A 57,139-nucleotide genomic window follows, 5' to 3' on the forward strand; every position below is an offset into this window, starting at 1 on the left:
GGCTTCGGCTCGATGGGCTTCGGCCAGGGCGCGGACGAGCGCCGGGAGACGATCCTGCAGGCGCTCGAGAGGTGCTCCCTGCGCGGGATCGTCGCGACCGGATGGGGCGGCATCGCCGGGGGAGCCTCGCCCTCGCGGGACGTGCTCGTCATCGACGGCGCCCCGCACGACTGGCTGTTCCCCCGGATGCGCGCGGTCGTCCATCACGGCGGTGCCGGCTCCACCGCCGCGGGCCTGCGCGCCGGCCGTCCCACGCTGGTGGTCCCCTTCCTCGGCGACCAGCCGTTCTGGGGCGGCCGGGTGCAGGACATCGGCGCCGGCCCTGCGCCGATCCCTCCGCGGGCTCTGGAGCGCCGGCTCGCGGACGGGCTCGACGAGCTGACCGGCACCCCGCTGTTCGCGCGCCGGGCGGAGGCCGTCGGCGCCGAGCTCCGCGCCGAGGACGGCCCCGGCGTCGCCGTCGACGTCCTCGAGCGCATCGCCGCCGGCGCGGCGGGGGCCGCATGAGCGAGCGGACCCCCGCCGTGCTCGAGAGCCTCGCGGAGCACCTGCGCACGCTCGAGCTCCCGCTGCCCGTCGAGGGCGCCGAACAGGCCCGCGCCGAGGGTCGGGCCGCCCTGTCCCAGCTCGGCGACCACGTCATCCCGCGGCTGACGTCGCTGGACGCCCCGCTGCTGGTGGTGATCGGCGGCTCCACCGGCGCCGGCAAGTCGACCCTGCTCAACGCCCTGGTCGGGGAGACGGTCAGCCGCTCCGGGGCGATCCGCCCCACCACCCGTCGGCCCGTGCTGCTGCACCATCCCGCGGACGCGGCGTGGTTCACCGGCCCCCGCATCCTGCCAGGTCTGGCCCGGGTCCGAGCGGGCGGCGGGCAGGAGGCCGAGGCGTCGGGCGCCCGGGACACCACCGGCGACGTCGACCCCGCCACCAGCGTCGAGCTGCGCGCCGAGGAGGGGATCGGCCCGGGCATCGCGCTGCTGGACGCCCCGGACCTCGACTCGGTCGCCGCCGGCAACCGCGAGCTGGCCCGCCAGCTGCTGCGCGCCGCGGACCTGTGGCTGTTCGTCACCACCGCCAACCGCTACGCCGACGCGGTCCCCTGGGAGGTGCTGCGCGGCGCCGCCGAGCGGGACGTGACCGTCGACGTCGTCATGAACCGGCTGCCGGCGGGACCGGGTGTCGCCGAGGAGCTCGCGGAGGACCTGCGCGGCATGCTCGTCCGGGCGGGCATCGAGGTGGAGCGGGTGTTCCTCGTCCCCGAGACGGGGCTCGGGCCGCACGGCCTGCTCCCGCCGGCGGCGATCGCCGAGCTCCGCGAGCACTTCGCGCGCCTCGCGGCGGACCGGGAGGACCGCGGCCGCATCGCGCGCCGCACCCTGGCCGGCGCCGTCGAGTCCCTGGCGGTCTCCGCCCGACGGATCGCCGAGCACACCGCGCGGCAGGAGGAGGAGCGGCTCCGCCTGCGGCAGGAGGCGCTCGACGCCTTCGCGGGCTCGCGCGAGCGGATCGACGAGGCGCTCGGCGACGGGTCGCTGCTGCGCGGCGAGGTGCTCTCGCGCTGGCAGGACGTGGTGGGCACCGGTGAGTTCCTGCGGAGCGTGGAGGGCATCGTCTCCCGTCTCCGCGATCGCGTGGGCCAGGCGCTCAGCGGCCGGCCCGCCCCGGCTCTCGAGGCCGAGCAGGCGCTGGGCAGCTCCCTGGTGCACGTGGTGATCGACGAGACCGCCCGCGGGGCCGAGCGGGCTGATGCCGCCTGGCGGACCTCCGCGGCCGGGCGGTGGCTCGCCGAAGGGGAGGACCTCGCCCGCCTTCCCGCGGGATATGCCGAGGAGGTCTCCGCCGCGATCCGCGCCTGGCAGGGCGACGTGCTCGAGCTGGTCCGGGCCGAGGGCGCCGATCGTCGCACCCGCGCCCGGGTGCTCTCCCTGGGCGTCAACGCGGTGGGCGTCGCGCTGATGGTCGTGGTGTTCGCCTCGACCGCCTTCCTCCCCACCGGGCTCGAGGTCGGCGCCGGCGCGGCCACCGCGGTGGTGGGCCAGAAGCTGCTCGAGACGATCTTCGGCGACGAGGCCGTGCGGCGCATGGCCGCCGCGGCCCGCGAGCGGCTCACCGACCGACTGGACGCACTGGTCGCGGACCGTTCGGCGCCCTTCCTCGCCCGGCTCGACGAGCTCGGGGGAGCGGACGGCGGCCAGCTCCTGCGGGCCGATGCCGAGGCGCTCGTCCGGCTCGCCCGGGAGATCCGGGAGGAGTCATGAGCCCGGAGTCGCGCCGCGCCACGACGCGGGCCGCGCCGCTGGTCGAGCGCCTCGACGCGCTGGACCGCGCGGCCGACGCCCTCGAGGGCGTCGCCCCGGCGAGCGAGATCGAGCCGGTCCGTGCGCTCGTCGACCGGATCGACCGCCGCCGGGCGCTGTCCGCCGAGCACACCGTCATCGGGCTCTTCGGAGCCACCGGCTCCGGGAAGTCGTCCCTGCTCAACGCCCTGGTCGGCAGCGAGATCTCCCGTGCCGCCGTGCGCCGCCCGACGACCGCCTCCCCGGTCGCCGCCGTGCTCGGGGACGCCGGGAGCGACGCCCTGCTGGACTGGCTCGAGGTCGAGGAGCGCCACCATCTCGACGGCACGGAGTCGGCGCTGGCGCGGGCCGCTGTCCCGGCCCCCGCGGGGCGCCGTGCCCGGCGGGAGCAGGCGGCGGGCCCGGCGGGCATCGTCCTCCTGGACCTCCCGGACCTCGACTCGGTCGAGCCCGCCCACCGCCTCGTCGCCGAGCGGATGACCGCCCTGGTGGACGTCCTGGTCTGGGTGACCGATCCACAGAAGTACGCCGATGCCGTGCTCCATCAGGAGTTCGTCCGGCCCTTCGCCGGGCACGATGCGGTGACGGTGCTGGTCCTGAACCAGATCGACCGCCTGGCCGAGGACGAGCGCGCGGCGGTGCTCGCCTCGCTCGCCCAGATCGCCCGCGCCGACGGCCTCGAGCAGGCACCCGTGCTCGCGACCTCCGCCTCCACCGGCGAGGGGATCGCGTCGCTGCGCGAGGACCTGATCACGATCGCCCGCACCCGGGAGGCCGCCGCGGCGCGGCAGCGGGCCGACGTGCGCGGCGCCGCGGAGCGCCTCCGGGCGTCCGCGGACCCCGAGGGCCTGGGGGAGGCCGCCCCGGACGCCGCCGTCGAGGAGCTGGTCGCGGATCTGACGGCCGCGGCCCGGGTGGAGCCCGTCGCCCGCGCCGTCGGCGCCTCCTACCGCTATCGGGCCGCCGGCCGGGTGGGCTGGCCCCCGCTGCGCTGGCTGCGGCGCATCCGACCCGATCCGCTGCGCCGCCTGGGCCTCGGCGCCGCGCGCGACGGCGAAGGGCTCCGGCGCAGCTCGCTGCCCGCCCCGGACGCCGCGGCCCGGGCCCGCGCCTCGGGCGGGGTGCGCCGCTTCGCCGACACCTCCTCCGCAGACGGCACCGATCCCTGGCGCGCGGCGGTGCGCTCCGCCGCGCGGTCCCGGGAGGAGGAGCTGCCGGACGCCCTCGACCAGGCGGTCGCCGGGGCCGATCTGCGGGCCGGGAGCGGGAGCTGGTGGTGGCCGGTGCTCGACGTGCTGCAGTGGCTGGCCGTGCTCACCGCGGTGGTGGGACTCGGCTGGCTGGTGCTGAACGCGCTGCTGGCCTTCCTCGGCATCCCTCCGCCGCCGATGCCGATGATCCGCGAGCTGTGGATCCCGATCCCTCTGCCCACCGCGCTGCTCGTCCTCGGGATCGCGGCCGGCGTGCTGCTCGCGGTCGCGGGTGGGGCCGTCGCGGCGCTCACCGGGGCGTGGCACCGGCGGCGGGCCCGCCGCCTGCTGGCCGCCCGCGTGCGCCGGGTGGGGCAGGAGCTGGTGGTGGAGGAGGTCGACGCCGAGCTCGCCCGCGCGGCCGGAGCTGCGAGAGATCTCGCACTCGCGCGCGGCCCTCTGGGCGGGAAGGACAGGTCGGCCGTGTAGAATGGCTGGTCGACCGTGGCGTCGGATCCGCGCCCGGACGCACACGGGTGCGAGAGCATCCGATCGTCCGGTGGATCCCCACCGGATGACCGCTGTGCAGTCTCCGCGGGCCGCGCACCATCTGATCAGCTGGACCATCCCGCAGGCGTTGGCCTGCAGAACAGAGGCAACCTATGGGTTCTGTCGTCAAGAAGCGACGCAAGCGCATGTCCAAGAAGAAGCACCGCAAGCTGCTTCGCAAGACCCGCCACCAGCGTCGCAACAAGAAGTGATCGCTGTGTGATCTGCAACGGCCCCCGCCCTCGGCGGGGGCCGTTGCACGTTCGCCGGCCTCCCGCCGGCCCCGGGCCGCGAGCAGGCGTCCCGCGGCCCTGGGCGGCGAGAAAGGTGCGGTTCCGTACCATCCGACGCCCGGATCTGGTTCGGAACGACACCATTCTCGGCGTCCGGCGAGGTCCGGCGAGGTCCGGCGAGGTCCGGTGAGGTCCGGGTGAGGTCGGGCAGGGCCGGCGAGCTCAGGCGCGGCCGGTGAGGCGCTTCCACAGCGGGCGCCGGCGCAGGGCGGTGCGCAGCTGCCCGGCGTCCACGCGGTACCTCGCATGGACCGCGCCGTCCACGATGATCACCGGCACGTCGTGGTCCCAGTCGGCGCGCAGGTGCTCGTCCTCGTCGATGTCGCGCACCTCCACGGCGGTGCCGGCCCGGTCCGCCTCGGCGCGCACCACGGGCAGCGCCTCCTCGCACAGGTGGCAGCCCTCCCGGGTGAGGTACAGGATGCGCGCCTCGGGGTCGGAGGGGCGCGGGATCTGCGGCGTGCTCATGGAGCGCACCCTATCGGCGTCGGCGGCGGATCGTCGGCCGGTGCCGGACGTGACGACGGGCCGCCCGCGCAGTGCGGACGGCCCGTCGGTGCCGCGGCGCCCGAGGGCCCGCGCGGCGCTGGGGATCAGGCGGAGGCGGGAGCGGTGAACTCGGCCTCGATCAGGATCCTGACCTCGTCGGAGACCAGCACGCCGCCGGCCTCGAGGGCGGCGTTCCAGGTCAGCCCGAACTCCTTGCGGCTGATCTTGGTCTCGGCGGTGAAGCCCGCGCGGTAGGTCCCGAAGGGATCGGTCGCGGCGCCCTCGTAGCTGAAGTCGAGGGTGACCGGCTTGGTGATGTCGCGGATCGTGAGATCACCGGTGATCGAGTCGTCGGAGACCTCGGTGGAGACGAAGGTGATCTCCGGGTAGGTCTCGGCGTCGAAGAAGTCGCCGCTGCGCAGGTGGTTGTCGCGGTCCTCGTTCGAGGTGTTCACCGAGGCGGTCTTCAGCGTCGCCCGGAAGGCCAGGTTCTCGCCGCCGGCGCCGACGGTGAGGGTGCCCTCGGTGTCCGTGAACTGGCCGCGCGCCTTGGAGATGCCGGCGTGACGGACGGTGAAGGCTGCGGAGGTGTGCGAGGGGTCGAGGGTCCAGGTGCCGGGGGTGAGGTCGCTCATGAGAGGTCTCCTTCGGACGAGAGTGATGTGCGGGGAGGCCGGAGCGCCGACCTCATGCTTGAAATGTAAACTAAACTGGGGGATGATGGCAAGCATCGATCCCCACGACTCAAGGAGTGCGTGATGCACGACACCCCGTCCCACGATAACGACCGGGCCTCGACGCCGGAGGAGCTCTGGCTCACCCCGTCGGAGCAGGAGGCCTGGCGCACCTTCCTGTACGCGACCACGCTGCTGACCGACCGGCTCAGCGAGGCGCTGCAGGAGGATCCGGAGGACGCGCTGACCCTCGGCGAGTACGAGATCCTCGTGCGCCTGTCCGAGGCCGAGGGCCGCTTCCTGCGCATGTCCGAGCTCGCAGACCAGGTGGTCCATTCCCGCTCGCGGCTGACCCACACCATCTCCCGCATGGAGAAGCGCGGGCTCGTCGAGCGCGTCCGCTGCTCCTCCGACGGCCGCGGCCGTCAGGCCCAGCTGACCCCCGCCGGCCGGGAGCTGCTGGTGCGCGCCGCCCCCGTCCACGTGCGCTCCGTGCGGGAGCTGCTGCTGGACGTCGTCGGTCACGAGGACTTCCTCGAGCTGGGCCGCATCCTCGCCCGGACCGTCGACCCCGACGCCCCGGTGGCGGTCGGATGTCCGGCACCTCACGGCGCCGGATCCGCGCTCGGCTGATCCGGAGGTTCGGTTGGTACCGTGAAGCGGTTCGGCGAGAGCGCGCCGCGCGACAGCGAGAGAGGCACCGGCACCCATGACGACCACCACGGTCCACCTCGTCCGGCACGGCGAGGTGCACAACCCGGAGCGCATCCTGTACGGGCGCATGCCCGGGTACCGGCTGAGCGACCGCGGTGAGCAGATGGCGGAGGCGGTCGGCGAGCACCTCGCCGGCGCGGACCTCGCCCTCGTGCGCTCCTCCCCGCTGCTGCGCGCGCAGCAGACGGCCGCGCCGATCGCCGCCCCCCACGGCCTCGAGATCGTCTCCGACGAGCGCCTCATCGAGTCGGGCAACCACTTCGAGGGCCGGCGCATGGGGCACGGCGACGCGAAGCTCGGCGACCCGCGCAACTGGCGCTGGTTCCTCAATCCCTTCCGTCCCTCCTGGGGCGAGCCCTACCGCGAGCAGCTCACCCGCGTGATCGCCGCGGTCCACGACGCCCGTGCGCAGGCGGAGGGCCGCGAGGCCGCGCTGGTGCTCCACCAGCTGCCGATCTGGCTGGTGCGCCGCAGCGCCGAGGGCAGACCCCTGGTCCACGACCCGCGCCGTCGGCAGTGCGGGCTGTGCTCGGTGACGAGCCTGCGCTTCGTCGGCCCGCACCTCACCGGCGTCGAGTACGCCGAACCGGCCGCGGCGCTGTACGACGGGGCGGTCGACGCCACCGGGGGCAAGCTCACGTGAGTCCCCGCTCCCTGCCGCCCCGTCCCTCGCGCCGGGGCCTGCTCGGCGCCGTCGGCGGAGTCACCGCGGCGGTGCTCCTGGCCGCCTGCGGCACCGACACCAGCGACCGCTACGCCTCCGGCGACTCCGGCTACGTCTCCGGCGACGGCGTCTCCACCGAGATCGCCGCGGAGGACCGCACCGAGGCGATCGACTTCTCCGGCACCACCTACGACGGCGAGGAGTTCGCGGTCTCCGACCATCTCGGGGAGGTGCTCGTGCTCAACGTCTGGTACGCCTCCTGCCCGCCCTGCCGCAAGGAGGCACCGGACCTCCAGGCCATCCACGAGGAGTACGCCGAGCAGGGCGTGTCCTTCGTGGGCATCAACGTGCGCGACGCCGCCGGCCCCGCCCAGGCCTTCGAGGAGACCTACGGCATCACCTACCCCTCGCTGCCGGACACCGACGCCGAGATCATGTATGCCCTGCGCGGGCAGGTCGCGCCCAACGCCGTGCCCTCGACCCTGGTGCTGGACCGCGAGGGGCGGGTGGCCGCCCGCATCTCCGGCGCGGCCGATCCCTCGGTGCTGCGCGCCATGATCGACACGGTGATCGCCGAATGATCGTCGCCGATGCGGGCGCCGCCTTCCAGGCGACCGCCCTGTCCGGATCCCTGCTGCTCGCCGTCGCGGTCGCCGCGGCGGCGGGGCTGGTCGCCTTCCTCTCTCCCTGCGTGCTGCCGGTGGTGCCCGGCTACCTCGGCTACGTCTCCGGCCTCGCCGGCCAGAGCGCCGTCGGCCCGGCGGCACCGGGAGCGACGGGGCGCCGCGGCGGCACACGTGCCGCGGGGAGCGGCCGCACCCGCCCCGGCACCGGCCGGATGCTCGCCGGCAGCCTGCTGTTCGTGGCCGGTTTCGCGGTCGTCTTCATGGTCCTCGGCGGCTTCGCGGGGGCGATGGGATACCTGCTGCAGGAGTACAGCGTCTGGATCAACCGCGTGGCCGGAGCGATCGTCCTGTTCATGGGGCTGGTCTTCATGGGCGTGTTCCCGGGGCTGTCCGCGAACCGGCCGATCTCCTCCCGGCGTCCCGACGCCGGGCTGCTCGGCGCGCCGTTGATGGGCATCATCTTCGGCCTCAGCTGGACCCCGTGCATCGGCCCCACCTACGCCGCGATCGTCGCGCTCTCGCTCGACGGCGGCGGGGACGGCGCAGTGCTCCGCGGCGGGATCCTCGCCCTGGCCTACTCGCTGGGCCTGGGCATCCCCTTCGTGCTGTTCGCCCTGCTCTTCGAGCGGGCGCTGGGCCTGAGCAAGAAGCTCGCCGCGCACCGGCGCACCATCGGTCTGCTGTCCGGGGCGCTGCTGATCGCCATCGGCGTGCTGCTGATGACCGGGGTGTGGGCCAGCTGGATGAGTTCTCTGCAGGGCATGATCGCGACCTTCGAGCCGGTGGTGTGATGAGTCAGGACACCCGAGGGCGGGACGAGAGTTCCCGCTGGAGCAGCAAGCGCGAGCTCGACGGCGCGCGCCCGGCACCGCCGTCGCTGGGCCTGCGGGGCACGCTGCTGTTCCTCTGGCGCCAGCTGACCAGCATGCAGACCGCTCTGATCCTGCTCATGCTGCTGGCGATCGCGGCGGTGCCCGGCTCGCTCTACCCGCAGCGCAGCGTCAACCCGGCGCTGACCGAGCAGTTCCTCGCGGAGAACGGGCGCTGGGGCGAGATCCTGGACACCCTGGGCTTCTTCGACGTCTTCTCCTCGCCGTGGTTCTCCGCGATCTACCTGCTGCTGTTCATCTCCCTGATCGGCTGCATCGTGCCGCGCGTCGGAGTGCACCTGCGGCAGCTGCGCGCGCAGCCCCCGCGCGCCCCCTCCCGCCTGACCCGCTTCACCGGCTACACGCGCCGCGAGCTGCCGGGCGCCGATGCGGACACCCTGCTGCAGTCCGCCCACCGCGCCCTGCGCCGCTCCCGCTACCGCACCGCGGTGCGGGAGGAGACGCGCTCGCGCTCCGTGAGCGCCGAGCGCGGACTGCTGCGCGAGAGCGGCAACCTGCTCTTCCACATCTCCCTGGTGGGCGTGCTGATCTGCATCGCCGGCGGTCAGCTCACCAGCTACCGCGGTCAGATCACGGTCATCGAGGGCGACGGCTTCTCGAACTCGCTGACCCAGTACGACTCCTTCGAGTCCGGCGCCTGGTTCGACGAGACCGAGCTGCCCTCGTTCCGCTTCACCCTCGAGGACTTCCGCGCCACCTACGTGCAGCCCGGCGAGTCCGGGACCGTCGGCGAGCCGCGCTCCTTCGAGGCCGACGTCGCGGTGACCACCCCCGGGCAGGAGCAGCGGGAGCAGACCATCGAGGTCAACAAGCCGCTTCACGTGGACGGCGCCTCGATGTACCTGCTGGGCAACGGCTACGCCCCGGAGGTGACCGTCACGGACCCCGAGGGCTCCGTGGTCGCCGAGGGGCCCGTGATCACCGTGCCGATGGGCGACACCGGCTACACCTCGCAGCTGGTCATCAAGGCTCCCGATGCCCGCCCCGAGCAGACCGCCGTGGTCGGGTTCTTCCTGCCCACCGGCACCATCGACGAGAACGGCCCCCATTCCCTGTACCCGGACGCGCTGGACCCCCAGCTCGCGCTCACCGTGCACCAGGGGGACCTGGGCCTGGACTCCGGCGTCCCGCAGAACGCCTACGAGGTCGACGTCACGACCCTCACGCAGGTCACGGACGAGAACGGCGATCCGGTGCTGGTCCGCCTCTACCCGGGGCAGGAGTACGAGCTGCCCGACGGCACCACCATCAGCTTCGACGGCCTGCGCCGCTACGCCGCCTTCGACGTCGCCCACGACCCCTTCGAGCGCTGGACCCTGGTCTGCGCCCTCGCCGCCACGGGCGGCCTGATCCTCTCCCTGTTCATCCCGCGCCGGCGCCTGTGGGTGCGGGTCCGGGAGGCCGACGGGGGAGCCGTGCTCGAGGTCGCCGGCCTCGCGCGCAGCGACGACCCGATGCTCGAGGAGGACGTCTCGAAGCTGGCGGACTCCCTCGCCGGCGAGGAGGATGGAGCGGGGCCGGACGGCCTGCGCGACTCCGGGGCGCCGACGCCCACCGATGACCACCGAGAAGGAAGTGCACCGTGATCAACCAGCAGCTGGCGGAGCTCTCGAACCTCGCCCTCGTGGTGGCGATCGTGCTCTACGTGCTCGCACTGATCGGCTTCGCGGCCGATCTCGCCTCGAGCTCGCAGCGCCGCAGCGACGCCCGCCTCGCCGCCCGCGAGGCCCGGGAGGCGGAGCGCGCCCCGCAGCCCGCGACGATCGGCGCCGGCGGTGCCTCCGCCGGGGGCGCCGCGATCCACGGCGCCGAGGAGGCCGCGCCCGCTCCGGACGCGGGGGCCGACGGGCCCGCGCCGGGCACGATGACCGCGCAGCGCTTCGCGTTCCTGCTCGCCGGGGCCGCGACCGTGCTGCACATCGCGGGGGTGGTGACCCGTGCGATCGCCACCCAGCGCGTGCCGTGGGCGAACATGTACGAGTTCGCCACCACCAGCACCGCCGTGGTGATGGTGGCCTTCCTCGCCTTCTGCATCCGGCGCGCGGAGCTGCGCGCGCTGGGCACCTTCGTGGTGGGCCCCGTGCTGGTGGTCCTCCTGCTGGCCCAGACCTTCTGGATCGTGCCCGCCGCGGCCCTCACCCCGAGCCTGCAGAACTCCCACTGGCTGGTCATCCACATCAGCGTCGCCATCCTCGCCACCGCCCTGTCGATCCTCGGCGCCGTGGTGGCCTCCCTGCAGCTCCTGCAGTCCCGCCACGAGCGCGCCCTGGTGCAGCGGGCCGCCGACGGCGAGGAGCACCCCGAGCACTGGGGCCGCTTCGGGCACGTGCTGGACCGCCTGCCCGCCTCGAGCGTGCTGGAGAGCCTGAGCTTCCGCGTGCATTCGGTGGCGTTCGTGTGCTGGACCTTCACCCTGATCTTCGGCGCGGTCTGGGCCCGGGACGCCTGGGGCCGCTTCTGGGGCTGGGACCCCAAGGAGGTGTGGACCTTCATCATCTGGGTGATCTACGCCGCCTACCTGCACGCCCGTGCGACGGGAGGCTTCCGCGGCAGCCGTGCCGCGTGGGTGGCGCTGGCCGGCTTCCTGGCCGTGGTCTTCAACTACACGATCGTCAACACGGTCATCAACGGCCTGCACTCCTACTCGGGGCTCTGAGGACCGGGCTCAGCGGCTGCCGGGGCCCTCGGGCTCGTCGCCGGGATCGGTGCCGTCCTGCGGCGTGCCGTCCGTGTCCGTCCCGCGGCCGTTGCGCTTCCGGCGCTCGCGGCGGATGTCCTCGTCGAGCTTGCGCAGGAACTCGGGGTCCTCGTCGGGTGCCAGCGGCCCGGAGCGACCGGGGCGCTGCCGCGGGTCGCCGCCGCTCCCGAGCGGACGCTCCTTGCCGGCGAACAGCCAGGTGATGGGGCCCACCCAGGGCAGCAGCACGATGAGGACGATCCACGCCCACTTGGGGATGCCGCGGACCTTCTCGTCCTCGGTCTGCACGCAATCGGCGAGCGCGAAGACCGTCAGGGCGATCGAGAGAACTGCGATGAGGCCGCGGAGCATGGACGAAGTCTAGGCTCCACGCCTGATCACTGCATGGATCCGAGCCTGGATCCGGTTCCCCGGGAGGAGAACTACCCTGGAGGGCATGCGTTCGTTCCTCCTCTACGCCGTCGTCCGCCTGGGGCTCTGGGCCCTCCTGTGGTGGGTGCTCCTGCTGCTCGACGTCGGCGTGATGCTCGCCGCGGTGCTCGCCGCGCTGATCGCGATGCTGATCTCGATCCTCTTCCTGGACCGGCTGCGCGATCAGGTCGTGAACCGCTGGAGGAGCGCCGACCAGCGGCGGGCCGAGCGGCGCGGGGCGAGGGCGGACGAGGACGCCGCCTTCGAGGACACCCTGCTGGACGCGGAGAGGGAGGCGGATCCCGAGGACCGCGACCTCGCCGCGGCGGCGGACGCGGAGGTCGACCCCGCCGCCCTGCCCGAGCTGACCGCCGAGGAGACGGAGGAGGACCCCGGCGGCCCGGAGCAGGAGCCGCTCAGAGGCTCAGACCGATGAGCAGCAGCAGGGAGTAGACCAGCTCGAGCCGCCCGGTCGCGCCGAGCACGGCGATGAGCTCGCGACCCGCGGCGCCGCCCAGCACGGCGCGCACCGGGCCGATCGCGAGCGGCAGGGCCGCCAGCACCAGCACCGTCGGCCACTGCACGATCATCACCGGCACCAGGAGCACGAAGGGGAGCAGCAGCATCGCCGCGTACAGCACGCGCGTGCCGCGATCGCCCAGGCGCACCGCGAGGGTGCGCTTGCCGGAGAGCGCGTCGGTGGGGATGTCGCGCAGGTTGTTGGTGAGCATGAGCGCGACGGCCAGCAGACCGATCGCGATCGACGCCAGCACCGCCGGAGCGCTGAGCTGGAGCGTGATCGCGTAGGCGGTGCCGTTCACGGCCACCAGCCCGAAGAAGAGGAAGACGAACACCTCGCCCAGGCCCCGGTACCCGTAGGGCCGCTTCCCGCCGGTGTAGAACCAGGCCGCGGCGATGGCGGCGGCGCCGATCAGCAGGGTCCACCAGATCTGGGCGAGGGCGACCAGGGCGAGGCCGAACAGGCCGCCGAGGGCGAGGGAGCCGATCGCGGCCCGTTTCACGGTCGCGGGGGCGGCGGCGCCGGAGCCGGTGAGGCGGAAGGGGCCCACCCGGTCGTCGTCGGTGCCGCGGATGCCGTCGGAGTAGTCGTTGGCGAAGTTCACGCCGATCTGCAGGCTGAAGGACACCGCGAGGGCCAGCAGCGCGCGGGGGACCACCTGCGACCAGTCCGTCGTGCCACCGTCCGCCCCCAGCTGCCAGATGGCGGCGCCGGTGCCGGCGGCGACCGGCGCCAGCGCGGCGGGAAGGGTGCGGGGTCGGGCGCCCTGCACCCACTGCGACGCGCTGGCCATCGTGCTCCTCCTGCGGTTCCGGAGGCCGTCGGCGGACGGCCCCGACGAGGATACGCCGCCGTTCAGCCGCCGGCGAGGCGACGGGCGGCGGCGCGATCCACCTTGCCGATGCCCCGCAGCGGCAGCTCCTCCACCACGTGCACGCGCTTGGGGACCAGGTGACCGGGCACCTCGGAGGTGCGCAGCGCCGCGCGCACCAGGGCGGGCGCCTCGGCGGGGTCCGCGCCCGGTTCGAGCGTGACGAGGGCCTCGATCCGCTCGCCCCACTCGGGGTCCGCGACGCCCACCACCACGGCGGCGCGCACCGTGCCGCGCAGCATCAGGGAGCGGTCGATGGCGCGCTCCACGTCCTGCGGGAGGACCTTGCGGCCGCCGGTGACGATGACGTCGTCGGCGCGGCCCAGCACCGTCAGCGCGCCGTCGGCGGAGAGCGCGGCGAGATCCGAGGTGATGACCTCGCGCGGCGGTCCGGCCGTGAAGGAGCCCTCGTCGAAGCCGCCGTCGGCGGTGAGATAGCCCAGCGCCAGGGTGGGGGAGGCGATGACCAGGCGGCCCGCGCCCTCGGCATCGGGCCGGTCGATCCGCAATCGGACGCCCGGCAGGGCCGTGCGGTCGTAGACGCAGCCGCCCGCGGTCTCCGAGGAGCCGTAGGTGGTGCGCACCGCGATGCGCTGGGCACGGGCCCTCGCGAGCACGTCCGCACTCGTCGCGGCGCCGCCCACGAGGACCGCGGCGAAGCGCCGCAGCACGGCGCGGGCGCGGGCGTCCTCCCCGGTGGCGCCGGTGACGATGCGGGCCAGCTGGGTGGGCACCAGCGAGGTCAGCGCCGGCAGCCCGGCCCGTCGGGCCTGCTCGAGGGCGGGCTCGGCGAGCGCGAGGAAGGCCGCGGCGTCGAAGTGCCCGCGCAGATCCCCCAGCGGGTCCGGGAGCGTCGGGGCGGGCAGGCCCAGCACCTCGGCGCTGCGCTGTGCACGGGCGAGGACCTGCACCCCGGCGATGTGCGTGGGCGGCAGTAGCGGCAGCCAGAGGCCATGGCCGCCGGTGTCCGCGACAGCGGGCTCGGCGGCCAGCAGCTGCGCCGTGGCGTCCTGCGAGGCGATCAGCGCCTCCCGGGAGAGGGCCACGGCCTTCGCGGTGCCGGTCGAACCCGAGGTGGGCACCACCAGGGCGGTGTCCTCCAGCTCGGCGGGCAGCTGCGCGGGCGGCGCGAAGGGGCCCAGCCAGAGCCGGGCGCGACCGGCCATCATCGCGCCGATCGCCTCCGCATGCGCGTCCAGCGAGGCGGCGGAGCCGTCGAAGGCGGGCGGGACCAGCCAGTCGGACGCGCTCATCTCAGCCCTGCGGATGGGGGAAGGAGGACCAGTCGGGCGCGCGCCGCTCGAGGAAGGCATCGCGCCCCTCGGCGGCCTCGTCGGTCATGTACGCCAGACGGGTGGCCTCCCCGGCGAAGACCTGCTGGCCCATCAGGCCGTCGTCGGCGAGGTTGAAGGCGAACTTCAGCATGCGGATCGCCTGTGGGGACTTGGTGGCGATGGTCGCGGCCATCGCCAAGGCCTCCTCCTCGATCCGCTCATGGTCCACCACCCGGTTCACCGCGCCCCAGTCGGAGGCGTCCTGGGCGGAGTACTCCTCGGCGAGGAAGAAGATCTCCCGGGCGCGCTTCTGGCCCACCTGCTTGGCGAGATATGCGGAGCCGTAGCCGCCGTCGAAGGAGCCGACGTCCGCGTCGGTCTGCTTGAAGCGCGCGTGCTGGCGCGAGGCGATCGAGAGGTCCGCGACCACGTGCAGGGAGTGCCCGCCGCCGGCGGCCCAGCCGCCCACCACGGCGATGACGACCTTGCCCATGGTGCGGATCAGGCGCTGCACCTCGAGGATGTGGAGGCGGCCGCTGGAGCCGGCGCGCACGCCCGCGGTCTCGCCCAGCTCCTCCGCCTCGGCGTACTCGTAGCCGGAGCGGCCGCGGATCCGCTGGTCCCCGCCGGAGCAGAAGGAGTGGCCGCCGTCCTTGGGGGAGGGGCCGTTGCCGGTGAGCAGGATGACCCCCACGCCGGTGTCCAGCCGGGCATGGTCCAGCGCCCGGTACAGCTCGTCCACCGTGCGGGGCCGGAAGGCGTTGCGCACCTCGGGCCGGTCGAAGGCGATGCGCACCGTCGGAAGGTCGCGCACGGTCCCGTCGGCCGAGCGGTCCACCGCGCGGTGGTAGGTGATGTCCGTGAAGTCCGCTCCGCCGTGCTCGGAGGCCGGGATCTCCCGCCAGCGGTCCGGAGTGAAGGTGTCGGAGACCCGACGGGGCAGCGGGGCGGGCGCAGAGGTCATGGGAGCCAGGGTATCGGCGCGGCGGACTCGATACCCTCGCTCCATGCGCCTTCCCTCCGCTCTGCAGGACCTCGGCATCGACCGCGCGATCGCGTGGTCGATCCCCATGACCACCCGCTTCCGCGGCATCACCGAGCGTGACGGCCTGCTGCTGCACGGACCCGCCGGCTGGTCCGAGTTCTCACCCTTCTGGGACTACGGCCCCGCGGAGTCCGCGGCCTGGCTGCGCGCCGCGCTCGCCGATGCCACCGCCGAGCGCCCCGCCGCGCGGCGCGAGCGGATCGAGGTCAACGCCACCATCCCCGTCGTCCCGCCGGTCCTGGCCCACCGCCTGGCGCGAGTGGGCGGCGCGGGCACCGCGAAGGTCAAGGTCGCCGATCCGGGCGTGCGCCTCGCCGAGGACGCGGAGCGGCTCGAGGCGGTGCGCGACGCGATGGGACCGGAGGCTCGGATCCGCATCGACGCGAACGCCGCCTGGAGCCGCGAGGAGGCGCTCGCGGCGCTGCCGGTGCTGGACCGTGCCGCCGGCGGCCTCGAGTACGCCGAGCAGCCCTGCGCCGCGCTCGAGGACCTCGCTGCCCTCCGCCGCGCCCTCGACGTGCCGATCGCGGCCGACGAGTCCGTGCGCCGCGCCGAGGACCCCCTGCGGGTCGCGCGCGCCGAGGCGGCCGACATCCTGGTCATGAAGGTCCAGCCCCTCGGCGGGGTGCAGCGCTGCCTGGACCTCGCCGAGCAGGCGGGCCTGCCCGTGGTGGTCTCCTCCGCCCTCGAGAGCAGCATCGGGCTCAGCGCCGGGCTCGCGCTCGCCGCCGCCCTGCCCGAGCTGCCCCACGCCTGCGGACTCGCCACCGCGACCCTGCTCACCGGTGACCTGGCGGCCCCGCCGCTGCACGCCGAGGGCGGCACCCTGCCGATCGGCCGCATCGCGCCGCAGGAGGATCTGTTCGCGCGCCACGCCGCGGGACCGGAGCTCGCCGTCCGCTGGGAGGAGCGTCTCGCGGCCTGCGCCGCGCAGCTCTGAGGGCGCCGCACTACGCTGACGGGGTGCATGAGCTGAGCCCCGCGACCCGACCCCCGGCGTGGATCCACGCGCCCCGCCCCACGGGCTCCGGCGCGGTCGACGCCGCCACGGCGCTGTGGCGGGCGCTCGCCGCGCTCGGCGTGCGCGAGGCGGTGCTCGCCCCCGGCTCCCGCTCCGCCCCGCTGGTCTACGGCCTCGCCGATCCGCCGGTGGACGCGGGGATCCGCGCGCACGTGCGGATCGACGAGCGCGCCGCCGCCTTCACCGCCCTGGGCCTGTCCCGCGACGATCCCGCGCACCCGGCCGTGGTCGCCACCACCTCCGGCACCGCCACCGCGCATCTGCACGCCGCGGTGATGGAGGCCCATCACTCCCGCATCCCGCTGCTGGTGCTCACCGCGGACCGCCCCGCGGAGCTGCGCGAGGTGGGCGCCAACCAGACCACCCGCCAGGCCGGCCTGTTCCGCTCCCTGGTGCGCTGGGCGGTGGACCTGCCGGCGCCCACCGCCGGCGCCGCGACCGCCCCCGAGCTGCGCACCATGGTCTCCACCGCCGCCCGCGCGGTCGCGGCCGCGACCGGGGAGCACCCCGGTCCCGTGCACCTGAACCTGGGTTTCCGCGACCCGCTCGTCCCCGCCGGCCCCGCGCCCGCCGCGGCCGGACCGACCGCCGCACCGGAGCGGATCGTGCTCACCCGTCGCGCGCCGGCCGCCGCTCCCGTCCCGCAGCCGGTGCCCGTGGACGACCGCACGGTGATCGTTGCCGGGGACGGCGCCGGTCCCGCCGCGGCCGAGCTCGCCGCCCGGCACCACCTCCCGCTGCTCGCCGAACCCAGCTCCGGCGCCCGAAGCGGCGAGACCCTGGTCCCCGGGTATCCCGCGCTGCTCGGGGCGGTGATGGCCGCCCCCGATCACCCGCTGCGCCCGCGACGCGCGATCGTGCTGGGACGCCCGACCCTCTCCCGCACGGTGCTCGGCGGTCTGCTCGGCGCCGACGACGTCGAGGTGATCGTCGTGGACCCGCAGCCGGACTGGCCGGACGCCGCCCGGCGCGCCCGCCTCGTGGTGCCCGCCGCCCGCGGCGTGGAGACCGGCGCCGCCACGGACGACGAGCCGCCCTCGGAGGCGACCGCGCAGCGCCGCCGCGAGCGCCTGCACGCCTGGCGCCGGGAGGCCGCCGACGCGGCGGAGGCCCTGCCGAGCACCTGGCAGCGCCGGGCCGCGCTCGCCGTGTGGGAGGCCACCGCCGCGGAGGACACCCTGGTGCTGGGCTCCTCGAGCCTGGTGCGGGATCTCGAGCAGCACGCCGGGCCCACCCGCGGCCGCGTCATCGCGGGACGTGGCCTGGCCGGCATCGACGGCACCATCTCCCTGGCCGGCGGGATCGCCCTCGCCCAGCAGGCCCGCATCGCCGGGGAGGGCGCCCCGGGCCGCATCCGCCTGCTGCTCGGCGATCTCACCGCCCTCCACGACCTCACCGGGCTGCTGATCGGCCCCGACGAGCAGCGACCCGCGCTCGACATCGTGGTCGTCGACGACGGCGGGGGCCGGATCTTCTCCGGCCTCGAGCACGCCGCTGCCCCGCCCGCGCTGCTGCGCCGCTTCTTCACCACCCCGCACGGCGCCGACATCGCCGCGGCCGCCGCCGCCCTCGGTGCCGCGGCGCGGCGAGTCACGGCGGAGGAGCTCGGCGGGGATCTCGCCGAGCCGGGCGGCGGCCTGCGCGTGCTGGTCACACAGCCCGCGTCCAGCGACGACTCGCCGAACTCTTGAACTGGGGTGCTCTGATGAGCGCATGACCGACCCGTACGCACCCCACGATCCCCAGTCCGGCCCGGGCGGCGCGCCGCAGCCCGGCCGGGGAGCCACCCCGGAGCAGACCCCGCAGGCCCCGCCGACGGCCGCATCGCCGGCGCACGGCGCCTGGGGCATGCCCGCCGCGGAGCCGACGACGGAGCACCCCACCTGGTGGTACGGGGCACCGAGCCCGGCGGCGACCGCGGAGCTGCCCGCCCAGGACGCGGCCTGGGCCGCGGGAACGCCCGGACCGGGCGCCCCGGCCGCCGCCGCGGGCCGCCGCGGTCCGGGCTGGCTCGGTGTCACGGCGCTGGTCGCGGCCGGCATGCTGCTCTCGAGCGGCCTGACCCTGGGCGGGGTGGTCGCCTACGACCAGCTCCTCGCCCCGGAGCCGGCCGCCGCCGGCCAGAGCGGCTCCGGGTCCGACGGCTCCACGGCGCGCCCCGCCTCCGTCTCCACCGTCGAGAACCCGGACTGGACCGTGGTCGCCGAGGACGTCTCTCCCAGCGCCGTCGCGATCCAGGTCGCCTCCCCGGAGGGCACCGCCGAGGGCACCGGCGTGGTCCTCGACGAGGACGGGACGATCCTCACCAACCACCACGTCGTCCAGGGGGCGGAGACCGTGCAGGTCACCACCAGCGACGGGCGGAGCTACGCGGCCTCCGCCGTCGGCACCGATCCCACCACCGATCTCGCCGTCATCCGCCTGGACTCCCCGCCGGAGGGCCTGCAGCCGGCCACCTTCGCGGACTCCACCACCGTGACCGTCGGTCAGCCGGTGATGGCGCTGGGCACCCCGCTGGGCCTCGAGAACACCGTGACCACCGGGATCGTCTCCGCGCTCGACCGCCCGGTGACCGCCACCGGCGAGGAGCCCGACGGCTCCGACGCCACCTACACCTCGGCGATCCAGACCGACGCCGCGATCAACCCCGGCAACTCCGGCGGACCGCTCGTGGACGCCGCGGGCCAGGTGATCGGCATCAACACCGCGATCGCCGCGATCCCGAACGCCTCCGGACAGGCCGGCAGCATCGGCCTGGGCTTCGCGATCCCCGCGAACACGGCCTCGATGATCGCCGAGCAGCTGATCGAGGACGGCACCGCCGAGCATGCCTTCCTGGGGACCACCACCACCGACGGCTCCGTCTCCGACGGCGGCGCCGCCTGGCAGGGGGCCGAGGTGGTCAGCGTCGAGCCGGACAGCCCGGCGCAGGAGGCGGGACTGCGCGAGGGCGACCTGATCATCGGGATCGACGACGTGCCCGTCGCCGACGCCGGGGCGCTGACCGGTGTGGTGCGGGGCCTGGAGATCGACTCCACCCACACCCTCGAGGTGGTCCGGGACGGCGGCGTGGAGACCGTCGAGGTCACCCTCGGGGTGCGTCCGAGCTGACCCTCAGGCGCCCGCCGCGCCCCGCAGCGCGCGGAGCACGGGGCGGCACTTCGCGAGCGCCTCGGCGTGCTCGGAGACCGGGTCGGAGGCGGCCACCAGGCCGCCGCCGGCCTGCAGCACCGCCGTGTGCTCGTCCACCAGATGCGCCATCCGCAGCGCGATCGCCCACTGCCCGTCCCCCGCGGCATCCATCCAGCCGACCGGGGAGGCGTAGCCGCCGCGGTCGTGGGGCTCCAGGCGCGCGATGATCTCGTCCGCCGCCTCGCGCGGGGTGCCGGAGACGGCGGCCGAGGGGTGCAGCCGCGCCGCGACGTCCAGGCTGGTGGTGCCGTTGCTCAGGCGGGCCGTGACATCGGAGGCCAGGTGCTCCAGGCCCGGCAGGCGCAGCACGAACGGGGCGGGGGAGACCTCGATGTGCTCGGCGAGACCCTCGAGCCGCTCGAGGACGGAGTCGACGGCGAAGGCGTGCTCGGAGCGCTCCTTGGCATCGGCCCGGAAGGCGCGGCGGTCGATCTCGTCGAGCTCGCCGTCGTCGGCCACGGGCCGCGAGCCCGCGAGCACCCGGGAGAAGACGCGACCCTCCTCGGTCTGGGCGAGCATCTCGGGGCTCGCGCCGATCACGTCCTCGAGGTGGTACACCCAGGTGCTCGGATAGGCGCGGGCCAGGCGCGGCAGCAGCACGGCCGGTGCGATCCGATCCGGGGTGCGGACCGTGGTCCGCTCGGAGAGCACGACCTTCGCGGCGCGACCGGCCCGGATCTCCGCGACGGCCGTGTCCACCAGGGACTGGTACTCGTCGGGCGTGTGGTCGGCCTCGATCTCCATCGTCCCGGACGGCTCCGGCGCGACGGGGGTGGAGGGGAACAGGTCGCGCCAGGACGGCGGGAGCGTCGGCTCCTCGTCGACGCCGACCACGGTGAGGAAGGCCTCGCCGTCGTGCACGCCGAGCGCGGCGCGCGGCACCATCAGCGTCGAGGGGCGGGAGGAGGCGGCGGCGTAGGAGAAGCTGCCCAGGGCCAGCAGTCCGCTGGTGCGCACGCGCACCTCGTCCTCGACCCGGGCCCGCGCCGCGAGCGCGCGGAAGGCACGGCTGGCCTCGGCGAAGCGCTCCGGCCCGGTGGGGCGCACCGACCAGGCGGTGCCCCGCGCCACGACGCCCTGGCCATGGCGCAGCCAGGCGCCGGTGACCTCCGCGGGGATGTGGCCGAGGAGATCCACGGCCTCCTCGATGCGCACGGTGCGGACCACCAGCACCGCCTGATCGTCGGCGGCCTCGGGGTGCAGGTTCGGGGCAGACATCCGTGTCATTATGCGGCACGGGCGCCCGGCGGCGCCGTGACCTGCGTCCCGTCCCGGGGTGCGCGGCCGCGGACGTGATCGGTGCGACCATGGGTCCGCGGTCCCCTGCGGAGCCGCTGACAGTCCCCGGGTCCGTCCCCGCCGTCTTCCGCCGAGGAGCATGCGTGAGCAGCAACGTCGACACCATCGCGGCGCCCTTGGTCCGCGGAGCGCTGGGCGCTCTGTCCTCGCTCGGGGTCGCCCTGGCCGTGGTGGTCGTCCCGGCGCTGGCCGCCCAGGTGGCCGGCTCCGCCTCGAGCGCCACCGCCCTGGACGCGATCATCATCGCCCTGAACCTGCTGATCCTCGGCCACGGCGGCGGCATCATGCTGAGCACCGGGGTCATCGACGGCACCGTGACCCTCACCCCCCTCGGTCTGTTGGCCCTGCTGCTCGTGCTCGCGGCGCTCGCGATGCGCCGGGTGGGCCGGGCGCTGCGCCCGGTGCGGGACGACGGCGTGCTGCGGGTGCGCGCCCTGCGCGACGTGGGCGCCGCGCTCGGCGCCTACGGCGCGGTGTACGCGATCGGGATGGGGGTGCTGGCCGGGGTCGGTCGCAGCGCCGACGCGGCACCGGTGGTCATCTCCGCGATCGTCTCCGGGGCGATGGTCGCCGTGCTCGGCGGGCTGGCCGGCGTGCTGTGGTCCCTGCGCCGTGAGCCGACGGCTGCGGTGCCCGGGGTGCGGGTGCTCGAGCTGCTGCCCGCCCCGTACGGCGGGGTGGCGCGCGCCGCCCTGATCGCCGTGATCGGTCTGCTCGCGGCCGGTCTGCTCCTCGTCCTCGTCCTGCTGCTGGTGCACGTGCCCGAGCAGGCGGCCCTCTTCGACTCGCTCGAGCCGGGGGTCGTGGGCGGTCTGGTCCTCACCCTCGTGCAGCTCGCGCTGCTGCCGCTGCTCGTCGTATGGGCGCTCGTGGTGATGCTCGGCGGGACCGTGGGAGTGGGCACCTCGAGCGCGATCTCCCTGGACGGCGTCGAGACGGGGGTGCTGCCCGCACTGCCGATCCTGGGCGCGCTCCCGCAGCCCGGCGACCTGCCCGGCGCGGCCTGGCTCCTGATGCTGCTCCCCGCCGTGCCGGTGGCCCTGGGGGCGGTGCGTCTGGTCCGCGACCTCGAGTCCCTCGAGCGCCGCGAGCAGCTCCTGGCTTGGGCGGCCTACCCGCTCACCGTCATCGTCGCCGTGCTGCTCCTGGCCGGGCTGTCCGCCGGCGCGATCGGCGACGCCCGTCTGGTGCACCTGGGGCCGCAATTGAGCACGCTGGTGCTGCCGCTGGTCGGCGTCGTGGTGGCGGCCACGGCCCTGGTGGCTCTCCTGCTGGCCACCCCATTGATCGCGACGGTCCGCGCCGCGATCGCGGGCCTGCGCGAGCGCGTGGAGGTCGCCGAGCAGAAGGAGCACGCGGAGACCCCGCCGGCGGGGGAGAGCGGCGAGACCCCGGCCGAGGGCTCTCGCGAGGACGAGAGCGGCGGCGCCGACGAGGACGGCGGCGCCGACGAGGACCGGGAGCAGGACGAGAGCGGTGACAGCCCCACGAGCGGACACCAGGACGCCGCGGCGGAGCCGCGGCGCCGGAAGGTCTGGCTCAGCCGCCGATCAGGCGACTGACCCACTGGGCCATCGAGTCCTGCGCGGCCGCCTCGCACTGCGTCCGCGCCTGCTCCGTGATCGCCGTCGCCCGGCACTCCTCGATCTCCGCCATCGGCCCATAGAACAGCCCCGAGAGCACCGCGCCGCCGATGATCATGAGGGTGGCGGGGATCCCCAGCAGCGCCCCGATCGCCGCGGTCGCGTACCGCCGCTCCTTGACCGATTCCACGATCAGCGGGATCAGCACCACCAGGGCGACCACCGCCGTCAGCGCGGCCAGCAGGGAGAAGGGCAGCGGGGCCAGCATGAGCAGCCAGGAGCCGAGCATCGCCAGCGCCAGGATGCCCACCAGGGTGCGCCGACGCTTCAGCCGCTCCTCGCTCGAGCGGCCACCCGGTGTCCGTTGACTGTTCATCCCACCCATTGTGCCCCGAGCGGCTGAGCGGCCGCGCCGCCGTGGACACCGGCGCGCACCGCCCGCCCCGCGGCGCCGATTACAGTGGGGCGGTGACCCGCACTCCGATCGTCGTCCTCATCTCCGGCACCGGCTCGAACCTCGCCGCACTCCTGACCGCCGCAGGCGCCGAGGACTGCCCGTACCGGATCGTCGCCGTGATCGCCGACCGCGAGGCCTCCGGCCTCGACCACGCCCGCGCCGCGAGGATCCCCACCGAGATGGTGCGCCTGGCCGATCACGAGGATCGCGCCGCCTGGGATCGGGCGCTCGCGGAGGCCGTCTCCCGCCACGCCCCTGAGCTCGTGGTCCTCGCCGGCTTCATGAAGCTCATCGGCCCCCCGCTGCTCGAGGACTACGCCGGGCGCCTCATCAACACCCACCCGGCCCTGCTGCCCTCCTTCCCGGGCGCCCACGGCGTACGCGACGCCCTCGCCCACGGCGTGAAGATCACCGGCGCGAGCGTGATCGAGGTCGACCCCGGCATCGACACCGGCCGGATCCTCGCGCAGGTCGCCGTCGAGGTGCGCGAGGACGACACCGAGGACACCCTCCACGAGCGCATCAAGGCCGTCGAGCAGCCGCTGCTGGTCGACGTCGTGCGCCGTCTCACCGCCGCCCCCGAGGCTCCGCGCGCGAGGCCCCGGCTCGGCTAGTCTGGTGCCACACGACTGGCGAAGGTGGGGGACCACCGGGGAGTGACGTCCGTGGGCATCGACCGCCTGGGTGCCCGCCCGCAGGGAACAGATCCGCCACCCGAACAGATCCGAACAGGAGCACGCCACGTGACCACCGCACAGCGCCGCCCGATCCGCCGAGCCCTCCTCTCCGTCTTCGACAAGTCCGGCATCGTCGACCTCGCCCGCACCCTCGCCGAGAACGGCGTGGAGATCGTCTCCACCGGGTCCACCGGGTCCACGATCCGCGAGGCCGGCGTGGCCGTCACCGACGTCGAGTCCGTCACCGGCTTCCCCGAGATGCTCGACGGCCGTGTCAAGACCCTCCACCCCCGCGTCCACGCCGGGATCCTCGCCGACTCCCGCCTCGAGGCGCACCGCGAGCAGCTCGCCGCGCAGGACATCGAGCCCTTCGACCTGGTGGTCGTGAACCTCTACCCCTTCGCCGGTACCGTCGCCGCAGGCGGCACCTTCGAGGAGATCATCGAGAAGATCGACATCGGCGGACCCTCGATGGTGCGCGGCGCCGCGAAGAACTTCGCCACCGTCGCCGTGGTCGTGGATCCCGAGGACTACCGCACCGCCGCCGAGGCCGCGGCCCGCGGCGGCTTCACCCTCGCCGAGCGCCAGGAGCTCGCGACCGTCGCCTTCACCCGCACCGCCGAGTACGACGAGGCGATCAGCGACTGGATGCTCGAGCAGCTCGAGGCGCCGGAGACCGACGGCGCGCAGGACGCTCTCGAGGCGTCGCTCGAGGACGAGGAGGAGATCAGCATCCTGGACCTCTCGGACCAGGACGCCGCCGAGCTCGGCATCACCGCCACCCTCCGCTACGGCGAGAACCCGCACCAGCGGGCCCGCCTCGCCGTCACCGACGACGACGCCCCCGGCCTCGCCGGCGCCGAGCAGCTCGGCGGCAAGGAGATGAGCTACAACAACTACGTCGACGCCGATGCCGCGGCGCGCGCCGCCTTCGACCACACGCTGCCCTGCGTCGCCGTGGTCAAGCACAACAACCCCTGCGGCATCGCGTCCACGGGTGAGGACGAGGACATCGCCCGCGCCCACGCCCTCGCCCACGGCACCGACCCGGTCAGCGCCTACGGCGGCGTGATCGCGACCAACCGCACGGTCACCCTCGCCATGGCCCAGCAGGTCAAGCCGATCTTCACCGAGGTCATCCTGGCCCCGGGCTACGAGGACGAGGCCCTCGAGCTGCTGCGCACCAAGAAGAACCTGCGCATCCTGCGCCTGCAGGGCGAGTACGACCGGCCGGTCGAGATGCGCGAGATCTGGGGCGGCATGCTCCTGCAGGACGGCGACGCCGTGGACGCCGAGGGCGACGACCCCTCGCAGTGGACCCTCGCCGCCGGAGAGGCCGCCGACGAGGCGACCCTCGCCGATCTCGACTTCGCCTGGCGCTCGGTGCGGGCGGTGAAGTCCAACGCGATCCTGCTCGCCTCCGGTGGCGCCGCCGTCGGCATCGGCATGGGCCAGGTCAACCGCCTGGACTCCTGCCGCCTGGCCGTCTCCCGTGCGAACACCCTCGGCGAGCACGCCGAGGGGGAGAGCGCCCCGGAGCGGGCACGCGGCGCGGTCGCCGCCTCGGACGCGTTCTTCCCCTTCGCCGACGGCGCGCAGATCCTGCTCGACGCCGGGGTGCGGGCGATCGTCCAGCCCGGCGGCTCGATCCGGGACCAGGAGGTCGTCGAGGCCTGCCGCGCCGCGGGCGTGACGATGTACCTCACCGGCACCCGCCACTTCTCCCACTGATCCCCGGGGCTCCCGCCCCCCCGCGTGACGCCCCGTCCGGCCCGTCCGGACGGGGCGTCCGGGCACCGCGGAACGGAGCCCGGAGGCGTCCGGGAGCTGTTCACCTGCGCGACATGCTCGACCTCTAGAGTTGTCGCAGACACCAGCATGATGAAGGAGCGGCCGTGAAGATCCCCGACAACCAGAGCCTGCGCGAGTACATCGAGCATCTGCGTGAAGAGGGGTACTCGGTCGCGGACGGCCACACCCCGGATCCCGATCTCATCGATCCGCGCGGCAATCCGGTCTACACCTGGCAGGAGGGGTACCCGTACGAGACGCGCATGGATCGCGAGGAGTACGAGCTCGAGAAGTACCGCCTCCAGGTGGAGCTGCTGAAGTACCAGTACTGGCTCGAGGACAACGACCAGAAGTCGATCATCATCTTCGAGGGGCGGGACGCGGCCGGCAAGGGCGGCACCATCAAGCGCTTCACCGAGCACCTCAACCCCCGCACCGCACGGGTGGTCGCGCTGAACAAGCCCAGCGACCGCGAGCGCGGCCAGTGGTACTTCCAGCGCTACATCCAGCACCTCCCCACCGAGGGCGAGATGGTGCTCTTCGACCGGTCCTGGTACAACCGCGCCGGCGTCGAGCGCGTGATGGGCTTCGCGACCCCCGAGGAGTACGAGACCTTCATGACCCAGGTGCCGCACTTCGAGCGGATGCTCGTCGACTCCGGCATCCACGTCACGAAGTTCTGGTTCTCCGTCTCCCAGAAGGAGCAGCGCACGCGCTTCGCGATCCGCCAGCTGGATCCGGTGCGGCGCTGGAAGCTCTCCCCGATGGACCTGGAGTCCCTGGACCGCTGGGAGGCGTACACGCAGGCCAAGGAGGAGATGTTCCGCCGCACGGACAAGAAGTACGCGCCGTGGACCATCATCCGCTCCAACGACAAGAAGCGCGCCCGGCTGAACGCGATGCGCTACTTCCTCTCCCAGTTCGAGTACGAGGACAAGGACCACGAGGTCGTCGGCACCCCGGACCCGAAGCTCGTCATGCGCGGCAAGCAGGAGGAGGCCGACGAGTGAGCTGAGCGCCCGCCTCCTGCACCCGCGCGCTCAGAAGTCCGGGCGCTCGGCCCGCGGCAGCGCGACCTCACCGGAGTCCGGCTCCTCGATCCCCGGCACGGCGTCCTCCGACCCCTCCGCCACCGGCTGCGCCGGGATGGTGCCGGTCGTGGTGGCGCGGAAGGGGGCGGTCATCGCAGCGGGGGAGAGGAGTCCCGCCAGGCGCTCCTCGTCGACCAGGCCGCGCTCGAGCACCAGATCGGCGACCGGCCGCCCCGAGGCCAGCGCGGACTCCGCCACATCGGTCGCGGCGGCATAGCCGATCACCGGCACCAGCGCCGTCACCACTCCGATCGAGCGGCGCAGATAGTCCTGCAGCACGTCCTCGTTGAGCGTGATCCCGGCGATGCAGCGGTCCGCCAGGGTGTTCATCGCTCGGGTCATGATCCGGGTGGATTCGAGGATGTTGAAGGCGATCACCGGTTCGAAGGGGTTCAGCTGCAGCTGTCCTCCCTCGGCCGCGAAGGTCACCGAGAGATCGTTGCCGATCACCTCGTAGGCCACCTGGTTGACGACCTCCGGGATCACCGGGTTCACCTTGCCGGGCATGATCGAGCTGCCCGGCTGCACGGCGGGGAGGTTGAGCTCGTGGAGCCCCGCGCGCGGACCCGAGGACAGCAGCCGCAGGTCGTTGCAGATCTTGGAGATCTTCACCGCGATCCGCTTGAGGATCCCCGAGAAGGTGACGAAGGCACCGGTGTCGCTCGTGGCCTCGACCAGGTCGTCCGCGACCACGAAGGGGATGCCGGTGAGCTCGGAGAGCTCCCCGGTGGCCATCACGGCGTAGCGCGGGTCCGAGGTGATGCCGGTGCCGATCGCCGTGGCGCCCAGGTTGACCTCCTGGAAGAGGGTGGCGGTGCGGGTCAGCCGGGTCACGTCCTCCTCGATGGTGGTGGCCCAGCCGTGGAACTCCTGGCCCACCGTCATCGGCACCGCGTCCTGCATCTGGGTGCGGCCCATCTTCAGCACGGCGGAGAACTCCTCGCCCTTGCCCCGCAGGGTCGTGATGAGGTGATCCATCGCCTCGGCCAGCGCCGGGAAGCTCAGCATCATCGTCAGCCGGATCGCCGTGGGATAGACGTCGTTGGTGGACTGCCCCAGATTGACGTGGTTGTTGGGGTGGAGGTGGTCGTACTGCCCGCGCTCACGGCCCAGCAGCTCGAGCGCCCGGTTCGCGATCACCTCGTTGGCGTTCATGTTGGTGCTGGTCCCCGCGCCGCCCTGGATCATGTCGACCACGAAGTGCTCGTGCAGGGCACCGCCCACGATCTCCTCGCAGGCGCGGTCGATGGCGCCGGCCCGCTCCTCGTCCAGCGCCCCCAGGCGATGATTGGCGCGCGCCGCCGCGCGCTTCACCTGCGCGAGCGCCTCGATGAGGCGCGGGAAGTGGTGCAGCGGGACTCCGGTGATGTGGAAGTTCTCCTGCGCCCGCAGGGTCTGGATGCCGTAGTAGGCATCGGCGGGGACCTCGCGGTCGCCGAGCAGGTCGTGCTCGCGGCGCGTGGTGCCGGGGCTCGAGGCGGGACGGGTCATCGAGGTGTCCTCCATCGGTCGCGTCGACCGGCGGCGCTGCCGATCGGTGCCAGCGTAGCCGGGCCGGGACGGGGCGCGTCGTAGCATGGGGCGGTGAGCTCCTCCCGGTCCCCCTTCACCCTCGGCGCCGCGCTGCGGCGTCAGGCGGTGCTGACCGCGTCCCTCGTGGCCACCGGCGCGATCGTGGTGGTCGGGGTGGTGATCTCCGCGCCGCTGGCGGGTCTGCTGCTGGCGAGCCTGCTGGGCGTGCTCGCGCTGCTGCGCGCCGTGCTGCCGGTCCGGGTCGTCGGCGCTCTCGCGGTGCGCACGCGGGGCCTCGACGTGGCCGTGCTGGTGCTCCTGGCCGTGGGCATCGGAGTGCTCTCCGGCTCGCCCAACCTCTAGGCGCGCCCCCGCGGAACACGTTCCGCGCCGCATTGTTCTCCCCGGTCACCGGTGTGGGACGATCGGTCCGTGCCCACCGATTCCGTTCGGCTCCATGCCGTCTTCGACCTCGCCATGAGGATCGGCGAGGGGCTGCTCACCAACGGGGCGGCCGCCTCCGAGGTCACCGCGACCGTCCTGCGGGTGACGAGCTCCTCCGGCCTGCGCAACGTGTCCGTCCAGGTCACCTTCGACGAGGTGACGATCTCCTATCTGCCCGACGAGCTGGGCACCCCGTTCACCCGGGTCCGCTCCGTGGGCGCGCGGGTGCAGGACTTCGCCCGGCTCGCGGCCTACGAGGACGTCTCGCACCAGTACCTCTCGGGAGAGCTGCCGCTCGAGGAGGCCCGTCATCGCGCGGCCTCGATCCCGCAGGCTCCGCCCCGCTACCGCCTGCCGCTGGTGGTCGGGGGCTTCGCCGTGATGGGCGGGGCCGCCGCGCTCAGCTTCGGCGCCGGCGCGCTCGTGGTGCTCGCCGCGACCCTCTCGGCCGCGCTGCTCATCGCCCTGAGCGAGGCCCTGGCCCGCCGGAACATCCCTCCCTTCTACGCGCAGGCCCTCGGGGGCTTCGTCGCCGTCGGCGGCGCGGTGATCGTGGCGCTGATCGACCCCAGCCAGAACCCCTCGATCGTGGTGGTCTCCTGCATCATCGTGCAGCTCGCGGGCCTGTCCTCGATCAGCGCGGTGCAGGATGCCGTCACCGGCTGGTACGTGACCGCCGCAGGACGCATCCTCGAGGCGCTCATGCTCACCGTCGGCCTCGTGGCCGGGGTGCGGGGCGGCCTGCTGCTGGCGGACGTCCTCGGCGCGGACATCTCCGTGACCGCCGCGATGCCGGTCACCCTGACCACGGTGCTCGCGGTGATCGTCGCCGGGCTGGGGATGGGGCTCGGCTACGGGGTGGGCACCCAGGTCCCGGGCCGGCTGCTGCTGGCCGGGAGCCTGGTCGCCGCGGGCTCCGGGGTGATCGCGCACGTGCTCTCGGGCCTGCTGCTGGACCGGTCCTTCGCCGCCGGCGTCGCCGCCTTCGTCACGGGACTGGTCGCCACGGCGCTCGGCGACCGGCTGCGGGCCCCGGCGCTCGCCTTCGTGATGTGCGGCGTCATCCCGCTGGTCCCCGGCTCGCGCATCTACCGGGGCCTGCTGGGACTGGACGACGAGATCACCGTGGGCCTGTCCGAGCTGATGGGCGCCGTGGAGATCGCGGTGGCGATCGCCGCCGGCGTGGTGCTCGGGCAGCTGCTCTCCTCGCGGATCATGCCGTACTTCCGCCGCAGCGGCATCGCCTACACCCCGGCGATCTCCACGCCGTTCACGACCCTGCGTCGCCGGCGGCTCTCCCTCGGGTCCCGCCGCCAGCGGCGTCGTCGCGGCACGGCGATCGTCGAGCCGTCTACGATGACCGAAGAGATGACAGCGCTGTCGCCCGCGATGTTCGAGGACACGGATCTGCTCGAGATCCTGGAGCCGCCCGCGGACCTCGAGGACACCTCGGGACGGCGCCCCGACCCGGAGGAGACCCCATGACCACGTCGTCCCTGATCGCCCTCGGCAGCTATTCGCGCAGCGGATCCGGCCGGGGAGCGGGCCTCGAGCTCCTGCGTCTGAGCACGGGGGCGGGGACGACCGATGCCCCGATCGTGGAGCGATGCGCCGCGGTGGACCTCCCGGACCCCTCCTTCGTGGCCTGGAGCCTCGACGGGACCCTGCTGTACGCGGTGCTCGAGACGGACCCCACGCGCGTGGTCGCGGTGCGCGTCGCCGAGGACGGGGCGCACGCCGAGGTGGTCGCCGATCTGGCCCTGACTGGCTCCGGCGGCTGCCACCTCGCCCTCGGGCCGGACCCCAGCACCCTCCTGGTGGCCCAGTACGGCTCCGGCTCGCTGGTCACGGTGCGCCTGGACGCCGACGGCCTGCCCGTGCGGCAGATCGACCTCGACGACCATCGCGACCATCACGACCGGGCCGAGGGCGCCGCCCCGCACCCGCACCAGGTGGTGACGCTCCCCGGCACCGGGATCCTCGCGGTCCCCGATCTCGGGCTGGACCGCGTGCTCCTCTACCGCCAGGACAATGCCGGGGAGGCCGGACTGGTGGGGGAGATCCCGCTCAGCCGCGGCAGCGGCCCGCGGCACCTCGCCGCGGACCACGAGTCCGAGCAGCTGCACATCTCCTGCGAGCTCTCCGGAATGGTGGCCACGGCGGTGCGCGGTGCCGCGGACCCGGAGCCGGCGGCCCCCGAGATCCTGCAGGGGGCCTCCCATCGCTGGAGCGTGCGCTCGATGATCCCGGCCAGCGGACGGGAGGGCTCCAACGCGCTCTCCCACCTGGAGCTCGCGGCCGACGAGTCCGTGCTGCTGGTCGCCAACCGCGGGCCGGACACCCTCTCCCTGCTCTCCCTGGCGGGGATGCGCCCGGAGCGGGTGGCGGAGATCGCGGTGGGCGCTCATCCGCGGCACTTCACCCAGCTCGGGGACCTGGTGCTGGTGGCGGCGCAGGAGAGCGACCGGATCGACGTGCTGCGCCGGCGGGGCGAGGAGCTCTCCGTCGCCGCGGAGCCCATCGCCGCGCCCTCCGCGGCGTGCCTGGCCGTGCGCCCCTGAGACACCGACCGGTCCGCCGACGGACCGAGGACTAGACTCGCCCTCGCTGTGCCGGGAGCCGACGCGCGTCGTGCGGCCCGGCCCTCACCCGCCCTGGAAGGAAACACCCATGTCCCCAGCCGCCGACCCTGCGACCGTGCTGTCCGCCGCGCCCGAGCGCTCCGCGGCCGCCGAGCGCGCCGAGACCCTCTTCACGGAGTCCTTCGGCTATGCGCCCGACGGAGTGTGGTCCGCGCCCGGACGGGTGAACATCATCGGCGAGCACGTCGACTACCAGGACGGGCTCTGCCTGCCCATGGCGATCTCGCATCGCTGCTTCGCGGCCGCCGCGCGCACGCCCACCGACCGCCTGCGCGTGCGCTCGGCCCAGAGCGAGGTCGTGCTGGACATCGACGCCCGCGAGCTCGCCCCGGGGGCCGTCGACGGGTGGCCTTCCTATGTGGCCGGCGTGCTGTGGGCGCTGCGTTCCTACATCTCCGGGGCCTCGACCCTCGGGATGGACATCATGATCGACGGGCAGGTGCCGCTGGGCGCGGGCCTGTCCAGCTCCGCGGCCCTGGAATGCGCGACCGCCGAGGCTATCGAGGCGCTGCTGTCGCTGGGCACCGGCCCGCTGGACCGGGTGCGGGCCGCGATCACCGCGGAGACCGAGTTCGCCGGCGCCTCCACGGGCGGTCTGGACCAGTCCGCCTCCGTGCTCTCGCGCGAGGGCCACGCCCTGTTCCTGGACTGCCGCGACCTCTCCACCCGACCGGTGCCGTGGGACCTCGCCGCGCAGGGCCTGGCCCTGCTGATCACCGACACCCGGGCCGAGCACTCCCACGTGGACGGCGAGTACACCGCGCGCCGTGCGGACAGCGAGCGCGCCGCCGAGCTGCTGGGCGTGCCCACCCTGCGCGACGCTGGGGGAGAGGACCTCGAGGCGCAGCTGGCGCGGATCGACGACGAGGTGGTGCGCCGGCGTACGCGCCACGTGCTCACCGAGATCCGGCGGGTCGAGGAGTTCGACGCGCTGCTGGGCGCCGGCACGGTGCGCGAGCACGTCGCCGGGCTCGGCGCCCTGCTCGACGCCTCCCACGACTCCCTGCGCGACGACTACGAGGTCACCGTCCCCGCGCTCGATGCCGCGGTCGATGCCGCCCGGGCCGCCGGTGCCCACGGGGCCCGGATGACCGGCGGCGGCTTCGGCGGCTCGACCATCGCCCTGGTCGAGGCGGATCAGGCGCAGTCCGTCGCCGGGGCGATCGCGCAGGAGTTCTCCGCGCGGGGCTTCGGTGCGCCGGAGTTCTTCCTCGCCCTGCCCTCGGAGGGGGCCGGTCAGGACCGCTGAGCCCTCGGGCTCGCCCTCACATCGAGGTCTGCCGTGCTCGGGTGATCAGCTGCCGACGTGGCCCTCGTTGGCCGGCGGCGGGGCCGCGAGCCACGCTCGCACCCCGGCCAGCAGGCGCTCGGCGATCTCGTCGGGGGCGGAGGAGATCCGGATCGAGGAGGCGGCGAGCTCCGCGAGCTCGGCGTCGTCGAAGCCCATGCGCCGTGCGGTCCCGTACTGATCCAGCAGGCGCGAGCTGAACAGCAGCGGGTCGTCGGCACCCAGGGCGACCTGGGCGCCGGCCTCGACCAGCGGCCGCAACGGCACCTGCTCCGCGGTCCCGACCACGCCGAGCGAGGCGTTCGAGGCCGGGCACACCTCGAGCCCGATCCCGGCCTCGACGATCCGCTCCAGCAGCGCGGGATCCTCCGCCGCCCGCACCCCGTGCCCCAGCCGGTCGGGCGCGAGATGGTCGACCACCTCGCGGACGTGATCGGGCCCCAGCAGCTCCCCGCCGTGGGGGACGGAGGCCAGGCCCGCGTCCCGCGCGATCCGGAAGGCCGGGGCGAACTCCTCGGTGAGACCGCGTCGCTCGTCGTTGGAGAGGCCGAAGCCGATCACGGCCCCGGCGTGCCGGGCCGCCAGGCGCGCGAGCGTCCGGGCGTCCATCGGATGCCGGGTCCGGGAGGCGGCGACGACGATCCCCACGCTCACGCCGAACTCCCGCCCGGCGGACGCGGCCTCGTCCAGCACGATCTCGAGCGCCGGGGTCAGACCGCCCACGAAGGGGGCGTAGCTGGTGGGGTCCACCTGCAACTCGAGCCGGCCCGAGCCCTCGGCGGCGTCGTCCTCCACCGCCTCCCGGAGGATCCGCCGCATCGCCTGCTCGGAGTCGACCACCGCGCGGGCGGTGTCGTACTGCCGCTGGAAGCGGAACCAGCCCCGATGGGTCGGCTCGACCTGCAGGGCGATGTCGTCGGTGAGCGAGCGGGGGAGGCGGATGCCTCGCTCCGCGGCCAGCTCCCACAGCGTGGCCGGACGCATCGACCCCGTGAAGTGCAGGTGCAGGTGGGCCTTGGGCAGCTGCGCGAGGTCACGGCCCGTGCCGGAGGCGGTCATCGTGCGCCGTCCGCGGTCACTCGGACAGCAGCGCGATGACCCGGTCGATGCCCTCGGTGATGTCGTCGTCGTTGAGGGCGTAGGAGAAGCGCAGGTGCCCGGGGGCGCCGAAGGCCTCGCCGGGGACGGCGGCGACCTCCGCCTCCTCCAGGATCACGGTGGCCAGATCGGTCGAGGTGGCGACCTGCTTGCCACGGATCTCCCGGCCCAGCGCTCCGGAGACGTCCGGGAACACGTAGAACGCGCCGGTGGGGGTGGGCACGGTGAAGCCCGGCACCTCGGAGAGCTTCGCGACGATCAGCCGACGGCGGCGGTCGAAGGCCTCGCGCATCTGCTCGACGGGCTCGGTGGGACCGGTGACCGCCGCGAGGGCGGCGTGCTGGGCGATGTTGTTGACGTGGGAGGTGAGATGCGACTGCAGGTTGGTCGTCGCCTTGATGACGTCGACCGGGCCCACCATCCAGCCCACGCGCCAGCCGGTCATCGCGAAGGACTTCGCCACGCCGCCCAGCAGGACCGTGGTCTCGGCGAGCTCGGGAACGGCCCGCAGGACCGAGGTGAAGGGGACGCCGTCGTAGGTGAGGGAGTGGTAGATCTCGTCGGTGATCACCCAGAGTCCGTGCTCGAGCGCCCAGCGCCCGATCTCCTCGATCTGCTCCGGGGCCAGGACGGCGCCGGTGGGGTTCGAGGGGGAGCAGAGCACCAGCGCGCGGGTGCGTTCGGTGCGGGCCGCCTCGAGCTGGGCGACGGCCGGGAGGTATCCCTGGTCGGCGCCCGCCAGCACGGGGACCTCGGTCGCGCCGGCCTGCCGGATCGCCTCGGGGTACGTGGTCCAGTACGGGGCGGGCAGCAGCACCTCGTCGCCCGGGTCCAGCAGGGTCGCGAAGGTCTGGAAGACCGCCTGCTTGCCGCCGTTGGTGACGAGGACCTGCGCCGGCTCGATGCTCAGCCCGGTGGTCCCGGAGAACGCCTCGGCCAGCGCCTGGCGCAGCTCCGGCAGCCCCGGGGTCGCGGAGTAGCGGTGGTTGCGGGGATCCTGCGCGGCCTCGACGGCGGCGTCCACGATGTGCTGAGGGGTCGGGAAGTCCGGCTCGCCGGCGCCGAAGCCGATGACGGGTCGACCGGCCGCCTTCAGCGCCTTCGCGGTGGCATCGACGGCGAGGGTCGCCGAGGGCTCGATCGCCCCGATGCGCTGCGAGATGCGGGCACGCCCGGAGGAGAGGGGGGCGGGACGGGGGCTGCGGGGGGTGGCGTCGTCGGTACTCACCCGCCTATGGTGACAGAGCTCTCCGCCTCGTGCCAGGCAGAACGCTCCTCGGACAGGAGTGGTCCCACGGCCCGGCCGGGCGGCGGGAGCGCAGGCCGTGAGGGTCGGCGGAGCCGGGCGGGCCGAGCCCGGGAGGCGGCGGTGATGTGATCTGACGCCTCTCGATTCGCCCCAGGTCCCCGCGGCTTGTATGCTGGTCGCTGGTCAGAAGCTCGGCCGTCCTCCGGGGCGGTCCGGCGAGACCGGACGAGGGTCGTCCCTCGTGAAGGGCAGTGGCGCAATTGGTAGCGCAGCGGTCTCCAAAACCGCAGGTTGCAGGTTCGAGCCCTGTCTGCCCTGCCGATCCGGCCGGGGTCACCCGGCCGGATGCGGATGACCTCGACGAGATCGGACAGCCTCCCCGTGAACTCCAGCCAGAACGCCCCGTCGTCGCCCACCCGCGGCGGCGACCAGGGCTCCGGGTCCTCGAACCCGTTCCTGGCCATCGGTCTGTTCGTGCGCCAGGTCATCGCAGAGCTCAGGAAGGTCGTGGTCCCGACCCGTCGGGAGCTGCTCCTGTACTCGGTCACGGTCCTGCTGTTCGTCATCGTCATGATCCTGCTGATCTTCGGCCTCGACGCCGTGTTCAGCTGGCTCGCCCGGATCGCGTTCACGGTCCCCGACGTGTGAGTCCGAGCCCGGCCCGTCCCGCAGACTGCACCGTGACCGTACAGACCCACGCCGCCAGGAAGGCAGGTTCCCGCCGATGAGCGATCAGACCTCCACCCCCGAAGACGCCTACCCGGACGTCGACGACTCGCTGTCGTTCTCCGCGTCCCCGCAGTCCGAGGCCGCCCCGGTCCAGGACGAGGAGCTCGACGCCGCCGCGCCGGAGCAGGAGCTCGAGCAGGAGGCCGCCGAGGACGAGGTCCCCGCCGACGACGAGGCCGCCGACGAGGAGTCGACCGCCGAGGACGAGGCCCCCGAGGCCGCTCCGTCCGCGCCCGAGGAGGAGCCGGAGTCCGATCCGGTCGCCGATCTCAAGCTCCACCTCCGCTCCGCCCTCGGCGAGTGGTACGTCGTCCACTCCTACTCCGGTCACGAGAACCGCGTGAAGTCCCAGCTGGCCACGCGCACCGAGACCATGGACATGGAGGACTACATCTTCGAGGTCCAGGTCCCGATGGAGGACGCGACCGAGGTCAAGAACGGCCAGAAGAAGATCGTGCGGCGCGTGCGCGTGCCCGGCTACGTGCTGGTGCGCATGGACCTGACCACCGAGTCCTGGCGCGTGGTGCGCGACACCCCGGGTGTGACCGGCTTCGTCGGCAACGCCACCGACCCCACCCCGCTGTCCTTCGACGAGATCTTCTCGCTGCTCGCGCCGTCCGTCGGCCTGCCGGAGAAGAAGCGGTCCTCGGGCGGCTCCTCCGCCAAGTCCGCTCCCGCGCAGAAGGTCCCCGACTTCCACGTCGGCGAGTCCGTCACCGTCATGGACGGTCCGTTCGAGACGATGCCGGCCTCCATCTCCGAGATCCATGCGGAGTCCCAGAAGCTTCAGGTCCTGGTGTCCATCTTCGGACGCGAGACCCCGGTCGAGCTCGGCTTCGACCAGGTCGCCAAGATCTGAGCGGCGCGCGGCCTCGCGTCGCGCCAGTACGACCAGGATCACCTCTGATCCGGGTCGACGCCGCCGCGGCGCGCAGGTAGCGTCGCACCGGACCCCGCCGCCCCGCGCGGACGGGTCCGCATGTGGGAGGAGCGCATGATGAGCTCCGCCCGTACCACGACAGAACAGGAAGAGAGCAATGGCTCCCAAGAAGAAGATCACGAGCGTCATCAAGCTCCAGATCCAGGCCGGCCAGGCCACCCCTGCGCCGCCCGTGGGTCCCGCGCTCGGCGCCGCCGGCGTGAACATGATGGAGTTCGTCAAGGCCTACAACGATCGCACCGCCGATCAGCGGGGCAACATCATCCCGGTCGAGATCTCGGTCTACGAGGATCGCTCGTTCACCTTCATCACGAAGACTCCGCCGGCCGCTGAGCTCATCAAGAAGGCCGCCGGCCTCCAGAAGGGCTCCGCGACGCCGCACACCGACAAGGTGGGCACGATCACCCAGGCGCAGGTCCGCGAGATCGCGGAGACCAAGATGCCTGATCTGAACGCGAACGACATCGAGGCCGCGGCGAAGATCGTCGCCGGCACCGCTCGTTCCATGGGCATCACGGTGGAGGGCTGAGACAGATGGCATTCCGTAGCAAGGCTTACAAGGACGGCGCCGCCAAGATCGAGCAGGGGCGCACCTACTCCCCGCTGGACGCGCTGCGTCTGGCCCAGCAGTCCTCGCCGGCGAAGTTCGATGCCTCGGTCGAGGTCTCGATGCGCCTGGGCGTGGACCCCCGCAAGGCGGACCAGATGGTGCGCGGCACCGTCAACCTGCCCAACGGCACCGGCAAGAGCTCCCGCGTGATCGTCTTCGCGACCGGCGCGCAGGCCGACGCCGCTCTCGAGGCGGGCGCCGACGAGGTCGGCGACGACGACCTCATCGAGAAGGTCGCCGGCGGCTGGACCGACTTCGACGCGGCCGTGGCCACGCCGAACCTCATGGGCAAGGTGGGCAAGCTGGGCCGCGTGCTCGGCCCCCGCGGCCTCATGCCGAACCCCAAGACCGGCACCGTCACCATGGACACCGCCAAGGCCGTGTCCGACATCAAGGGCGGCAAGATCGAGTTCCGCACCGACCGTGCGGCCAACCTGCACTACATCGTCGGGAAGGTCTCCTTCACCGACCAGCAGCTGGTCGAGAACTACGTCGCGGCGCTGGACGAGATCCTGCGACTGAAGCCCTCCGCCTCGAAGGGCCGCTACATCACGAAGATCACCGTGTCCACCACCATGGGCCCGGGCATCCCGATCGACGTGAACCGCACGCGCAACCTCCTCGAGGACACCGACGAGGCCTGATCGGCCCCGCGACCACGCAGCGCCCCGCCCACCGTCCTGGTGGGCGGGGCGCTGCCGTTGCGCCCTACGCTGTACCCGTGCCCTCACTCCTCACCCTGCGCCGCAGCGACCTGCCCGCCGATGTGACGGAGACCGCCGTTCGCACCATGGCGCCGGCGACCTCGCCTGGGCTAGGCTGAGATCACCGAAGACCGCCGGTCGTCGCGCTCGACCCCGAGAGCGACCGAAGATCTCCCCATGGGGAGGGCCTGCGTAGGTGACGAAGCGACCCTCGCACGGTCGTGCCCCGTCCGGCGTCAGCCGGGTCCCTGGGGACGAGTGTGCGATCGAGGCCTCGACACCTGCGTGTCGAGGCCTTTCCTGTACCTGGATGTCCTCACCCGGCGGCGAGAGACCTCTGGAAGGAGGGCCATGGCGAACCCCGAAAAGGTGGACGCCGTCGCCGAGATCACGGAGCTGTTCCGTGCATCCGACGCCGCTGTCATCACCGAGTATCGCGGGCTCAGCGTGGGGGAGCTCCAGGAGCTCCGTCGCGCGCTGGGTTCCGAGACGACCTACGCCGTGGTGAAGAACACGCTCACGGAGATCGCCGCCCGCGAGGCCGGCATCGACGTGTTCGACGGCACGCTCAGCGGGCCGACCGCCATCGCCTTCATCAAGGGTGAGCCGGTGGAGCCTGCGAAGGCTCTGCGTGACTTCGCCAAGACCCACGACAGCCTCGTGGTCAAGTCCGGCTACTTCGAGGGCAAGCTGCTCTCGAAGGAGGACGTCCAGACGCTCGCGGACCTCGAGTCCCGCGAGGTCCTGCTGGCCAAGGCCGCCGGCGCCATGAAGGCGTCGATGTCCAAGGCCGCCGCAGTGTTTGCGGCGCCGCTGTCCAAGACGGCGCGCACCGTGGACGCGCTGCGGGCCAAGCAGGAGGCCTGAGCCTCACGGCTCTGTCCTGCTGCACCACAGCCTCAGCGCTGTCCCCCGTGGGCTCCGGCCGGAGCGCACGGATCGCATGACCTGGCGCGAATGCGCCGCCTGACACCGCAGGGACGCAGGTCCCACCAACAGGAAGGAACGCCACCATGGCGAAGCTCAGCAACGACGAGCTCATCGAAGCTTTCAAGGAGATGTCCCTCATCGAGCTCTCCGAGTTCGTGAAGCAGTTCGAGGATGTCTTCGACGTCACCGCCGCCGCCCCCGTGGCCGTCGCCGCCGCCGGTGGCGCCGGTGCCGGTGCCGAGGCCGAGCCCGAGGAGGAGAAGGATGAGTTCGACGTCATCCTCGAGTCCGCCGGCTCCGCCAAGATCGCCGTCATCAAGGAGGTGCGCGCCCTCACCTCGCTCGGTCTGAAGGAGGCGAAGGCGCTCGTCGACGAGGCCCCCAAGCCGGTCCTCGAGGCCGTCAAGAAGGACGACGCCGAGGCCGCCAAGGCGAAGCTCGAGGAGGCCGGCGCGACCATCTCCGTCAAGTGATCTCCGGCGCGCGCCGCGGCGCGCGCCTCACCTGACGGCAGTCGCACTGCCCCCGAAGGGCCGTCCCGCAGCAGCGGGGCGGCCCTTCTGCATGCCCGGACGCGGGCGGGGCCGCCGGGCTCGGACCCTTCGGCGCGGTGGGACGGCTCCTGACGTGGCGCGACACCCCGGCGCCACCCCCTCCCGCTTGACTCGCGGAACGGTTTCGTCCATTCTTTTTCCCGTACGGAGCTGTTCCTGCCGCGCGTCCCCGGTGTGAGTCCACCATCGGGGCGGTCGAGCCAGACGGGCAGGGAGCACCGGGAGAACCCCGCGCCAGGCATATAGCGGCCGACGCGGATGGACCCGCCGCGCCGCGGCGCTTGCGTCCATCCGCGATCTTGTGTATGCTCGGTCCTTGCGCTGTGTGTCTCCCCGTCGGTCCTGCCGCTCCGTCTCATCACGTTGCCTGCTCCGCTCACCGAGGGGTGTCCACCGCGCCTGGGATTCCGTCATCGGCCTGTGGAAGGACCCCCCTTGGCTGCCTCGAGCACCGATCGCACCACCGACATCGCACTTCGCACCGCCTCTCCTCGCGTGACCTTCGCGAAGCTCGGCGACCCTCTCGACGTCCCGGATCTGCTGAGTCTGCAGACCACCTCGTTCGACTGGCTGCTGGGCAACGAGCGCTGGCAGGAGCGGGCCGCTGAGGCCGCCTCCGCCGGACGCGAGGACGTCCCGCAGACCTCTGGTCTGGCCGACATCCTCGAGGAGATCTCCCCGATCGAGGACTTCGCCGGCAACATGTCGCTGTCCTTCCGGGACCACACCTTCGACGACCCGAAGTACACGGTCGACGAGTGCAAGGAGAAGGACCTCACCTACGCCGCTCCGCTGTACGTCATCGCGGAGTTCATGAACAACGAGACCGGCGAGATCAAGACCCAGACGGTCTTCATGGGCGAGTTCCCGCTCATGACCGGCAAGGGCACCTTCATCATCAACGGCACGGAGCGCGTCGTCGTCTCCCAGCTGGTCCGCTCCCCGGGCGTGTACTTCGAGGAGAGCATCGACAAGACCAGCGACAAGCACATCTTCTCCGCCAAGGTCATCCCCTCGCGCGGTGCCTGGCTCGAGTTCGAGGTCGACAAGCGCGATCAGGTCGGCGTGCGCATCGACCGCAAGCGCAAGCAGTCCGTGACCACGCTGCTGCAGGCGCTGGGCCTGTCCCACAGCGACATCCTCGAGGAGTTCGGCGAGTTCGAGTCGATGCGCTCGACCCTCGAGAAGGATCGCATCTCCTCGCAGGACGAGGCGCTCATCGACATCTATCGCAAGCAGCGTCCGGGCGAGCCGCCCACGCGCGATGCGGGCGAGGCGATGCTCAACAACCTCTACTTCAACGACAAGCGCTACGACCTCGCGAAGGTCGGCCGCTACAAGATCGGCAAGAAGCTCGGTCTCGAGGGCAGCCTGTCGGAGTCCACGCTCCGCCTCCAGGACATCGTCTCCACGATCAAGTACATCGTCGCGCTGCACGACGGCGTCTCGGAGTACACCAGCTCCGACGGCCGCACCGTCCGCGTCGAGACCGACGACATCGACCACTTCGGCAACCGTCGCATCCGCGCCGTCGGCGAGCTGATCCAGAACCAGGTCCGCACGGGCCTGTCCCGCATGGAGCGCGTCGTCCGCGAGCGCATGACCACGCAGGACGTCGAGGCGATCACCCCGCTGACCCTGATCAACATCCGTCCGGTCACCGCGGCGATCAAGGAGTTCTTCGGAACCTCCCAGCTCTCGCAGTTCATGGACCAGAACAACCCGCTGTCGGGCCTGACGCACAAGCGCCGCCTCTCGGCGCTGGGCCCGGGCGGCCTCTCCCGTGACCGCGCCGGCATGGAGGTCCGTGACGTCCACCCGTCGCACTACGGCCGCATGTGCCCGATCGAGACCCCTGAGGGTCCGAACATCGGTCTGATCGGCTCGCTGGCGACCTTCGCCCGCATCAACCCCTTCGGCTTCATCGAGACCCCGTACCGCAAGGTCACCGGCGGCCTCGTGACCGACGAGATCGTCTACCTCACCGCGGACGACGAGGACCGTCACATCATCGCGCAGGCCAACGCGAAGATCGGTGAGGACGGCCGCTTCGTCGAGGAGCAGGTGCTGGTGCGTCTCGCCGGCGGCGAGCCGGACCTGGTCGACGCGGCCGACGTCGACTTCATGGACGTCTCCGCCCGCCAGATGGTCTCCGTCGCCACCGCGATGATCCCCTTCCTCGAGCACGACGATGCCAACCGTGCGCTCATGGGCTCGAACATGCAGCGCCAGGCGGTGCCGCTGCTCAAGGCCGAGATGCCGCTGGTCGGCACCGGCATGGAGCGTCGCGCCGCGGTCGACGCGGGCGACGTCATCGTGGCCCAGAAGGGCGGCGTCATCGAGGAGCTGTCGGCGGACCTCATCATGGTGATGGCCGACGACGGCACCCGTCAGACCTACCCGATCGGGAAGTTCCAGCGCTCCAACGCCGGCAACTCCTACAACCAGCGCGTGCTCTTCGACGAGGGCGATCGGGTCGAGGCCGGCTCGATCCTGGCCGACGGCCCCTCCACCGATCAGGGCGAGCTCTCCATCGGCAAGAACCTGCTGGTCGCGTTCATGTCCTGGGAGGGCCACAACTACGAGGACGGCATCATCCTGTCCTCGCGGATGGTCCAGGACGACGTCCTCACCTCGATCCACATCGAGGAGCACGAGGTCGACGCCCGCGACACCAAGCTGGGCAAGGAGGAGATCACCCGGGACATCCCGAACGTCGGCGACGACGTGCTGGCCGATCTCGACGAGCGCGGCATCATCCGCATCGGCGCCGAGGTCGAGCCGGGCGACATCCTGGTCGGCAAGGTCACCCCCAAGGGCGAGACGGAGCTGACCCCGGAGGAGCGCCTGCTGCGCGCCATCTTCGGCGAGAAGGCCCGAGAGGTGCGCGACACCTCGCTGCGCGTCCCCCACGGCGAGTCGGGCACCGTCATCGGCGTGCGCGTGTTCACCGATGACGAGGACGGGGACATCCTCCCCACCGGCGTCAACGAGATGGTCCGCGTGTACGTGGCCCAGAAGCGCAAGATCACCGACGGCGACAAGCTCGCCGGACGCCACGGCAACAAGGGCGTCATCGCGAAGATCCTGCCGGTCGAGGACATGCCCTTCCTGGAGGACGGCACCCCGATCGACATCATCCTCAACCCGATGGGCGTGCCCGGCCGTATGAACATCGGCCAGGTCATGGAGACCCACCTGGGCTGGGTGGCCAAGTCCGGCTGGGACCTCGACGGCGACGATCCGACGTTCTCGGAGCTGCCCGAGGCCGCGCTGCACGGCGAGCCCGGCACCCCCGTGGCCGTCCCGGTCTTCGACGGCCTCACCGCCGACGAGGTCACCGGCCTGATCGCCAACCACCGTCCCAACCGCGACGGCGAGCGGATGATCAAGGAGAGCGGCAAGGCGCGCCTGTTCGACGGTCGCTCCGGCGAGCCGTTCCCGGACCCGATCTCCGTGGGCTACATGTACATGCTCAAGCTCCACCACCTGGTGGACGACAAGCTGCACGCGCGCTCCACCGGCCCGTACTCGATGATCACGCAGCAGCCGCTGGGCGGCAAGGCCCAGTTCGGCGGCCAGCGCTTCGGCGAGATGGAGGTGTGGGCCCTCGAGGCCTACGGCGCCGCGTACGCCCTGCAGGAGCTGCTGACCATCAAGTCCGACGACATCTCCGGTCGCGTGAAGGTCTACGAGGCCATCGTCAAGGGCGAGAACATCCCCGAGCCCGGGATCCCCGAGTCGTTCCGGGTGCTGCTCAAGGAGATGCAGTCGCTGTGCCTGAACGTGGAGGTGCTGTCCAGCGACGGCACCGCCCAGGAGGTCCAGGAGAGCGACGAGGAGGTCTTCCGCGCCGCGGAGGAGCTCGGCATCGACCTGTCCCGCCGGCCCCACGAGGGCGTCGGCTCCATCGAAGAGGTCTGACGGACCGGGGACCGGGAGCCCGCGAGGAGAGCGCGCACGCGCGATGACCCGCGGCTCCCGGCCCCGCCCTCGACCCCCCGTTCCCTCAGACACCACGACTTCCGATCGAGAGAAGGACACCTGTGCTCGACGTCAACACCTTCGATGAGCTGCGCATCGGCCTCGCCACCGCCGATGACATCCGCGGCTGGTCCCACGGCGAGGTCAAGAAGCCCGAGACCATCAACTACCGCACCCTGAAGCCCGAGATGGACGGCCTGTTCTGCGAGCGCATCTTCGGCCCCACCCGGGACTGGGAGTGCTACTGCGGCAAGTACAAGCGCGTCCGCTTCAAGGGCATCGTCTGCGAGCGCTGCGGCGTGGAGGTCACCAAGTCCTCCGTGCGCCGTGAGCGCATGGGTCACGTGGAGCTCGCCGCCCCGGTCACCCACATCTGGTACTTCAAGGGCGTGCCGAGCCGTCTCGGCTACCTGCTGGACCTCGCGCCGAAGGATCTCGAGAAGATCATCTACTTCGCCGCGTACATGATCACCTCGGTGGACGACCAGGCCCGCCACGAGGACATGCCCGATCTGCAGGCCCGCTTCGACCTCGAGGTCAAGGAGCTCGAGAACGAGCGCGACGCCGCGATCAACCAGCGCGCCGTCTCCGCGGAGAAGGACCTCGCCCAGCTCGAGGAGGAGGGCGCCAAGGCCGATGCGAAGCGCAAGGTCCGCGACTCCTCCGAGCGCGAGCAGGCCCAGCTGCGCAAGAAGTACGACGGCGAGATCGAGCGCATCACCCGCGTGTGGGACCGCTTCAAGTCGCTCAAGGTCGCCGACCTCGAGGGCGACGAGCAGCTCTACCGCGCGATGAAGCTCCGCTACGGCACCTACTTCGAGGGCGGCATGGGCGCCGAGGCGCTCCAGCGCCGGCTGCAGGACTTCGATCTCGAGGCCGAGGCGGTCACGCTCCGCGAGGTCATCGCCACCGGCAAGGGGCAGAAGAAGGCCCGTGCGCTCAAGCGCCTCAAGGTCGTCTCCGCGTTCCTGTCCACCACCAACTCGCCCGTGGGCATGGTGCTGGACGCCGTCCCGGTGATCCCCCCGGACCTGCGTCCGATGGTGCAGCTGGACGGCGGTCGCTTCGCGACCTCCGACCTCAACGACCTGTACCGCCGCGTGATCAACCGCAACAACCGCCTCAAGCGGCTGCTGGACCTCGGCGCGCCCGAGATCATCGTGAACAACGAGAAGCGCATGCTGCAGGAGTCGGTCGACTCGCTGTTCGACAACGGTCGCCGCGGCCGCCCGGTCACCGGACCGGGCAACCGCCCGCTGAAGTCGCTCTCGGACATGCTCAAGGGCAAGCAGGGCCGTTTCCGCCAGAACCTGCTGGGCAAGCGCGTGGACTACTCCGCCCGCTCCGTCATCGTCAACGGCCCGCAGCTGCGCCTGCACCAGTGCGGTCTGCCCAAGGGCATGGCGCTCGAGCTGTTCAAGCCCTTCGTCATGAAGCGCCTGGTCGAGCTCTCGCACGCCCAGAACGTCAAGGCCGCCAAGCGGATGGTCGAGCGGGCGCGCCCCGAGGTGTGGGACGTCCTCGAAGAGGTCATCACCGAGCACCCCGTGCTGCTGAACCGTGCACCCACCCTGCACCGTCTGGGCATCCAGGCCTTCGAGCCGCAGCTGGTCGAGGGCAAGGCCATCCATCTGCACCCGCTGGTCTGCGCCGCGTTCAACGCGGACTTCGACGGCGACCAGATGGCCGTGCACCTGCCCCTGAGCGCGGAGGCGCAGGCCGAGGCCCGCATCCTCATGCTCTCGAGCAACAACATCCTCAAGCCGTCCGACGGCCGCCCCGTGACCATGCCCGCCCAGGACATGATCATCGGTCTGTACCACCTCACCACGGTGCGCGACGAGGTCACCGGCGCGGGACGCCTCTTTGCCTCCGAGGCTGAGGCGATCATGGCCCACGACCGCGACGAGCTCCACCTCAACGCTCCGGTGACGATCCGGTTCACGGATCTGGTGCCGCCGAGCGACTGGGAGGCCCCGGAGGGCTGGACCGAGGGCGACCCGGTCCTGCTGAAGACCACCCTGGGCACCGTGCTGTTCAACGAGACCCTGCCGGTCGACTTCCCGTTCGTGCAGGGCCAGGTCGGCAAGAAGCGTCTGGGCGGCATCGTCAACGCGCTCGCGGAGCGCTACGACAAGGGCCAGGTGGCCGCGTCGCTGGACGCCCTGAAGGCCTACGGCTTCTCGTGGTCGACCCGCTCGGGCGCGTCCTTCGCGCTGTCCGACGTCGTCACCCCGCCGAACAAGGCGGAGATCATCGCCCGGTTCGAGGCGAAGGCCGCCCAGGTCCAGGAGAACCGTGACCTCGGTCTGGTCTCCGAGACCGAGCGCAACATGGAGCTCATCGACATCTGGACCGAGGCGACCAACGAGGTCGACCAGGCGATGCGGGAGAACTTCGAGCGGACCAACACCATCTACCGCATGGTGGACTCGGGCGCTCGAGGCAACTGGATGCAGATCCGTCAGATCGCCGGTATGCGCGGTCTGGTGAACAACCCGAAGGGCGAGATCATCCCGCGCCCGATCCTCTCCAACTACAAGGAGGGGCTCTCGGTCCTGGAGTACTTCATCGCCTCGCACGGCTCCCGCAAGGGCCTCGCGGACACGGCGCTGAAGACCGCGCAGTCGGGCTACCTGACCCGTCGTCTGGTGGACGTCTCGCAGGACGTCATCGTCCGCGAGGACGACTGCGGCACCACCAAGGGCCTGGTCATCCCGATCGCCGTGGACGAGGCGGGCGAGCTGCGCACGCACGAGCACGTCGAGTCCACCGCCTACGGACGTGTCCTGGCCACCGCGGCCATCGGCGCCGACGGCGAGGAGGCGGCCCCGGCCGGAACCGATGTGGGCGACGTCCAGATCGAGAAGCTGGTCGCGGCCGGTGTGCGCACGATCAAGATCCGCTCCGTGCTGACCTGCGACTCCGCGGTGGGCACCTGCGCCCAGTGCTACGGCCGCTCGCTCGCGACCGGCCAGCTGGTCGACATCGGCGAGGCCGTGGGCATCGTCGCGGCCCAGTCCATCGGCGAGCCCGGCACCCAGCTGACCATGCGTACCTTCCACTCCGGTGGTGTGGCCAGCGCCGACGGCGACATCACGCACGGTCTGCCGCGTGTGCAGGAGCTCTTCGAGGCCCGCACCCCGGCCGGCTTCGCGCCGATCACCGAGTTCGCCGGCCGCGCCGAGGTCGAGGAGAACGACAAGCAGCGTCGGATCACGGTCACCCCGGACGACGGCTCGGACCCGGTGTCCTACACCGTCTCCAAGCGCGTCACCCTGCTGATCGCCGACGGCGACCATGTCGAGGTGGGTCAGCAGCTCACCCAGGGCTCCGTCGATCCCAAGCAGGTGCTGCGCATCCTCGGCCCCCGGGCCGTCCAGCAGCACCTGGTGGACGAGGTCCAGAAGGTGTACATCAGCCAGGGCGTGGACATCCACGCCAAGCACATCGAGGTCATCGTGCGCCAGATGCTCCGTCGCGTGACGGTCATCGAGTCCGGCGACACCGGTCTGCTGCCCGGCGACTTCGCCGAGCGCGTCACCTTCGAGCGGGAGAACCGTCGGGTCCTCTCCGAGGGCGGCCAGCCGGCGTCCGGGCGCCCGGAGCTGATGGGCATCACCAAGGCCTCCCTGGCGACCGAGTCGTGGCTCTCGGCGGCCTCCTTCCAGGAGACCACCCGCGTGCTCACCGAGGCCGCCCTGAACCGCAAGAGCGACTCGCTCATGGGGCTCAAGGAGAACGTCATCATCGGCAAGCTCATCCCCGCCGGCACTGGCCTGGCGCGGTTCCGCCACATCGCGGTCGAGCCCACCGACGAGGCGAAGGCTCAGATGTACCAGGTGCCCGGCTACGACGAGCTGGACTTCTCCGGCTTCGGCCAGACCGGCGCGGTCAACCTGGACGACATCGACTACGCCGATCCGTTCCGCACGGACTTCCGCTGAGCCGATGACGGCCGCCGCGCGCGGCGGCCGAGCGTCCCGAGGGGCGGTCCCATCCTGCGATGGGGCCGCCCCTCGGGCCGTCCGGAGCCGGCTCGGCCCGGCCCCGCTGTGCGCGACGGCCATGGCGTGGACCACCCTGCAGGCCCCTGGTCGGCCCCCAGCTGTGACGTGTCGGACCTGGACATTCACGGGAGGGTAAAGAGCTCTTGGCGCCTTGTCCAAAGTCTGCCTGGGCCCCTTACGTGCTGCCGCCGCAGGCGGAACGATGGCTCGAGCAGTTCCCATGCATCCTTCCTGCTGCCCCTCGCGACCGAGGGAGCGCGCGTGCCGGAGCTGCAGGCCCCGCCCGGCGGGGCCCGACGCTCAGGCAATGACACGATCGCCGCGCGACCGCGGCAGAGATACAGGTGGACCAGTGAAGAAGACTCCGTGGATCATCGGCGCGGCGACCGTATGCGTCGTGGCCGTCGGCGGCGGCGGGACGGCGTACGCCATCTCGAACCAGGCCGAGATCACCGTGCACGGCGAGGAGTCGTCCGTGCGCATCTTCTCCCAGCCGACGGTGGCCGAGCTGCTCGAGGCGCAGGGCATCGAGCTCAGCGACACGGATCTGGTCCTGCCGGGCCTGGACGAGACCGTCACCGACGGCATGACCATCCAGGTCGTCCAGCGCACCCCGGTCACCGTGACCGTCGACGGCACCGAGCAGGAGGTGCTCACCACCGGTGACACCGTCGCCGATGCGCTCGAGGAGGTCGACTACCCGACCGAGGGCGCCGCCGTCACCCCGGCGCCGGAGACCGAGCTCGACGAGGTCGAGGACACGGTCGAGATCGTCACCCGCAAGACCGTCACCTTCGTGGGCCAGCGCGGCCAGGACACCTTCGAGGTCACCGCCCTCACCGTGGGCGAGGCGATGGAGAAGGTGCTCGGCGACATCGAGGACACCGACACCGCCGACGTCGATCGCGACACCCTGCTCGAGGACGGCGCCACCCACACCGTCCAGCGCGTGCGCGAGCGCGAGCGCACGGAGACCGAGGAGATCCCGTACGAGACGAAGACCGTCGAGGACGACTCCCTGCTCGAGGGCACCACGAAGACCACGACCGAGGGCAAGGTCGGCTCCACGGAGAAGGTCTACGCCGAGACCACCGTCGACGGCGAGGTCACCGAGTCGGAGCTGGTCTCCGAGGAGGTCGTCACCGAGCCGGTGACCGAGGTCGTCGCCGAGGGCACCAAGCCCAAGCCGGAGCCCGAGCCGGAGCCCGAGCCGCAGGAGGAGAGCTCCTCGTCCAGCGAGCAGCGCTCCGAGAGCCGCTCCAACCGCAGCACCGAGCGCGAGTCGGCCCCGAGCGAGGAGTCCAGCTCCTCCGAGAGCGAGAGCTCCGACTCCTCCGAGGCCGAGGAGTCCAGCTCCTCCGAGAGCTCCGGCGGCGGCGCCTCCGCCCCGTCCGTCTCCGACGGCTCCGTGTGGGATCGTCTCGCCCAGTGCGAGTCCGGCGGCAACTGGTCGATCAACACCGGCAACGGCTTCTCCGGCGGTCTGCAGTTCACCAAGTCGACCTGGCTCGCCTTCGGCGGCGGGCAGTACGCCCCGGTGGCGCACCAGGCCACCCGCGAGCAGCAGATCGCGGTGGCCAAGAAGGTCCAGGCCGGCCAGGGCTGGGGCGCATGGCCCGCCTGCACCTCGAAGCTGGGGATCCGCTGATCCGCTGACACCACCTGCGGGCCACCGGTCCGCACCGCTCCGACGAGCGCGCCGCACTGCTGCGGCGCGCTCGTCGTGCTTCCAGGGGAGGGGTCGTCTACCCCGCCGGCACCGTGCGGGGCAAACAGATCGCCACGCGGCGTCATGTGATCTGCGTCGGAACCCGGAGGAAGCTTTGACCCCGTGCATCGCCGCTCAGTAGACTGCGGATGCGTCCGGAGTGCCCTCTGGTCGTGAGCTGGGACAGACCCGCCGCCCCTTCGGGTGGAGGCGGGGGACGTCCCCCGCGAGGAGCGGATCCTTGCGGCGTGCCCGATTACGGGACGGCCGGCCGGGCCCGGCCTCCGTCCCCCGGGCGCCGATCACGGTCCCCCCGGACGCCCGGCAGGTGCCATCACCTGACGGGCGGGTCGATCCGCCGAGCTCTCCCGGGCCTGGGAGCGGCGCATCGGGTCGCCGACCGTGCGAACGGTCGAAGATGTTGATCCTTCGGTGCGAACAGCGTCGAGGGCTGACAAGGAAGAGAAGCTGTGCCCACTATTCAGCAGTTGGTGCGCAAGGGGCGGGACGCCAAGTCCTCCGCCTCGAAGACGCCCGCGCTCAAGGGTTCGCCCCAGCGCCGCGGTGTCTGCACGCGCGTCTACACCCAGACCCCCAAGAAGCCGAACTCCGCGCTGCGCAAGATCGCGCGCGTGAAGCTCTCCACCGGCGTCGAGGTCACCGCGTACATCCCCGGCGAGGGCCACAACCTCCAGGAGCACTCCATCGTGCTGGTCCGCGGCGGTCGTGTGAAGGACCTCCCCGGTGTCCGCTACAAGATCGTCCGCGGCGCGCTGGACACCCAGTCCGTCAAGGGTCGCCAGCAGGCGCGCTCCCGCTACGGCGCGAAGAAGGAGAAGAAGTAATGCCTCGTAAGGGCCCCGCTCCCAAGCGCCAGCTCGTCGTCGACCCCGTCTACGGCTCGCCGATCGTCACCCAGCTCATCAACAAGATCCTTCTGGACGGCAAGAAGACCGTCGCCGAGGGGATCGTCTACGGGGCCCTCGAGGGCGCCCGGGAGAAGAACGGCCAGGATCCGGTCGTCACCCTCAAGAAGGCGCTGGACAACATCCGTCCCTCCCTCGAGGTCCGCTCCCGCCGCGTCGGCGGTGCGACCTACCAGGTCCCGATCGAGGTCAAGCCCGGCCGTGCCACCACGCTGGCGCTGCGCTGGCTGGTCAGCTACTCCCGCGCCCGCCGCGAGAACACGATGACCGAGCGCCTGATGAACGAGATCCTCGACGCCTCCAACGGCCTCGGCGCCGCGGTCAAGCGTCGCGAGGACACCCACAAGATGGCCGAGTCCAACCGGGCCTTCGCGCACTACCGCTGGTGAGTGCAGGCGGGACCCGCTCCTCGTGAGCGGGTCCCGCTCGCCGCCCTCCGGCACCTCTCCCAGGACCGTTCTCCAGAAAGGCACAAGCCCGTGGCACTCGAAGTGCTCAGCGACCTGAACAAGGTCCGCAACATCGGCATCATGGCTCACATCGATGCCGGCAAGACCACCACGACCGAGCGCATCCTCTTCTACACCGGCGTGAACTACAAGATGGGCGAGACCCACGACGGTGCCGGCACGATGGACTGGATGGACCAGGAGAAGGAGCGCGGCATCACGATCACGTCGGCCGCGACGACCTGCTACTGGCACGACAACCAGATCAACATCATCGACACGCCCGGCCACGTCGACTTCACCGTCGAGGTGGAGCGCTCGCTGCGCGTGCTCGACGGCGCCGTCGCGGTGTTCGACGGCAAGGAGGGCGTGGAGCCCCAGTCGGAGACCGTCTGGCGCCAGGCCGACAAGTACGACGTCCCCCGCATCTGCTTCGTCAACAAGATGGACAAGCTGGGCGCCGACTTCTTCTTCACCGTCAAGACCATCATCGAGCGCCTCGGTGCGAAGCCGCTGGTCATGCAGGTCCCGATCGGTGCGGAGAACGAGTTCACCGGCGTCGTCGACCTGGTCGAGATGAAGGCGTACGACTGGCCGGAGGTCCTCGAGGAGGACATGGCCGTCATCAACTCCAAGAAGGGCGATCCGTCGCTGGGCCAGTGGCAGCGGGAGATCCCGATCCCCGCCGAGCTGCAGGACACCGTCGACGAGTACCGCGCCAAGCTGGTCGAGGACGTCGCCGAGAGCTCCGAGGAGCTCATGGACAAGTACCTCGAGGAGGGCGACCTCTCCGTCGACGAGCTCAAGTCCGGCATCCGCCACCTGACCGTCAACTCCGAGGCCTACCCGGTCTTCTGCGGCAGCGCCTTCAAGAACAAGGGCGTCCAGCCCATGCTCGACGGCGTCATCGACTACCTGCCCTCCCCGATCGACGTGCCCCCGATGGTCGGCCACAAGCCGAACGACGAGTCCGTCGAGCTCACCCGCAAGCCGGACTGGGACGAGCCCTTCTCGGGCCTCGCCTTCAAGGTCGCCGCGCACCCGTTCTTCGGGTCGCTGACCTACGTGCGCGTCTACTCCGGCCAGGTCAAGCAGGGCGAGCAGATCCTCAACGCCACCACCGGCAAGAAGGAGCGCGTCGGCAAGCTGTTCCAGATGCACTCCAACAAGGAGAACCCGGTGGAGGAGGCCTTCGCGGGCCACATCTACGCGTTCATCGGCCTGAAGGACACCACCACCGGTGACACCCTCACGGACTCGACGAACCCGATCCAGCTGGAGTCGATGACCTTCCCGGAGCCCGTGATCTCCGTGGCCATCGAGCCCAAGACCAAGGGCGACCAGGAGAAGCTGGGTGTGGCCATCCAGAAGCTCGCCAAGGAGGACCCGACCTTCCAGGTGGAGCTCGACGAGGAGACGGGCCAGACCGTCATCAAGGGCATGGGCGAGCTGCACCTCGACATCCTCGTGGACCGCATGCGCCGCGAGTTCAACGTCGAGGCGAACATCGGCAAGCCCCAGGTCGCCTACCGCGAGACCATCAAGCGCGTCGTGGAGAAGTACGACTTCACCCACAAGAAGCAGACCGGTGGTTCCGGCCAGTTCGCGAAGGTGCAGCTCACCTTCGGTCCTCTGGAGGACGCCGAGGAGGGCGTGTTCTACGAGTTCGAGAACAAGGTCACCGGCGGTCGCATCCCGCGCGAGTACATCCCGAGCGTGGACGCGGGCATCCAGGACGCCCTGGAGTCCGGCATCATCGCCGGCTACCCGGTGGTGAACGTCAAGGCGTCCCTGCTCGACGGCGCGTACCACGACGTCGACTCCTCCGAGATGGCGTTCAAGATCGCCGGCTCCATGGCGGCCAAGGAGGCCCTGCGCAAGGCGCAGCCGGTCATCCTCGAGCCCCTCATGGACGTCGAGGTCCGCACGCCGGAGGATTACATGGGAGATGTCATCGGCGACCTGAACTCCAGGCGAGGTCAGGTCCAGTCGATGGAGGACGCGAGCGGGGTCAAGATCGTCCGTGCTCTCGTCCCGCTGTCGGAGATGTTCGGCTATGTCGGGGACCTGCGGTCCAAGACCCAGGGCCGGGCGATGTACACCATGCAGTTCGACAGCTACGCGGAGGTCCCGTCCAGCATCGCGGACGAGATCGTCGCGAAGACCCGGGGCGAGTGAGGAACCGGGGAGAGCGGGTAGGCTCCTTCTCCTGCTCTCCCCATCGTTCCCCCTCGGAGCTCCACCCTCACGGGTGGGATCCGATCCCGATCCAGCAGTACCACGATTAGAAGTCCTAGGAGGACACCATCATGGCGAAGGCCAAGTTCGAGCGGACCAAGCCGCACGTCAACATCGGCACCATCGGTCACGTCGACCACGGCAAGACCACGCTGAGCGCCGCGATCTCGAAGGTTCTGTACGACAAGTTCCCCGAGGTCAATCAGAAGCGTGACTTCGACCAGATCGACAACGCGCCCGAGGAGAAGCAGCGCGGCATCACGATCAACGTCTCGCACATCGAGTACGAGACCGACAAGCGCCACTACGCGCACGTCGACGCCCCGGGCCACGCCGACTACGTGAAGAACATGATCACCGGTGCGGCGCAGATGGACGGCGCCATCCTCGTGGTCGCCGCCACCGACGGCCCGATGGCCCAGACCCGTGAGCACGTTCTGCTCGCCAAGCAGGTCGGCGTCCCCTACCTGCTCGCCGCGCTGAACAAGGCCGACATGGTCGACGACGAGGAGATCCTCGAGCTCGTCGAGATGGAGGTCCGCGAGATGCTCGGTTCGCAGGGCTTCGACGAGGACGCGCCGGTCATCCAGGTCTCCGCTCTCAAGGCGCTCGAGGGCGACGAGAAGTGGGTCAAGGCCGTCGAGGACCTCATGGAGGCCGTCGACGCGTCGATCCCGGACCCGGTCCGCGACCTCGACCAGCCGTTCCTCATGCCGATCGAGGACGTCTTCACGATCCAGGGTCGTGGCACCGTCGTCACCGGCAAGGTCGACCGCGGCAAGCTCGCGATCAACTCCGAGATCGAGATCCTGGGCATCCGCGAGCCGCAGAAGACCACGGTCACCGGCATCGAGATGTTCCACAAGCAGATGGACGAGGCGTGGGCCGGCGAGAACTGCGGTCTGCTCCTGCGTGGCACCAAGCGTGAGGACGTCGAGCGCGGCCAGGTCGTGGCCAAGCCCGGCACCATCACCCCGCACACCAACTTCGAGGCGCAGGTCTACATCCTGTCCAAGGACGAGGGCGGCCGTCACAACCCGTTCTACTCGAACTACCGTCCGCAGTTCTACTTCCGGACCACCGACGTCACCGGCGTCATCACGCTGCCCGAGGGCACCGAGATGGTCATGCCCGGCGACAACACCGAGATGGCGGTCGAGCTGATCCAGCCCATCGCCATGGAGGAGGGCCTCGGCTTCGCCATCCGTGAGGGTGGCCGCACCGTGGGCTCCGGCCGCGTCACCAAGATCACCAAGTGATCGCCGCGGGGGAGACCCCGCATCCCTGACGCGCGCTGCGCGCACAGAGGGCCCCGCACCGGATTCCGGTGCGGGGCCCTCTCGCATGCCCGGAAGGGCTCGTGCGTCCCGCTGGCCGCGTATCCCGCCGGCCCCGCATTCCCCGCCGGCGCTGGCTGCGCGCTGACGACGAGCTGCGTGGGGCGGGCGGCGGCCCTGTGCGATCACTGTCGAAATACGGACAGGCAGGCCCCTATGCGCGCTGCCTGTCCGTATTTCGACAGTGATCGTCACGGACGCCCTTGTCGTCGGTGTGCCACCGGGCCGCGGACGCCCGTAGCCTCGCGGCCTGTCGCCCCTCGCGGGCCCGTCGTGCCGCGCCTCCTTGCACGGTGCCTCCTCATGGGCCGCGGAGACGACGCGGCCCCCGTGCCGCGGAGTGCGGGACGGGGGCCGAGGGAGTGCGCGGTGCAGCGCTCGGAACCGGAGGTCAGCCCTCGGCGCCGCGATCCTGGTCGCCCGCCGAGGGCGACGTCGGCGCGGGCTGGCCGTAGGTGGGGCGAGCATGGGGCGCACCCTCGCCGGCAGCGGCCGGGGGAGCGGCGGGGGTCGCCGGCTGTCCGTACGAGGGTCGATGCGGACGCGACGCCTCCTCCGCCGTGCCCTGCGAGGGCGTGCTCTGCTCCTGCTGCGGTGCGGGGGCCATGGCCTGCTGCCACGGCCGGCCGTGGCCCTGCTGCTGCGGCGCCTGCTGGCCCGGATCCGGCTGACCCGGCTGCACCGGCGATGCGGGAGCGCCGTACTGTCCGTGGGCGTGCTGCCCGGGGCTGGGCTGCCCAGGTGCGGACTGCGGATACCCCGGCGCAGGAGCCGCCGGCACCGGACGGGCCGGCACGGCACCGGTCTCGGCGAGGATGCGGCGCGCCTGATCGGCGTGCTTGTGCTCGACCAGCAGCTCGTACTGCATCGGGATCGTCGCGGTCATCGAGGTGAAGTCGCGCTTGCCGCCCGTCATCGCATAGCCCATCACGGACCAGACGGTGAAGAACACGATGCCCATCAGGATGCTGGTCAGCACGATCATGAGGTTGCCCGGCGTGATGAGCAGCAGCAGGAGGCCGAAGAAGAGACCCATCCAGAGCCCGGAGAGCACGCCCTGGGAGATCACGCGCGGCCAGGTCCGACGCCCGGTGACCCGCTCCATGAGCTTGAGGTCGGTGCCCACGATCAGCGTGCTCTGCACGGGGAACTGGCGATCCGCCAGCGTGTCCACCACGGACTGCACCTCCTGATAGGTGCTGTAGACGCCGAGGGACCTCGGGTATTCGAGGTCGTACAGCCGCGCGGTCAGCGGCGAGGCGTTCTGGGGCGTCTGGGGAGGCTGGCTCATGGGGACCACCGTAATCCAGCGGACGCCGAATCGCCTGGGCGATGCCCGGATGTTCCATGAGGATCTCCCGGCGATCGCCGGGCGCTCCGCACGGGTGACCGAACCGTGACGTCGACGTGGCCGGGCATGCACCGGAAACGGGCGAATGCGGCGTAGTGTGGTGTGGGACACACGTGGGGCCGGTGTCGACGACGCGCCCCCCGATCCTTGCGACGACGGAAGAGGACTCCATGAGCATGCACAGGGACGACATGACCCCGCTGGAGCGTCTGGGCGCCTCTCGTCGGAGCTTCCTGGCCCTTGCCGGCGCCGGCGCCGGGGCGGGCGTCCTCGCGGCCTGCGCCGGAGGCGGGGGCGGAAGCGGGGACGAGGGCGACGACGGCGGCTCCGTCAGCGGAGAGGGCGAGGTCTCGGACCAGAATCCGCTGGGGGTCGACGAGGCCGCTCCGGTCTCCGCGGTCATCTTCGACGGCGGCTACGGCACGGAGTACGCGGAGTCCGCGGGCGAGAAGTACATGGAGCTCCATCCGGAGGCGGCCGTCGAGGTCACCGCGACGGTCAACATCCAGCAGGATCTGCAGCCGCAGTTCGCCGGCGGCACCCCGCCGGACGTCTTCGACAACTCCGGTGCCCAGAAGCTCCCGATCGACGGGTTGATCCCGCAGGTCGCGGACCTCTCCGACCTGCTCGCCGCCCCGATGGTCGACGCGGAGGGCACCGTCGAGGAGAACCTCCTGGCCGGCGCGACCACGCCTGGCATGTTCAACGGCGCCTTCCTCGGCATGAACTACGTCTACACGGTGTTCGCCCTGTGGTACTCGGCCACGGAGTTCGAGGAGAAGGGGTGGAGCGTCCCGGAGACCTGGGAGGACCTCATGGCGCTGGGGGAGACCGTCAAGGGAGAGGGGCGCTATCTGTTCTCCTACGGCGGGCAGAACGCCTCGAACTACTACCAGGAGATGGCCCTGTCGATGGCCGCCAAGCTCGGTGGTCCCGAGGTGCTGACGGCGATCGACAACCTCGAGGAGGGGGCTTTCGAGCAGGAGGCCGTCGTCCAGGCGTACGACGCCCTCGAGGCCGCGGTCGAGGCAGGGTACTTCGAACCCGGCGGCGAGGGCATCAAGCACACCGATGCCCAGACCAACTGGGTGAACGGCAGTTCGGTGTTCTACCCCTCCGGCTCCTGGATCGAGAACGAGCAGGCGGACGTCACCCCCGAGGGCTATGCGATGACCGGTGCGCCGGTCCCGTCCCTGGCGGGGAGCGCGATGCCTCACGAGGCCTTCCACGGGACCGCGGCGGAGCAGTTCTTCGTGCCCTCCGGCGGCGAGAATCCCGCGGGCGGTGCCGAGTTCCTGCGGATCATGCTCTCCAAGGAGATGGCGGCGAACTTCGTCGAGCTCACCAAGGCGCCTTCGGTCATCCGCGACACCGTCCCCGAGGACGGCTTCGGGTCGACGGCCCTCGCCTCGGCGAACGCCATGATCCAGGCCGCCGGCGAGAACGTCTTCACCTACAACTTCTCGGACTGGTACGGGCTGGGTGCGGACTCGATCACCAACTGGACCAGCTTCCTCAAGGGGGACACCGACGCGGCCGCCCTGCGCGCCGCAGAGCAGGCGATGATCGACGGGGTCCGGGAGGACGACTCGATCACCACGTTCGAGGCTGGTCCGTGACCTCGTCCGGAGCGGCTCTCGGGCCGGGCACGACGGCGGCGGCGACCTCGCGAGGAACCCGCCGCCGTCGACGCGTGCCGAGCGTGGAGCGGATGCTCTTCTTCCTCGTCTTCCTGGGGATCCCGCTGGCCGTGTATCTGATGTTCGTCGTCTCGCCCTTCGCGCAGTCCTTCTACTACTCCCTGACGGACTGGTCCGGGCTCAGCCCGTCCATGGAGTTCATCGGGGCGGCGAACTACGCGCGGATCGCCGGGGACGCCGTCTTCTGGATGTCACTGCGCAACAACCTGGCGCTCCTCATCGTGCTGCCCCTGGTCACGATCGTGCTCGCGTATGCGCTGGCGGTCATGGTGACCATCGGCGGCAGCACCCGCGGCGGGGTCCGCGGGGTGCGCGGCGCGGGCTTCTACCGCATCATCAGCTTCTTCCCCTACGCGATCCCTGCCGTGATCACCGGCATCCTGTTCAACTTCATCTATCACCCGGGCGGCGGACTGCTCA

49 protein-coding genes, 1 tRNA gene and 1 riboswitch (2 of these 51 cut by a window edge) are annotated in these 57,139 nt (G+C 72.0%); of the genes, 38 read left to right on the forward strand and 12 right to left on the reverse strand.

Translation table 11 applies throughout. The features are described 5' to 3' along the window. The 4 genes from CXH06_RS03195 to CXH06_RS03210 all read left to right on the forward strand — a co-directional run. A protein-coding gene (locus CXH06_RS03195) for a glycosyltransferase (RefSeq protein ID WP_114853702.1) crosses the window boundary here: on the forward strand, positions 1 to 507 show its end. The gene continues 756 nt to the left of window position 1, outside the view; only the last 507 of its 1,263 coding nucleotides appear in the window; its start codon lies beyond the left edge, outside the window; it ends in the stop codon at positions 505 to 507. Continuing rightward, positions 504 to 2,258, forward strand: a complete 1,755-nt coding sequence (locus CXH06_RS03200; protein WP_114853703.1) for a dynamin family protein — start codon at positions 504 to 506, stop codon at positions 2,256 to 2,258. Before CXH06_RS03195 ends, CXH06_RS03200 begins: the two co-directional genes overlap by 4 nt. Beyond that, positions 2,255 to 3,976 (forward strand): dynamin family protein, encoded by a 1,722-nt coding sequence (locus CXH06_RS03205; protein WP_114853704.1) that lies wholly within the window; start codon positions 2,255 to 2,257, stop codon positions 3,974 to 3,976. Before CXH06_RS03200 ends, CXH06_RS03205 begins: the two co-directional genes overlap by 4 nt. 173 nt (positions 3,977 to 4,149) lie before the next feature. Next, positions 4,150 to 4,248 (forward strand): 30S ribosomal protein bS22, encoded by a 99-nt coding sequence (locus CXH06_RS03210; protein ID WP_019174583.1) that lies wholly within the window; start codon positions 4,150 to 4,152, stop codon positions 4,246 to 4,248. A gap of 243 nt (positions 4,249 to 4,491) precedes the next feature. Here CXH06_RS03210 and CXH06_RS03215 read toward each other — a convergent pair whose 3' ends face one another. Both CXH06_RS03215 and CXH06_RS03220 read right to left on the reverse strand, forming a co-directional pair. Continuing rightward, positions 4,492 to 4,797, reverse strand: a complete 306-nt coding sequence (locus CXH06_RS03215; RefSeq protein WP_114853705.1) for a glutaredoxin family protein — start codon at positions 4,795 to 4,797, stop codon at positions 4,492 to 4,494. Positions 4,798 to 4,922: 125 nt separating this feature from the next. Further along, entirely contained in the window at positions 4,923 to 5,453 is a 531-nt protein-coding gene (locus tag CXH06_RS03220; RefSeq protein ID WP_114853706.1) for a YceI family protein, read from the reverse strand. 123 nt (positions 5,454 to 5,576) lie between these two features. Here CXH06_RS03220 and CXH06_RS03225 point away from each other — a divergent pair, with 123 nt between their 5' ends. From CXH06_RS03225 to ccsB, 6 genes are all read left to right on the forward strand, one after another. Next, positions 5,577 to 6,125: a MarR family winged helix-turn-helix transcriptional regulator gene (locus CXH06_RS03225; RefSeq protein ID WP_114853707.1), complete on the forward strand. Its 549-nt coding sequence runs from the start codon at positions 5,577 to 5,579 to the stop codon at positions 6,123 to 6,125. Between the two features lie 76 nt (positions 6,126 to 6,201). Beyond that, positions 6,202 to 6,849: a histidine phosphatase family protein gene (locus tag CXH06_RS03230; protein ID WP_114853708.1), complete on the forward strand. Its 648-nt coding sequence runs from the start codon at positions 6,202 to 6,204 to the stop codon at positions 6,847 to 6,849. Beyond that, the gene (locus tag CXH06_RS03235; RefSeq protein WP_369832965.1) at positions 6,846 to 7,451 is read left to right on the forward strand and encodes a TlpA family protein disulfide reductase; all 606 of its coding nucleotides are present in this window, start codon (positions 6,846 to 6,848) and stop codon (positions 7,449 to 7,451) included. The genes CXH06_RS03230 and CXH06_RS03235 overlap by 4 nt, the downstream gene beginning before the upstream one ends. Then, positions 7,448 to 8,287 (forward strand): cytochrome c biogenesis CcdA family protein, encoded by an 840-nt coding sequence (locus CXH06_RS03240; protein WP_114853709.1) that lies wholly within the window; start codon positions 7,448 to 7,450, stop codon positions 8,285 to 8,287. Before CXH06_RS03235 ends, CXH06_RS03240 begins: the two co-directional genes overlap by 4 nt. After that, positions 8,287 to 9,972: a cytochrome c biogenesis protein ResB gene (locus CXH06_RS03245; protein WP_114853710.1), complete on the forward strand. Its 1,686-nt coding sequence runs from the start codon at positions 8,287 to 8,289 to the stop codon at positions 9,970 to 9,972. Before CXH06_RS03240 ends, CXH06_RS03245 begins: the two co-directional genes overlap by 1 nt. Beyond that, positions 9,969 to 11,042 (forward strand): c-type cytochrome biogenesis protein CcsB, encoded by a 1,074-nt coding sequence (ccsB, locus tag CXH06_RS03250; protein WP_114853711.1) that lies wholly within the window; start codon positions 9,969 to 9,971, stop codon positions 11,040 to 11,042. Before CXH06_RS03245 ends, ccsB begins: the two co-directional genes overlap by 4 nt. Positions 11,043 to 11,051: 9 nt before the next feature. On the opposite strand, the gene CXH06_RS03255 is transcribed toward ccsB, so the two are convergent. Then, a complete protein-coding gene (locus CXH06_RS03255; protein ID WP_114853712.1) occupies positions 11,052 to 11,435 on the reverse strand; it encodes a PLD nuclease N-terminal domain-containing protein in 384 nt (127 codons plus the stop codon). Between the two features lie 85 nt (positions 11,436 to 11,520). Between CXH06_RS03255 and CXH06_RS03260 the strand changes: the two genes are divergently transcribed. Beyond that, the gene (locus CXH06_RS03260; protein ID WP_114853713.1) at positions 11,521 to 11,931 is read left to right on the forward strand and encodes a DUF4229 domain-containing protein; all 411 of its coding nucleotides are present in this window, start codon (positions 11,521 to 11,523) and stop codon (positions 11,929 to 11,931) included. Here the strand turns inward: CXH06_RS03260 and CXH06_RS03265 are convergent. The 3 genes from CXH06_RS03265 to CXH06_RS03275 form a co-directional block, all read right to left on the reverse strand. Then, on the reverse strand, positions 11,912 to 12,808 hold the full coding sequence (locus tag CXH06_RS03265) for a 1,4-dihydroxy-2-naphthoate polyprenyltransferase (protein ID WP_114853714.1): 897 nt from the start codon (positions 12,806 to 12,808) through the stop codon (positions 11,912 to 11,914). The two genes, CXH06_RS03260 and CXH06_RS03265, sit on opposite strands and share 20 nt — an antisense overlap. Positions 12,809 to 12,870: 62 nt before the next feature. Continuing rightward, the gene (locus CXH06_RS03270; RefSeq protein ID WP_114853715.1) at positions 12,871 to 14,139 is read right to left on the reverse strand and encodes an AMP-binding protein; all 1,269 of its coding nucleotides are present in this window, start codon (positions 14,137 to 14,139) and stop codon (positions 12,871 to 12,873) included. 1 nt (position 14,140) lies between these two features. Further along, positions 14,141 to 15,124 (reverse strand): 1,4-dihydroxy-2-naphthoyl-CoA synthase, encoded by a 984-nt coding sequence (locus CXH06_RS03275; RefSeq protein WP_114853716.1) that lies wholly within the window; start codon positions 15,122 to 15,124, stop codon positions 14,141 to 14,143. Between the two features lie 43 nt (positions 15,125 to 15,167). Here CXH06_RS03275 and CXH06_RS03280 point away from each other — a divergent pair, with 43 nt between their 5' ends. Genes CXH06_RS03280 through CXH06_RS03290 form a run of 3 tightly spaced genes read left to right on the forward strand, consistent with a single transcriptional unit; the run spans position 15,168 to position 19,337 of the window. Further along, positions 15,168 to 16,145: an o-succinylbenzoate synthase gene (locus CXH06_RS03280; RefSeq protein ID WP_114853717.1), complete on the forward strand. Its 978-nt coding sequence runs from the start codon at positions 15,168 to 15,170 to the stop codon at positions 16,143 to 16,145. A 23-nt stretch (positions 16,146 to 16,168) separates the two neighbouring features. Continuing rightward, positions 16,169 to 17,917 (forward strand): 2-succinyl-5-enolpyruvyl-6-hydroxy-3-cyclohexene-1-carboxylic-acid synthase, encoded by a 1,749-nt coding sequence (gene menD / locus CXH06_RS03285; RefSeq protein WP_232820174.1) that lies wholly within the window; start codon positions 16,169 to 16,171, stop codon positions 17,915 to 17,917. Between the two features lie 22 nt (positions 17,918 to 17,939). Next, entirely contained in the window at positions 17,940 to 19,337 is a 1,398-nt protein-coding gene (locus tag CXH06_RS03290; protein ID WP_114853719.1) for a S1C family serine protease, read from the forward strand. 3 nt (positions 19,338 to 19,340) lie between these two features. Here the strand turns inward: CXH06_RS03290 and CXH06_RS03295 are convergent, their stop codons facing one another. Further along, on the reverse strand, positions 19,341 to 20,636 hold the full coding sequence (locus tag CXH06_RS03295; protein WP_157975575.1) for an isochorismate synthase MenF: 1,296 nt from the start codon (positions 20,634 to 20,636) through the stop codon (positions 19,341 to 19,343). 164 nt (positions 20,637 to 20,800) lie between these two features. Here CXH06_RS03295 and CXH06_RS03300 point away from each other — a divergent pair, with 164 nt between their 5' ends. Continuing rightward, positions 20,801 to 22,279: a DUF6350 family protein gene (locus CXH06_RS03300; RefSeq protein WP_198683995.1), complete on the forward strand. Its 1,479-nt coding sequence runs from the start codon at positions 20,801 to 20,803 to the stop codon at positions 22,277 to 22,279. Here CXH06_RS03300 and CXH06_RS03305 read toward each other — a convergent pair. Further along, a complete protein-coding gene (locus CXH06_RS03305; RefSeq protein WP_232820175.1) occupies positions 22,257 to 22,676 on the reverse strand; it encodes a hypothetical protein in 420 nt (139 codons plus the stop codon). The genes CXH06_RS03300 and CXH06_RS03305 overlap by 23 nt on opposite strands. Positions 22,677 to 22,768: 92 nt before the next feature. Between CXH06_RS03305 and purN the strand changes: the two genes are divergently transcribed. From purN to ppk2, 3 genes are all read left to right on the forward strand, one after another. After that, complete coding sequence (gene purN / locus CXH06_RS03310) at positions 22,769 to 23,371, forward strand: phosphoribosylglycinamide formyltransferase (RefSeq protein WP_157975576.1); 603 nt, start codon at positions 22,769 to 22,771, stop codon at positions 23,369 to 23,371. A 1-nt stretch (position 23,372) separates the two neighbouring features. Next, a riboswitch (ZMP/ZTP riboswitch) is annotated at positions 23,373 to 23,450 on the forward strand. 50 nt (positions 23,451 to 23,500) lie between these two features. Then, entirely contained in the window at positions 23,501 to 25,165 is a 1,665-nt protein-coding gene (gene purH, locus CXH06_RS03315; RefSeq protein WP_114853723.1) for a bifunctional phosphoribosylaminoimidazolecarboxamide formyltransferase/IMP cyclohydrolase, read from the forward strand. 164 nt (positions 25,166 to 25,329) lie between these two features. Continuing rightward, the gene (ppk2, locus tag CXH06_RS03320; RefSeq protein ID WP_114853724.1) at positions 25,330 to 26,235 is read left to right on the forward strand and encodes a polyphosphate kinase 2; all 906 of its coding nucleotides are present in this window, start codon (positions 25,330 to 25,332) and stop codon (positions 26,233 to 26,235) included. A 30-nt stretch (positions 26,236 to 26,265) separates the two neighbouring features. Here ppk2 and CXH06_RS03325 read toward each other — a convergent pair whose 3' ends face one another. Then, entirely contained in the window at positions 26,266 to 27,807 is a 1,542-nt protein-coding gene (locus CXH06_RS03325) for an aspartate ammonia-lyase (RefSeq protein ID WP_114853831.1), read from the reverse strand. A 93-nt stretch (positions 27,808 to 27,900) separates the two neighbouring features. Here CXH06_RS03325 and CXH06_RS03330 point away from each other — a divergent pair, with 93 nt between their 5' ends. The 4 genes from CXH06_RS03330 (at position 27,901) to galK (ending at position 32,163) form a co-directional block, all read left to right on the forward strand. Further along, on the forward strand, positions 27,901 to 28,191 hold the full coding sequence (locus CXH06_RS03330) for a DUF3017 domain-containing protein (RefSeq protein ID WP_114853725.1): 291 nt from the start codon (positions 27,901 to 27,903) through the stop codon (positions 28,189 to 28,191). A 69-nt stretch (positions 28,192 to 28,260) separates the two neighbouring features. Further along, a complete protein-coding gene (locus CXH06_RS03335) occupies positions 28,261 to 29,757 on the forward strand; it encodes a threonine/serine exporter ThrE family protein (RefSeq protein WP_114853726.1) in 1,497 nt (498 codons plus the stop codon). Next, positions 29,754 to 30,833, forward strand: coding sequence for a beta-propeller fold lactonase family protein (locus CXH06_RS03340; RefSeq protein WP_114853727.1), 1,080 nt, complete (start codon positions 29,754 to 29,756; stop codon positions 30,831 to 30,833). The genes CXH06_RS03335 and CXH06_RS03340 overlap by 4 nt, the downstream gene beginning before the upstream one ends. Before the next feature lie 109 nt (positions 30,834 to 30,942). Next, positions 30,943 to 32,163: a galactokinase gene (gene galK / locus CXH06_RS03345; protein ID WP_114853728.1), complete on the forward strand. Its 1,221-nt coding sequence runs from the start codon at positions 30,943 to 30,945 to the stop codon at positions 32,161 to 32,163. Between the two features lie 45 nt (positions 32,164 to 32,208). Here the strand turns inward: galK and CXH06_RS03350 are convergent, their stop codons facing one another. Both CXH06_RS03350 and CXH06_RS03355 read right to left on the reverse strand, forming a co-directional pair. Further along, positions 32,209 to 33,261 carry an adenosine deaminase gene (locus CXH06_RS03350; RefSeq protein WP_114853729.1) on the reverse strand — a complete coding sequence of 351 codons (1,053 nt, stop codon included), beginning with the start codon at positions 33,259 to 33,261 and terminating at the stop codon, positions 32,209 to 32,211. Positions 33,262 to 33,277: 16 nt separating this feature from the next. Next, on the reverse strand, positions 33,278 to 34,528 hold the full coding sequence (locus CXH06_RS03355; protein ID WP_114853730.1) for a pyridoxal phosphate-dependent aminotransferase: 1,251 nt from the start codon (positions 34,526 to 34,528) through the stop codon (positions 33,278 to 33,280). Positions 34,529 to 34,794: 266 nt separating this feature from the next. Here CXH06_RS03355 and CXH06_RS03360 point away from each other — a divergent pair. The 14 genes from CXH06_RS03360 (at position 34,795) to tuf (ending at position 53,590) form a co-directional block, all read left to right on the forward strand. After that, positions 34,795 to 34,867, forward strand: a tRNA-Trp gene (locus CXH06_RS03360). 33 nt (positions 34,868 to 34,900) lie between these two features. Then, on the forward strand, positions 34,901 to 35,197 hold the full coding sequence (gene secE / locus CXH06_RS03365) for a preprotein translocase subunit SecE (RefSeq protein ID WP_369832966.1): 297 nt from the start codon (positions 34,901 to 34,903) through the stop codon (positions 35,195 to 35,197). A gap of 76 nt (positions 35,198 to 35,273) precedes the next feature. Next, positions 35,274 to 36,137: a transcription termination/antitermination protein NusG gene (gene nusG / locus CXH06_RS03370; protein WP_114853731.1), complete on the forward strand. Its 864-nt coding sequence runs from the start codon at positions 35,274 to 35,276 to the stop codon at positions 36,135 to 36,137. A 178-nt stretch (positions 36,138 to 36,315) separates the two neighbouring features. Next, on the forward strand, positions 36,316 to 36,747 hold the full coding sequence (rplK, locus tag CXH06_RS03375; RefSeq protein ID WP_114853732.1) for a 50S ribosomal protein L11: 432 nt from the start codon (positions 36,316 to 36,318) through the stop codon (positions 36,745 to 36,747). Between the two features lie 5 nt (positions 36,748 to 36,752). Further along, positions 36,753 to 37,472: a 50S ribosomal protein L1 gene (rplA, locus tag CXH06_RS03380; RefSeq protein ID WP_114853733.1), complete on the forward strand. Its 720-nt coding sequence runs from the start codon at positions 36,753 to 36,755 to the stop codon at positions 37,470 to 37,472. 411 nt (positions 37,473 to 37,883) lie between these two features. After that, positions 37,884 to 38,399, forward strand: a complete 516-nt coding sequence (gene rplJ / locus CXH06_RS03385; RefSeq protein ID WP_114853734.1) for a 50S ribosomal protein L10 — start codon at positions 37,884 to 37,886, stop codon at positions 38,397 to 38,399. A gap of 146 nt (positions 38,400 to 38,545) precedes the next feature. Continuing rightward, a complete protein-coding gene (gene rplL, locus CXH06_RS03390; protein WP_114853735.1) occupies positions 38,546 to 38,935 on the forward strand; it encodes a 50S ribosomal protein L7/L12 in 390 nt (129 codons plus the stop codon). Between the two features lie 516 nt (positions 38,936 to 39,451). Then, complete coding sequence (rpoB, locus tag CXH06_RS03395) at positions 39,452 to 42,940, forward strand: DNA-directed RNA polymerase subunit beta (RefSeq protein ID WP_114853736.1); 3,489 nt, start codon at positions 39,452 to 39,454, stop codon at positions 42,938 to 42,940. A gap of 122 nt (positions 42,941 to 43,062) precedes the next feature. Beyond that, positions 43,063 to 46,947: a DNA-directed RNA polymerase subunit beta' gene (locus CXH06_RS03400; protein ID WP_114853737.1), complete on the forward strand. Its 3,885-nt coding sequence runs from the start codon at positions 43,063 to 43,065 to the stop codon at positions 46,945 to 46,947. Positions 46,948 to 47,362: 415 nt separating this feature from the next. After that, positions 47,363 to 48,658, forward strand: coding sequence for a resuscitation-promoting factor (locus CXH06_RS18750; RefSeq protein ID WP_114853738.1), 1,296 nt, complete (start codon positions 47,363 to 47,365; stop codon positions 48,656 to 48,658). Positions 48,659 to 49,188: 530 nt separating this feature from the next. Beyond that, on the forward strand, positions 49,189 to 49,563 hold the full coding sequence (gene rpsL / locus CXH06_RS03410; protein WP_114853739.1) for a 30S ribosomal protein S12: 375 nt from the start codon (positions 49,189 to 49,191) through the stop codon (positions 49,561 to 49,563). Beyond that, positions 49,563 to 50,033 (forward strand): 30S ribosomal protein S7, encoded by a 471-nt coding sequence (rpsG, locus tag CXH06_RS03415; protein WP_114853740.1) that lies wholly within the window; start codon positions 49,563 to 49,565, stop codon positions 50,031 to 50,033. The genes rpsL and rpsG overlap by 1 nt, the downstream gene beginning before the upstream one ends. A gap of 90 nt (positions 50,034 to 50,123) precedes the next feature. After that, positions 50,124 to 52,271, forward strand: coding sequence for an elongation factor G (gene fusA, locus CXH06_RS03420; protein ID WP_114853741.1), 2,148 nt, complete (start codon positions 50,124 to 50,126; stop codon positions 52,269 to 52,271). A 131-nt stretch (positions 52,272 to 52,402) separates the two neighbouring features. After that, positions 52,403 to 53,590 (forward strand): elongation factor Tu, encoded by a 1,188-nt coding sequence (tuf, locus tag CXH06_RS03425; protein WP_114853742.1) that lies wholly within the window; start codon positions 52,403 to 52,405, stop codon positions 53,588 to 53,590. A 469-nt stretch (positions 53,591 to 54,059) separates the two neighbouring features. Here tuf and CXH06_RS18505 read toward each other — a convergent pair whose 3' ends face one another. Continuing rightward, positions 54,060 to 54,959 carry a general stress protein gene (locus CXH06_RS18505; protein WP_232820176.1) on the reverse strand — a complete coding sequence of 300 codons (900 nt, stop codon included), beginning with the start codon at positions 54,957 to 54,959 and terminating at the stop codon, positions 54,060 to 54,062. Between the two features lie 230 nt (positions 54,960 to 55,189). On the opposite strand from CXH06_RS18505, the gene ngcE reads away from it, so the two are divergent. Next, complete coding sequence (ngcE, locus tag CXH06_RS03435) at positions 55,190 to 56,638, forward strand: N-acetylglucosamine/diacetylchitobiose ABC transporter substrate-binding protein (protein ID WP_114853743.1); 1,449 nt, start codon at positions 55,190 to 55,192, stop codon at positions 56,636 to 56,638. A 92-nt stretch (positions 56,639 to 56,730) separates the two neighbouring features. Beyond that, positions 56,731 to 57,139, forward strand: the beginning of a protein-coding gene (locus CXH06_RS03440; RefSeq protein WP_114853833.1) for a carbohydrate ABC transporter permease. It continues 527 nt past the right edge of the window; the window shows 409 of its 936 coding nt (coding positions 1–409); the start codon lies at positions 56,731 to 56,733; its stop codon lies beyond the right edge, outside the window.

The organism is Brachybacterium sp. YJGR34, assembly GCF_003347015.1.
GTDB lineage: Bacteria > Actinomycetota > Actinomycetes > Actinomycetales > Dermabacteraceae > Brachybacterium.

Excerpts from the sequence above, each read along its gene's own strand:
- CXH06_RS03290 (WP_114853719.1), top strand. The coding sequence starts at position 17,940 with ATGACCGACCCGTACGCACCCCACGATCCCCAGTCCGGCCCGGGCGGC.
- CXH06_RS03280 (WP_114853717.1), top strand. The coding sequence starts at position 15,168 with ATGCGCCTTCCCTCCGCTCTGCAGGACCTCGGCATCGACCGCGCGATC.
- CXH06_RS03340 (WP_114853727.1), top strand. The coding sequence starts at position 29,754 with ATGACCACGTCGTCCCTGATCGCCCTCGGCAGCTATTCGCGCAGCGGA.
- rplK (WP_114853732.1), top strand. The coding sequence starts at position 36,316 with ATGGCTCCCAAGAAGAAGATCACGAGCGTCATCAAGCTCCAGATCCAG.
- CXH06_RS03270 (WP_114853715.1), bottom strand. The coding sequence starts at position 14,139 with ATGAGCGCGTCCGACTGGCTGGTCCCGCCCGCCTTCGACGGCTCCGCC.
- tuf (WP_114853742.1), top strand. The coding sequence starts at position 52,403 with ATGGCGAAGGCCAAGTTCGAGCGGACCAAGCCGCACGTCAACATCGGC.
- rplL (WP_114853735.1), top strand. The coding sequence starts at position 38,546 with ATGGCGAAGCTCAGCAACGACGAGCTCATCGAAGCTTTCAAGGAGATG.
- CXH06_RS03215 (WP_114853705.1), bottom strand. The coding sequence starts at position 4,797 with ATGAGCACGCCGCAGATCCCGCGCCCCTCCGACCCCGAGGCGCGCATC.
- CXH06_RS03305 (WP_232820175.1), bottom strand. The coding sequence starts at position 22,676 with ATGAACAGTCAACGGACACCGGGTGGCCGCTCGAGCGAGGAGCGGCTG.
- CXH06_RS03350 (WP_114853729.1), bottom strand. The coding sequence starts at position 33,261 with ATGACCGCCTCCGGCACGGGCCGTGACCTCGCGCAGCTGCCCAAGGCC.
- galK (WP_114853728.1), top strand. The coding sequence starts at position 30,943 with ATGTCCCCAGCCGCCGACCCTGCGACCGTGCTGTCCGCCGCGCCCGAG.
- rpsG (WP_114853740.1), top strand. The coding sequence starts at position 49,563 with ATGCCTCGTAAGGGCCCCGCTCCCAAGCGCCAGCTCGTCGTCGACCCC.
- nusG (WP_114853731.1), top strand. The coding sequence starts at position 35,274 with ATGAGCGATCAGACCTCCACCCCCGAAGACGCCTACCCGGACGTCGAC.
- CXH06_RS03240 (WP_114853709.1), top strand. The coding sequence starts at position 7,448 with ATGATCGTCGCCGATGCGGGCGCCGCCTTCCAGGCGACCGCCCTGTCC.
- CXH06_RS03225 (WP_114853707.1), top strand. The coding sequence starts at position 5,577 with ATGCACGACACCCCGTCCCACGATAACGACCGGGCCTCGACGCCGGAG.
- CXH06_RS03265 (WP_114853714.1), bottom strand. The coding sequence starts at position 12,808 with ATGGCCAGCGCGTCGCAGTGGGTGCAGGGCGCCCGACCCCGCACCCTT.
- CXH06_RS03230 (WP_114853708.1), top strand. The coding sequence starts at position 6,202 with ATGACGACCACCACGGTCCACCTCGTCCGGCACGGCGAGGTGCACAAC.
- CXH06_RS03245 (WP_114853710.1), top strand. The coding sequence starts at position 8,287 with ATGAGTCAGGACACCCGAGGGCGGGACGAGAGTTCCCGCTGGAGCAGC.
- CXH06_RS18505 (WP_232820176.1), bottom strand. The coding sequence starts at position 54,959 with ATGAGCCAGCCTCCCCAGACGCCCCAGAACGCCTCGCCGCTGACCGCG.
- CXH06_RS03260 (WP_114853713.1), top strand. The coding sequence starts at position 11,521 with ATGCGTTCGTTCCTCCTCTACGCCGTCGTCCGCCTGGGGCTCTGGGCC.
- rplA (WP_114853733.1), top strand. The coding sequence starts at position 36,753 with ATGGCATTCCGTAGCAAGGCTTACAAGGACGGCGCCGCCAAGATCGAG.
- CXH06_RS03220 (WP_114853706.1), bottom strand. The coding sequence starts at position 5,453 with ATGAGCGACCTCACCCCCGGCACCTGGACCCTCGACCCCTCGCACACC.
- secE (WP_369832966.1), top strand. The coding sequence starts at position 34,901 with ATGACCTCGACGAGATCGGACAGCCTCCCCGTGAACTCCAGCCAGAAC.
- CXH06_RS03205 (WP_114853704.1), top strand. The coding sequence starts at position 2,255 with ATGAGCCCGGAGTCGCGCCGCGCCACGACGCGGGCCGCGCCGCTGGTC.
- CXH06_RS03210 (WP_019174583.1), top strand. The coding sequence starts at position 4,150 with ATGGGTTCTGTCGTCAAGAAGCGACGCAAGCGCATGTCCAAGAAGAAG.
- ngcE (WP_114853743.1), top strand. The coding sequence starts at position 55,190 with ATGAGCATGCACAGGGACGACATGACCCCGCTGGAGCGTCTGGGCGCC.
- CXH06_RS03255 (WP_114853712.1), bottom strand. The coding sequence starts at position 11,435 with ATGCTCCGCGGCCTCATCGCAGTTCTCTCGATCGCCCTGACGGTCTTC.
- CXH06_RS03200 (WP_114853703.1), top strand. The coding sequence starts at position 504 with ATGAGCGAGCGGACCCCCGCCGTGCTCGAGAGCCTCGCGGAGCACCTG.
- CXH06_RS03295 (WP_157975575.1), bottom strand. The coding sequence starts at position 20,636 with ATGTCTGCCCCGAACCTGCACCCCGAGGCCGCCGACGATCAGGCGGTG.
- CXH06_RS03275 (WP_114853716.1), bottom strand. The coding sequence starts at position 15,124 with ATGACCTCTGCGCCCGCCCCGCTGCCCCGTCGGGTCTCCGACACCTTC.
- CXH06_RS03325 (WP_114853831.1), bottom strand. The coding sequence starts at position 27,807 with ATGACCCGTCCCGCCTCGAGCCCCGGCACCACGCGCCGCGAGCACGAC.
- rplJ (WP_114853734.1), top strand. The coding sequence starts at position 37,884 with ATGGCGAACCCCGAAAAGGTGGACGCCGTCGCCGAGATCACGGAGCTG.